Genomic DNA, 55,227 nt, shown 5'->3' with positions numbered 1-55,227 from the left:
CGCGGCCCATGCTGCTCTTCGAAACACTGCTGCCGGTGCGGTTCTACCTGCCACGCGAAGATGTCGCCGTGCGCCTCGAACCCAGCGACACAGCGACCTACTGCGCATACAAGGGCCGGGCCTCCTACTTCTCGGTACCCGACGGTCCGCGGGACGTCGCATGGACCTACCACGAGCCGCTGCACGACGCCGAGCCCGTCCGCGACCGGATCTGCTTCTTCGACGAACGCCTCGACATGATCGTGGACGGCAAGCGCCGCGACCGGCCTGTCACGCCGTGGAGCGACGGATGACGTTCAAAGACTTGCACTTTGGCGAGCTGCCGCTTCTTTTGCCCAATGCGTGGGATGTGCCTTCGGCACTCGCTTTGCTCGAATGCGGCTTCGCCGCCATCGGCACGACGAGCTTCGGGGTGGCCTCCAGCCTCGGCCGGCCCGACGGCGACCGCGCCACCAGAGATGCCAACGAGTAGCCCGAGGTCTGGCGCCGCTCGGCGATTGAGTGGCACCGGTACGGGTACTCGATCGGTCATGGATCAATCCGAAGCGCCGCTCCTCGACGCATTGGTCGACTATCGGAAACACAACCGGTACGGGTATACGGCGCCGGGTCATCGGCAGGGTCGCGGCGCCGACGATCGCGTGCTCGCCGTGCTCGGTCACGAGCCGTTTCGGGATGACCTGCTGGCCAGTGGCGGGCTGGACGACCGTCGTACCAGCAACAAGTACCTCAAGCACGCCGAAGACCTGATGGCAGAGGCCGTCGGGGCCGAGATCGCATTCTTCTCGACGTGCGGAAGCTCGCTGTCGGTCAAGGCAGCCATGATGGCGGTTGCAGGCGGAGATGGCAGCCTGCTGGTCCCTCGGGACAGCCACAAGTCTGTCGTTGCCGGCCCGATCTTCTCGGGAGTCCAGCCACGGTGGATCACCCCACGCTGGGATGCCGATCGGCATTTCTCGCATCCGCCGTCGCCTCAGGACTACAGCGACACCTGGGACCGGTTCCCCGACGCCGCTGGCGCCCTTGTGGTCAGCCCCAGCCCGTACGGCACCTGCACCGACCTCGAAGGCATCGCGAAGGTGTGTCACGACCGGGGCAAGCCGCTGATCGTCGACGAGGCGTGGGGCGCGCACCTGCCCTTCCACGAAGACCTTCCGACATGGGCGATGGATGCGGGCGCCGACATCTGTGTGGTGAGCGTGCACAAGATGGGCGCCGGCTTCGAGCAAGGCTCCGTGTTCCATCTACAGGGCGACCTGGTCGACCAAGCGCGGTTGTCGGCATGCGCCGACCTGCTGATGACCACTAGCCCGAACGTGATGGTGTACGCGGCGCTCGACGGCTGGCGGCGCCAGATGGTCGAGCACGGCCGCGAATTGCTGGGCAAGGCATTGGAATTGGTGGACGGGCTGCGTCACGACATCGAGCTGATACCGGACGTCGAGGTACTCGACGACGAACTGCTCGGCGTCGAAGCCTCACACGACCTGGACCGGTTGCAGATATTGATGGACGTGTCGGCGACGGGAACGTCGGGCTATCAGGCTGCCGACTGGCTTCGCGAGCACAAACAGGTCGACCTGGGCATGACCGACCATCGCCGGCTGCTCGCCACGATGTCTTTCGCGGACGACAAGGCAACCGGCGAACGGCTGCTGGACGCGCTCTGGGCGTGGCGCAAGGCGGCCAATGACTTCGATCCGCCGCCACAAGTCCGGCTGCCGTCGCCCTCGGAAATCGAACTCGAGACGGTTCAACTTCCCCGCGACGCCTTTTTCGGCCGCGTCGAGGCGGTATCGGCGGAGCAGGCAAGCGGGCGGATCTGCGCCGAACAGATCACGCCCTACCCGCCGGGCATACCCGCCGTGGTTCCCGGCGAGCGGCTCAACGACGCGGTGATCGAGTACCTGCGCACGGGCCTCGACGCCGGCATGAACGTGCCCGACGCGGCCGATACGTCACTGAAGACGTTCCGCGTCGTGGCCTGACGCAGATACCCGGTACCCCTGGTTTCGGATGGGTCGATTCCGGCAACATTACCCAGGAGTCAGTTCAGTATGACGACACTGAAGCGGGTGGGCAGAGAATGGGGTTTCCACACAGGTCAGAAGCTGTTTCGGTACTTGCCCAGGGCGGTGAGGGGGGCGGTGCGGCACTCGACCAGGTGATCGGCATGTCGGTGGCCGCGCTGGTTGTCACGGCCGGTCTGCTGTGGATCGGTTACCTGCACCGAACGCGCCGAATCACCTGGCTGAACAACCTCGCCGAATGGGCCGCGCGCAAATTCAAGCGGCCGCCGTGGGTGGCCCTGCCGATGGCCCTGTTCATCACGACGCTGATCTGTGCGCTGTTCGGATTCATCTGGGACGTCAGCCTGCACATCGGCAAGGGCCGCGACCCCGGCCCGTTGGCCAACCCCGCGCACTACTTCATCCTGTTCGGCCTCTTCCTGCTCTTCATCGCCGGCTGCATGGCGTGTGTGCTGCCCTACGACAAGCCCGGTCAGTCGGCGGTGCGCATGACCCGCAACTGGTATGCCCCCGTAGGCGGCATCTTGATGGCGGGCTGCGGACTCTATGCGCTCCTCGGCTTCCCGCTCGACGACATCTGGCACCGGATCTTCGGCCAGGACGTCACCCTATGGGGCCCGACGCACCTGATGATGATCGGCGGCGCGGGATTCTCCACGCTGTCCGCGCTGATGCTCAACCACGAAGGACTCAAGGCGATGGGCGAAGACGCCCCGACCGGCGGCATCTTCGTCAAGTTCATCCAGTACCTCGGCTTCGGCGGGATCATCGTCGGCCTGTCGGTGTACCAGATCGAATTCGACTTCGGCGTACCGCAATTCCGTCAGGTGTTCCAGCCGATGCTGATCGCGGCGGCAGCGGCGTTCGGTCTTGTCGCGGCCCGCATCATGCTGGGCCGGGGCGCGGCGATCATCGCCGCCGTGCTGGCGATCATGCTGCGAGGCGGCGTCGCCCTGGTGGTTGGCCCGATCCTCGGTGCACCGATCAACTGGTTTGCCCTCTATCTCGGACCCGCGATCGTCGTCGAGCTCATCGCACTCACCCCGCTGCTGAAGCGTCCCGTCCTCTTCGGCGCTGTCAGCGGCTTAGGGGTGTCGACCATCGGACTGTGGCTGGAGTCGCTGTGGATCGGCGCGGTCTACCACTATCCGTGGCCGACCAGCATCTGGCCGGTAGCACTGGCGATGGCCGTTCCGGTCGCCATTCTCACCGGTGCCTGCGGCGCTCTGTTCGGCATGGTCCTCACGTCGCAGCGACTGCCGTCGCGTGCCATCGGCATCGGTCTGGTGGTGCTCACCGTCCTGGCGATCGGCGGTGCCACTGCGAATGGGCTGCGCTACAACGTGCCGCAGAACGTCACGGCGACGATCACCCTCACCGAGGCCGCGGCCAACCCGGGCCAGCGGATGGTGAACGCCGACGTGCGCATCAACCCGCCAAACTTCATCAGCGAGGACCCGAACTGGGTCTCGATCCTCGCATGGCAGGGCCATCTGCAGAACCAGCGCGGCCAGGTCGTCGACAATCTCGAGAAACTCGGCCCCGGCCACTACCGCACCACCGGACCCGTCCCGGTCTGGGGCACCTGGAAAACCCTCCTGCGCGTTCACGACGGGCAAACGCTGACGGCAGCGCCCATCTATCTCGCCGGCGATCCGGGCATCGGCGCAGCGGAGGTTCCCGCGCAGGCGTCGATGACGCGGCCGTTCGTCGCCGAGGTCACCATCCTTCAACGCGAGCGCAACCCCGATACGCCGATTGTGCTGTGGACGATCGGCTGCCTCATAGTGCTGTTCTGCACGCTGGTCCTCATCGGCGGCCTCAGCTGGGGTGCCGGCCGGATCGCCCGCAGTGAGCCGTCGGGCAGCAGGACCGAACTCCAGCCCTCAGTGCAGGCATGACGGCACAGCCGCACGTCGAGATCCTGGCCCACCACGGCCTGCTGCTTGCGATACCGGCATTCGCCCCGGCAATCGCCGTAGCAGCCGTGGTCGTCTACATCGCGATACGCGACCGCCGGTCAAAAGGTCCGGCTCAAAGTGAGAAGTCAGACGCGCCGGGCCAAGATGGTTCACCGTGACGAAAACTAAAACCTTCGCGATTCTGGCGGTGACGGCAGTCCTCACGGCTGCATGCGGCGGAACCAACAACAGCCAAAGTGCTTCCAGCGCAGCGCCGTCGACGGTCAATCCGTCGGATATGTCGAACAACCAAGCCCCGCCGAGCCGCCTCCTCATCGACGTCAACATCAAGGGTGGCGAGGTCACGCCGACCAATGCCCAACTGCAGGCGACGGTGAAAGAACAGATCGTCATCCGGGTGAACAGCGATGCCGAAGACGAGGTGCACGTGCGCTCCAATCCCGAGCACACGTTCAAGGTCGAGGCCAAGCCGATGCAGTCGTTCCAGTTCACCGTGGACGTGCCGGGCAAGGTCGACATCGAATTGCACCACCTGAACAAGACCATCGCCACCATCACTGTGCAGTGAACCCGGATCGGTCCGTCGCCGTATTGGCCCATGAACGAGTCGACGCGGCCGGCCCGCGCTCCTAACGTTGAGGCATGCGGGCGCTCATCATCGACGACGTTCAAAACGACTTCTGCGAAGGCGGTTCGCTGGAGGTGAAGGGCGGTTCCGCGGTAGCGCGCGGCATCTCCGAACTTCTCGCCGGCGAGCACGGCTACGCCCACGTCGTTGCCACCAAGGATTTCCACATCGATCCCGGCGAACACTTCTCCGCCAATCCCGACTACTCAGTGTCGTGGCCGCGGCACTGCGTGGCGGGCTCACCCGGCGCGGAGTTCCACTCGGACTTCGACGCCAGTGCGGTCGAAGCGGTGTTCAAGAAGGGCCACCACTCGGCCGCCTACAGCGGGTTCGAGGGGACCGACGACTCCGGCACGACGCTGATGGACTGGCTGCGCGAGCGCGGCGTCGACGAGGTCGACGTCGTCGGGATCGCCACCGACTACTGTGTGCGCGCCACCGCTGTCGATGCGGCCGCGGCCGGATTTACCACCCGGGTGCTGCTGGACCTGACCGCCGGTGTCGCACCCGAGTCGACCGCGAGGGCGCTGGAGGATCTACGGGCCGTCGGGGTGGAGATTTCTTAGCGCGAGCAGACGTAAAAGTTCCCAATTCATCGGCGTGTCGGGACACTTTGCGTCTGCTCGCGAGTCAAAGCGTCGGCCAACTCCTCGCGCATGCCGTCGCCAACGGCGTTGCGCCTGCTCGGCCGGTTGAGCGTGATCGTGGCCACGCCGCGGTCCACCGCCACCAGCAACGTGCGGTAGCCGGGCAGGTTGGCACGGCTGGGCACTGGGTACCTCCGGTGCGTGAGGAGCAGGCGGCAGTTGACCCGTATCGTCGCCTTGGTCAGTGCCCAGTCTGTCTGGGTTCGTCTGGTTCTCGTCAGGAGCGTGCAGTTTGACCCGAGCCGCCGAGCGGCAGCAGCCACCGTCCCCAGCACCATTGGAGGTGTGGCCGGGCAAGGCGTACCCGATGGGCGCCACGTACGACGGCTCCGGTACGAACTTCGCGTTGTTCAGCGAGGCCGCCGAACGAGTCGAGCTGTGCCTGTTCGACAACGGCACTGAAACCAGGGTGGCGCTGCCCGAGGTGGACGGCTTCGTCTGGCACGGCTTCATTCCCAACATCGAACCGGGCCAACGCTACGGCTACCGCGTGTATGGCCCCTACGATCCTCACGCCGGACGACGGTGCAACCCGAACAAACTGCTGCTGGACCCGTACGCGAAGGCGATCGACGGCACCTTCGACTGGAACCAGTCGCTGTTCGGCTACAACTTCGGAGATCCCGACAGCCGCAACGACGACGACTCCGCGGCCAGCACGCCCAAGTCGGTGGTGATCAGCCCGTTCTTCGACTGGGGCGTCGACCGCCCGCCCGGCCACGAGTATGCCGACACGGTCATCTACGAGGCGCACGTCAAAGGTCTCACCCAGACGCACCCGGACGTCCCCGAACAGATCCGCGGCACCTACTCCGCCGTCGCGCATCCGGTGATCATCGAGCACCTGCAGTCGTTGGGCGTCAACGCCATCGAGCTGATGCCGGTGCATCACTTCGCGAACGACTCGACGCTGCTCGACAAGGGACTGACCAACTACTGGGGATACAACACGATCGCCTTCTTGGCGCCTGACTCGAAATACAGCAGCAGCACCACGCCCGGCGGACAGGTCCAGGAATTCAAGGCGATGGTCCGCGCTCTACACGAGGCCGACATCGAAGTGATCCTCGACGTGGTCTACAACCACACGGCCGAGGGCAATCACCTCGGGCCGACGCTGTCCATGCGCGGCATCGACAACGCCGCCTACTACCGGCTGGTCGACGACGACAAGCGCTATTACATGGACTACACCGGAACCGGCAACAGCCTCAACGTCGGCCACCCGCACACGCTGCAGCTGATCATGGACTCGCTGCGGTACTGGGTCACCGAAATGCACGTCGACGGTTTCCGGTTCGACTTGGCCGCGACGCTGGCCCGTGAGTTTTACGACGTCGACCGCTTGGCCGCGTTTTTCGAACTGGTGCAACAGGATCCGACGGTCAGTCAGGTCAAGCTGATCGCCGAGCCATGGGACGTCGGCCCGGGCGGCTACCAGGTCGGCAACTTCCCGCCGCAGTGGACCGAATGGAACGGAAAGTACCGCGACACGGTGCGCGACTACTGGCGCGGCGAGCCCGCCACCCTCGACGAGTTCGCGTACCGGCTGACCGGCTCGGCGGATCTCTACGAGCACACCGGCCGCCGTCCGGTGGCCTCGATCAACTTCGTCACCGCCCACGACGGGTTCACGCTACGAGACCTGGTGTCCTACAACGAGAAACACAACGACGCCAACGGCGAGGACAACCGCGACGGGGAAAGTAACAACAAGTCCTGGAACTGCGGCGCCGAAGGCCCCGCAGAAGATCCGGCGATCAACGCACTGCGGGCCCTGCAGCAACGCAATTTCCTTGCCACACTGCTGCTTTCGCAGGGCGTGCCGATGATCTCACATGGCGACGAGCTCGGCCGCACTCAACGCGGTAACAACAACGTCTACTGCCAGGACAACGAAACGTCCTGGATCAACTGGGCACAGGCCGACACTGAGCTGATGGAGTTCACCCGCGAGGTGTCCGCGCTGCGTGCTGCGCACCCGGTATTTCGCCGGCGCCGGTTCTTCTCCGGCCGCCCGGTGCGCCAGCGCGGCGGCGCCGGACTGCCCGACATCGCGTGGTTCGCACCCGACGGCTCGGAGATGAGCGACGAGGACTGGGAAACGGCCTTCGCGAAGTCGGTGGCCGTATACCTCAACGGCCAGGGCATCCCGTATCTGGACGAGCGAGGGCAGCGCGTCACCGACGACTCGTTCGTGCTGTGCTTCAACGCCCACTACGAACCGATCCAATTCACGCTGCCGCCAAAGGAATTCGGTGCGTCATGGAAGCGCGTGATCTACACCGGTTCGGATGGGGCCGAAGGCCCGGTAGAGGCAGGCGCAACGGTGCCGGTCGACGCCCGCGCGGTGCTGGTGCTAGAGGCGGCGGGTTAGCTCACTCGACGACGGGGAAGATGGAGTCGCCGTCCTCAGGGGTGCCGCTGACCTGACCCTCTCCGCGACCGTGGTCTTCGGGGTCGATCTGGTCCATCGCGATACCCTCGTCCGTCGGCACGATCGACGGTTCGGGCTCGTCGGGCCTCCATCGGGCGCAGGGTGTCGTCGACTCCGCCGCTGTCGTTCGGCGAGTCGGCGAATTCGGGGTCAACGCTTTCCACGAAAGATCGGTTGCCCACTCGTCCGGTTGCTAAACGCGCTCGACCGCACCGGCCGGGGCCGAACGGGAGATGCGTTGTGCGCCAGCGTGCTTGCTGGCCGGAGTTGGCCTTTCCGTACCAGGCCGTATGGTACCGTTAGCTGCTGCAGCAACCGTGGCCGCCGGGATGGCACCCGAGGCTTTCTTGTGAGTGCCGCCGGCCGGGCGGGCCGGGAGTAGGAGCCGAAGAGCGGCGGCGCCCTACCTGGGCGGCCACGGTTGCCAGCCCATTCATCAATTTTAGGCAATCCTGTGGTTGTTTGCCAGAAATTTATTTTCGTGAGTGTCAGTAACGTGGACGCGCCATCGCCGTATGCTCGCCAGATGGCGCCGCGGCGCGATCCTGGCCGCCGGCTGTCGGACGAAGACTGGATCCAGGCCGGATTTGCACTCCTCGCCGATAGCGGCCCGAACGCGTTGCGCGTCGACCGGCTGTGCAAGCGGATGAATGTGACAAAGGGCAGCTTTTACTGGCATTTCGCCGATACACAGGCCTACCGCACGGCCCTGATCGAAGCGTGGGGCGACCTCAACGACGATCACCGCCGGCCCTTCGACGACATGCGCGACGTCGACCCCCGCGAGCGCTTGGCGTTGATGATGCGGACCTGGGTCACGCCGCAGCAGTGGGACCTCGAACGGGCGATGCGAGCGTGGGCGTTGACCGACGAAACGGTGCTGGCAAGTGTTCAGCGAAGCGATCGGCGAATCTTGCGGGCGGTCACGCAGGCCTTTGGAGACTACGGATTCGGGCCCGAGGACGCCGCGTTGCGGGCGACGGTGATGGTCGCGGCGGGAATCGGCTTCCTACACGGATCGGACTCGGTCGGCTACGCCTCGGAGGAGTTACGGGAACGCTTCCTGGACTTCATGCTCCGACCGTAGGTTCCAGCCCGGTTTTCTTGTCCAGGTACTGCAGCAGGTCGTGGGCCGCCAACTCGATGTCCTTGTGCCGCCACTCGGACGCCCGGTAGATGCAGGCGATCAACCCGGTGCGGTGAAGGCGGCGAAAGTCCCCGTACCCGAACGCGTACCTGGCCTTCGTACCGTCCTTGGCGCCATCGGTCAGGCCCAGGTGCCATTCGGCGTACTGGTCCCACGAGTGCGAGTCGAGGTAGGAGTTCTGATCGTCGGCGCGGGGTTGCACCTCTCCCCAGTCGCTGTCGAGGACGTACTGACGGGCGTCGATGAGCTCACGTGCCTTGGCCACCGCGGCGTCGTAGAGCAGGTAGGAGGCCATGGCATCATTGTCCGCTCTGCGGGGTGAGGCCGGATGCCCGACACTGATGCGCATGTTCTCACTGGCAGGCAAATCTGTGCTGGTCACCGGTGGCACAAAGGGAATCGGGCGGGGCATCGCGTCGGTGTTCGCGACGGCGGGTGCACACGTGGCGGTCGCCGCCCGGTCCAGGGTCGATATCGACGCCGCGGTTGCCGCGCTCGACGGCCTGGGCACTGGCGAGGTCATCGGTGTCGCGGCCGACGTCTCGAACCGCGACTCCTGCACGGCGATGGCCGAAGCCGTTGTCGACGCGTTCGGCGGCCTCGACGTGTTGTGCGCCAATGCCGGCATCTTCCCCGAAGCCCCGCTGCGGACGATGACTGCCGTCCAGCTCGCCGAGGTGCTGGACGTCAACGTCAAAGGAAACATCTACAGCGTGCAAGCCTGCCTGGATGCACTGATCGCGTCCGGGCGCGGGCGGATCGTTCTGACGTCGTCGATCACCGGTCCGATCACCGGCTTTCCCGGATGGTCGCACTACGGCGCATCCAAGGCGGCCCAGCTGGGCTTCATGCGGACGGCGGCGATCGAACTCGCCCCGCACCGGATCACTGTCAACGCGGTGCTGCCGGGCAATATCCTGACCGAGGGACTGGCCGATCTCGGGGACGATTACCTCGCCGGGATGGCGCGGGCAATACCGGCGGGCAGCCTCGGCACACCTGCGGACATCGGTTACGCCGCGGCGTTCCTCGCCAGCGACGAGGCGAGCTACATCACCGGTCAGGCCATCGCCGTCGATGGCGGGCAGGTGCTGCCGGAGTCGCCGGACGCGGTGACCGGCTAATCGGGTCTGACGCGCTCGTGTGCGTTCGACAGGATCGCGGCGACGCGGTCCGCGTCGTCCTCGCTCAGCACTGATGCCCCAACGGCGTCCTCGACAAACGCAGCCGCGATGTCGCGCAGTTTGACGTTGGTTTCCTGCGAGCGCCGGGCCAACATGACGAACGCGTCGTCCTGCGACACGCCGAAGGTCAGCATGAGCATCCCCATGGCTTGATTAATGGCAGCGCGGCGCCTGGCGATGGTTCCGACGACCTCGTCGAGCGAGCGCCGTACGTCGGCGTCGAACTCGTCGGTGACGTCGATGTAGAACCCCGTCGTGCCGACGACGTTGCCATCGTCGTCGAACCAACGATCCCCGACCACGACGACGACGCGCACATTGCCCGCGGTGTCGATGATGCGGTGCCTGCTGGAGAAGGGCACACCGTTGCGCCGAACCTGCTCGATCAGCTCCGCGACGGTCGGCTTGTCATCGGGATGTTTGTGAGAGAGCACGAGTTCGGTTGTGGGCGTGACAGTTCCGGGCTCGTAGCCGTGCATGGCAGCCACTTCGTCGGACCATTCCCAGCGATCCTCGTCGATTCGATACTTGAAGCTGCCCGCAAGCGGCCAGCCCGATGCCGGTCGCTTCACGTCGAACATCCCTCCCTTACTCACCGCCCCACCCTGGAGTATCTCGCGGCGTGCGATCTCACGGAGGCGAAACTTCACGGTCGGAGCGCACCGGGAAATTAGCTCTGTAACAGAGGTAATATTACCTCGTGGACACCCGCCGCGACCTGACCGCCGAGCTGTTCAACGTGGTCGGGCGGTTTCGGCGCCAGCTGCGCCGCTCGGCCGGGCGCGGATTCGACGCGATCGGCATGACCCAGTCACAAGCCGAAATGCTGCGCTTGGTCGGACGCCAACCGGGTATCTCAGTGCGGGAGGCGGCTGTCGAACTGGCGCTGGTCCCCAACACCGCGTCCACATTGGTGTCCAAGCTGGCCGCCGATGGTCTGCTGATCCGGACCGTCGACGCCCAGGATCGCAGGGTCGGCCGGTTGCGGCTGACCGAGCCGGCCCAGCGCATCGCCGACGATTCCCGTGCCGCGCGGCGGGCGGCGTTGTCAGCGGTGCTCGACGAACTCGACACCGGCCAGATCGAGCGGCTGGCGAATGGATTGGAGGTGCTGGCCGAGATGACCCGCATGCTGCACGAAAGGCAAACATGACCGAGTCAGGCCCGCCCGCGATCGACTGTCGCCAGCTCACTCACCGCTACGGTGACTTCACCGCGGTAGACGACTTCAGCCTCGAGGTCAGCCAGGGCGAAACGGTCGGACTACTCGGACCCAATGGCGCCGGAAAGACGACCGTGGTGCGGGTGCTGACCACGTTGACGCCGGTTCAGCGCGGCGAGGTGCACATCTTCGGGCTGGATTCGCGGCGCCACACGATGGATATTCGTCACAACATCGGCTATGTGCCGCAACAGCTTTCGATCGAATCGGCACTGACCGGTCGTCAGAACGTCGAGCTCTTCGCCCGGCTCTACGATGTGCCCCGCGCCGAACGAGCGGACCGCGTGGACGAAGCGCTGGAGGCAATGCAGTTGTTCGATGTCGCCGAGGGGCTGGCCGGCACGTACTCCGGAGGCATGGTCCGGCGCCTGGAGTTGGCGCAGGCGCTGGTGAACCGGCCGTCACTGCTGATCCTCGACGAACCGACCGTCGGGCTGGATCCCATTGCGCGAGATGGTGTCTGGGCCCAAGTCCGACGGATGCAAGACGAGTTCGGCATGACCGTGCTCCTCACCACGCACTACATGGAGGAGGCCGATGCGCTCTGTGACCGTGTGGCGCTGATGCATCACGGCCGACTGCAGGCAGTCGGCTCCCCCACGGAGTTGAAGAAGACGGTCGCTGATCAAGCCACGCTCGAGGACGTCTTCCGCCACTACGCGGGCTCGGATCTCGACGAGGACACCTCGCAGGACGGCTTGCGGGCGGTCCGCTCCAGCAGAAGGACGGCGCGCCGTGTCAGTTGAACCGAAAGCCGGTGTCGAGCTGGTTCGCGCGCCTCATGGATGGCGCCGTGTCCGCGGGATGGTGTTGACGGTAGGCGCTTTCGCGTTGGTCGAGCTGCAGAAGCTGCGGCACGACCGGACGGAACTGTTCACCCGGATGGTGCAGCCGGCGCTGTGGCTGCTGATCTTCGGTCAGACGTTCTCCCGGTTGCGCGTCATCGACACCGGCCATGTTCCGTATCTGGCCTTCCTCGCTCCGGGCATCATCGCGCAGTCGGCGTTGTTCATCTCGATCTTCTATGGCATCCAGATCATCTGGGACCGCGACGCGGGCATTCTCGCGAAGTTGATGGTGACGCCGGCGCCGGCGTCGGCACTGGTGACCGGGAAAGCGTTCGCGGCCGGAGTGCGGTCGGTGGTGCAGGTGATCGGCGTGGTGGCGCTGGCCTATCTGCTCGGCGTCCACATGACGGTCAACCCGCTGAAAATCCTTGCGGCGATGGGTGTCGTGGCGCTGGGGTCGGCGTTCTTCGCGTGCCTGTCGATGACGCTGGCCGGCCTTGTCCGCAACCGCGATCGGCTGATGGGCATCGGACAGGCCATCACCATGCCGTTGTTCTTCGCCTCCAATGCGCTCTACCCGGTCGACGTGATGCCGCAGTGGCTGCGGTGGCTGTCGACCGTCAACCCACTCAGTTATGAGGTCAACGCGCTGCGCGGACTGTTGATCGGCACGCCGACGAATCCGCTCCTCGACATCACCGTGCTGGTGGTCTCGGCGGTGGCGGGTATCGCCGCGGCGTCAGCCTTACTGCGGCGCCTTGTTCGCTGATTTGGGCGCCGACAGGTCATACACCGTCGCGTCGCCGACCGTTCTGGACGGAAAGGTGGCGGCCACCCACTTCGGGATGTCTGCGTGGCCGCGATTTCCCCAGCCTGGTCCGCGGCCACGGTTGTTGACGGTGACGTAGTACGCGACCTTGTGTTGCGCCACATCGTCTTGAAACTCGCTCAGCGTCGGCACCGGGTCGCTGCCCGAGAACCCGCCGATCGCCATCACCGCTGTGTCCGTGGATAATTCGAGACTCGCAGCGCTCGACGAGCGGTTGATCGCGGCGGACCATTCGGTGCTCGTGCCCTTGAGCATCGCGTCGAGATCCGGATTGTCCACGCTCTGATCGAACCTCCGCATACCGCTGTGCCGCGACGCGTCAGCGGGGCCGACGGTCGGTCCACCACCCTGATGCGGCTGACCGATCGTCGCTAGTGCGTACGCCGCCGGTCCGGCAAGCGCCGCGACGAGCCCCGCAGTGAGCGCCGCCGTCGGGAATCGACGAATCACGAGCACGCCGATTGCCGCCACCGTGAGCACGAGGATGGTCCATCGCAGTTGCGGCAGCCAGTCACCCTGTCTGCCAAGGATCCACCAGCTCCACACTCCGCTTGCGAGCACCAACGCCGCCAAACCGCCTCGATACAGCCACTTTTCGCGTAGCTGCCACATCTGTTGAACACCGATCGCGAACATCGCAGCCACCGCCGGCGCGATGGACAGGCAATAGTAGGGGTGGATCATGCCGTGCATGTAGCTCAACACCAGGCCGTCGACCAGCAGCCAGCCGCCGAACAGTATCGCGGCGGCGCGCACCAGATCCGTCCGCGCGGCGCGCCGACGGGACACGACAACGAGTGCCGTCGCCAGCAGAGCCGCAGGCACCAGCCAGCCGATCTCGAAGCCGAATTCGCCGGAGAACAGCCGCGACCACCCCTGTGCCTGGCCACCGAACCCTCCGAACCCGCCGTGCGCTCCGGGGGTGAGCTGCGCGCCGGCGGCGGTACCAACCACCTCTTGCGGCGGCTGGAACCCGGCATTGTTGCGGCCCAGGATGCGCGCAAAACCGTTGTAGCCCAACACCAGATTCATGAAGTTGTTGTCAGTCGAGCCGGCAATGTACGGGCGTGACGACGCCGGCCACAGCAACGTCAGCACCACGAACCAGCCTGCCGACACCACGAATGCCGCCGCGGCCACCAACACGTGCCGAATCCGGCTGAGCCACGGTGCCGGCGCCGCGGCGAGGTAGGCAGCCGCCAGCGCAGGCGCCACCATCAACCCCTCCAGCATCTTCGCCAGAAATGCGAATCCGAGTGCGGCACCGGCCCACGCCAGCCATTTCGCGCTGGCGGCGCCCAATGCCCGCACCGTGCAATACGCCGCGGCCGTCATCAGCAGCACCATGACCGCATCGGGGTTGTTGAAGCGAAACATCAACGCGGCCACGGGCGTCAGTGCGAGCGCCACCCCGGCCAGCAAGCCGGCGCGCGGACCGCTGATGCGTGCCACCGCGCCGTAGATCAACGCCACGGCTGCAACCGCCATCAATGCCTGCGGGATCAACATGGCGGCGCTGCTGAAGCCGAATATCTGCCCGGACAGGCCCATCACCCACTGTGAGACGGGCGGCTTGTCGACGGTGATGAAGTTGTGCGGGTCCAGCGATCCGAACAGCAGGGCTTCCCAATTCGTCGAACCCGCCTGTGCCGCAGCGGCGTAGAACTGGTTGCCCATCCCGTTGACGGTGATGTTCCACAGGTACATCACCGCGGTCGCAACCAACAGCGCAACGAAGCCCACCCGGTCCCACATGTTCGTGGTCGGCCGGGCGGGCTCGTTGCAGTCGATCGCGGATGTCGGCGCGTTTAACGTCGTTGTCACACCCGCCAGTGAGTCATTGCTAGGTTGCGTGAACCTGTGAGGAACCGGCGAGAGTGCTGCGGGTTGTCCGCAGCGCATCGGTCAGCGTCCACACCGAGATGCCCATCAGCGCCACATCCTTGAACAGGAATCCGCCGCTCAGCGACAGGAGCGGGAAGCCTCCCGCGGACGCGTCGAAAACGCCTGGCGTGGTGAACAGAAAGCTGATCGTGGCGGCGAACAGCAGGATGGCCAGCCCACTGCCGAATACAGACACTTTCGGCCACCAAGGCTTAACGGCGATCAGCGCCGCCGCGGCGACTTCGAATACCCCGAGCAGAACCGAAAACGTGTACACCGAGAAAATGTCGTACAACCAGCTCATGAATGGGCTGTCGGCTACCAGCGGCTGGATGCCCTGTGCCTCGTAATTGGTGAATTTCAGCGCGCCGAACCACGCGATCACGATGACCAGGCCGTAGCGCGCGAACAGGCCGCCAAGCGTATCGATGGCGTTTTGCTTACCGGACTGAATCTGTTGTGTGGCCATACCGTGTGGTGCCACCAAAAGCCGCTACCGTTACGCCGCCACTACGCTGGGCTGGGTTTTGTTACTTTCAACCAAGCAAATCCGATACATCCCTTGTTCGGATAGCCCGAGAAATGGGGAACGCATGCGCACTCTTGTGAAATCCGTCGTTGCGCTGGTGGCGGTCGCCGTGCTGTCGGCAACGGCGGTCAATGTGCTCACTTCCCCATCGCCTAAGACTGGAAGCTACCCGGTCGTGGAGTCGGCCGCCGTCGGATCGATCGGCTTCGCCGACTCGGATATGTGGGGCTACGGGCCCGACGACGTCAACCACGCGATGGACTTGATGCTCGCCGCCGGCGTGCACAGCGTGCGCGTCCTGATGCCGTGGGCGGGGATTCAGCCCGATCCGAACACTTGGGACTGGGGCCAGGCCGATCTGATAGTCGGCGCCGCCAACGCCAGGGGAATGGGCGTCATCGGAGTCCTGAACTCCTCCCCGGGCTGGGCGGCCGTGCCGGGCACGCTCGCTTTTGCGGGCCCGCCTGCGGACATGGCCACCTACGGAGACTTCGCCGCCGCGGTCGCGAGCCACTTCCGCGGCCGGGTGGCGGGCTACGAAGTGTGGAACGAACCCAACTCGATCATGTTCTGGGCCACCGGCGCGCAAGGTCCTGACCCGGCGCTTTACGCCCAGTTGCTGAAGACCGCCTATCCGCGGATCAAGGGCGCCGACCCCGGCGCCACGGTGATCGGCGGTGTGCTGGGCTGGGTGGTTTCGTTCGGTTCGCTGACCATGGACCCGGTGGTGTTCCTGCGCGGAATGTATGCCGCCGGCGCCGCGGGAAGCATGGATGCGTTGTCGTTTCACCCGTACCACTACGGCATCAAGTTCTCGGCCGGCCGCGGCGTCCCCGATTCGCCGATGACTCAGCTGGAGGGATTGCGCGGCCTGATGGCGGCCAACGGCGACGGCGGCAAGAAGATCTGGGCCACCGAGTACGGCGAGCCCACCTCGTCGGTCGACGAGGCGACGCAGGCCGACTACATCCGCGACTTCCTGACCACCTGGCGCTCGCTGCCCTACACCGGACCGGCGTTCATCTACACGCTGCGCGATCGCAATACCGGCAGCGGCAGTGACCACGACACGCTTGGCGTCTATCGGTCGGACTGGACACCGAAGCCGGCGGTCGGGGTGATCCAGTCGCTGGCCTGAGCCTCAGCCGACGATCCGGGCGATCGACTTGAGCGGGATCGGCAGCCAGCTCGGCCGGTGCCGCGCCTCGTAGGCCGCTTCGTACACCGCCTTGTCGAGCTCGTAGGCCGCAAGCACATGCCCGGAATCGCGCGGGTCCGCACCGGATATCGCCGCATACCCGTCGCAGAAGGAGGCCGCGTTGCGGTCCACCCATTCGCGGGCGCGCGCGGCGAGCTGACGGTCCCGGTCGTCGGCTCCAGTGTTCGAGGACTGGTCCATCAACCGCTGGTAGGCCGCGTATTCGAATGACCGCAGCACACCGGCGACATCGCGCAACGGCGAGTCTGGCTGCCTGCGTTCATCGAGCGGCTGGCCGGGTTCACCTTCGAAGTCGATCACCAACCAGGTTTCCGGCGTGCGCAACACCTGACCGAGGTGCAGGTCGCCGTGGATCCGCTGGACTGTGAAGGTCTCTTCGGTCAGCTTGCGGTAGCTCTCCTCGATCTGTGGAAGATAGGGCTGCAGTTCGGCCACCGAACCCGCCGCAGACCACAGCCGCTCCAGCATGGCCTCGGTCGGGAACTGGATGGTGGAGGTGCCGAGCTGTTCGGCCAGCGTCGCGTGCACCGACGCGACCGCCTCACCGAGCCGATAGGACTCGCCGGCGAAGTCACCACCCACCTCGTCGGCGTACAGATCGCCCTCCGCGAAGAGGTCGCGGGTACTGGCGGTGGCCATGTCCCACCCTTCGGCGGAGTTGGCGGCGAACTCGGTAACCATGCCCAGCGCGAATGGTTCATCGCCCAACGTGATTTCGTACGAGCCGAGCAACCGCGCCACATGCGGATTGTCGGCCCGCGCCAACACCCTGTTGAGTTCGATGTCCGGATTGACGCCCGGCGTGATGCGGCGGAACACCTTGAACACGGCCTCTTCTTCGAAGATCACGCTGGTGTTGCTCTGTTCGGCGCTGGACACTCGCGGCGCGGCGTCCAGCGGCAGCGTGACGCCGGGCTCCTTGCCGAAGCGCGCGTCACCCACGGTCGCCGACGAATCGATGAGCCTCAGCAGGTATTGCGCGGCGGCAGGATCGTAGAGCGCGTCGAGGGCGACGCGGTCGCCGTCGGCACCAATGGTCGCGACATTGAGAAATTCGACAATCGAGCCTCCGCCGGATGTCGCCGCGTCCGCGGCTCCGAAGTCCCAGAGCACGATCACCTGGTAGCGCTCCGACGAGCCATCGGTGTAGCAGACGTCGAGCAGCACGAGGTCGAGGTCATCGCGCAGTGACACGACCGTGGCCGGTGTGGCAGAGGACAGCTCACGGTTTCGGCCCGCATACCAGCGTTGCTGGACGAGCCATTCGTCGAACGGCAGATTCATGACTGCTCTCCCGACTCTGGAGCCCGCAGCTGGAACCAGTAGAAGCCGTGACCGGGCAAGGTCAGCAGGTACGGCAGCTGGCCGATGCGGGGGAACTCAACGTACCCGGTCATCTCGGTTGGGGTGTACCCGTTGTACGCCTGCAGATTCATCTCGATCGGCTGCGGGAACCGCGACAGGTTGTTGACGCACAGCACGATGTCTCCGTCTGATTCCCGGACATACGTCAGCACCGACGGGTTCGACCCGCCCAGTTCGTGGAACGTGCCGATCGCAAACGCGTCATGACGTCGCCGCACCGCGAGCATGGTGCGCGTCCAGTTCAGCAGCGAATTCGAGATATCGCGCTGCGCCTCGACATTGACTGCTTGATAGCCGTAGATCGCGTCCTGATTGGGCGGCAGGTACAGCCGGCCGGGCGTGGCCGTGGAGAAGCCGGCGTTGCGATCGGGTGTCCACTGCATCGGCGTGCGCACGCCGTCGCGGTCGCCGAGCCAGATGATGTCGCCCATGCCGATCTCGTCGCCGTAGTACAGCACCGGCGAGCCCGGCAGCGACAGCAATAGCGCCGTGAACAACTCGATCTGGTTGCGGTCGTTCTCCAGCAGCGGCGCCAACCGCCTGCGGATGCCGACATTAGCCTTCATCCGCGGGTCCTTGGCGTACTCGGCGTACATGTAGTCACGCTCTTCGTCGGTGACCATCTCCAACGTCAACTCGTCGTGGTTGCGCAGGAAGATGCCCCACTGCGCCATATCCGGGATCGGCGGTGTCCCCGCAAGGATTTCCGAGATCGGGAACCGCGATTCGCGGCGCACCGCCATGAAGATGCGTGGCATCAGCGGGAAATGGAACGCCATGTGGCATTCGTCGCCGCCGGTGTCGGGATCGCCGAAATACTCGACGACGTCGGCGGGCCACTGATTCGCCTCCGCAAGCAGCACGCGGCCGGGAAACTCGTCGTCGATCACCTTGCGGCAGTGTTTGAGGAACGCATGCGTCTCGGGCAGGTTCTCGCAGTTCGTGCCTTCCCGCTCGAACAGGTACGGCACGGCGTCGAGCCGGAACCCGTCGATGCCGAGGTCGAGCCAGAACCGCAGCACGTCCAGCATTGCGTTCTGCACGGCCGGGTTGTCGTAGTTGAGATCCGGCTGGTGCGAAAAGAATCGGTGCCAATAGAACTGGCGACGCACGGGATCGAACGTCCAGTTCGACTCCTCGGTGTCCACGAAGATGATTCGCGCGTCGCCGTACTTCTCGCTGGTGTCACTCCACACGTAGTAGTCGCCGTACGGCCCGTCGGGATTGCGCCGCGACTCCTGGAACCACTCATGCGAATCCGACGTGTGGTTCATGACGAGATCGGTGATGACGCGGATGCCGCGGCGATGCGCGGCGTCCAACAAGTCGACGAAATCGTCGACGGTGCCGAACTCTGGCAGCACCTTGTAGAAGTCGCGAATGTCGTAGCCGCCGTCACGCAGCGGGGAGTCGTAGAACGGCGGCAGCCAAAGACAGTCGACGCCAAGCCACTTCAGGTAATCGAGCTGCTCGGTCAGGCCGCGCAGATCACCAGAGCCGTCAGAGTCGGAGTCGAAGAAGGCGCGCACCAGCACTTCGTAGAACACCGCACGCTTGAACCACGTACGGTCCTCCGGCAGCACACGCGCATGTCCGAAGTCTTCAGCGGTGGGATGTTCGACCACGCCGTCTTCGACGTGGCTTCCCTCCGCCGGGTCGTGCTCTGGAACTTCGGGGACACCGCTGATTTGATCCATACAGACTTCAAACCTACCCACGATGTCCAGAATTGAATCGGGGCAATTCGCGCCCAAACTAGCGGTTGAATCCGTGGACGCGACGGGTTACCGTGTGCGCGTCCTAGTGACATCGACACCAAGAAGAATCGAGTGGCTGTGGCTGATTCCGCGCCGAATGATGGTGAAGCTCCAGTAATCGTTGGTCTGTCCGACGCGGCGATGCACATGTATGCGGCTGCGATCGATGCGCTGCCGGACCCGGGCGACCACGAGTATCCGCACCGTGTCGGTGTCATCCTCGCCGGTATGCGCAAACTCCTGGGCTCGCTCTCCGACGCGTCAGGCCGAAGCAGGGTCACGCCGTCGGTGATCGTGGCGCTGTCCGGCGTGCGTCATCGCTACGACGAGCTGATGGAGTCGGCCGCCAACGGGCCGGGCGCAACGCTGGGGCAGCGGCTCCACGTCGCCCGTCAACGCGCCAAGCTATCCACCAAGGAAGCGGCTAACGGCGTCGGTCTGCGCCAGGATCTCATCGAAGCCGTCGAGGCGGAGGAACCGGCCACCGAGGATGAGACGTCCAGGATCAAGGACCTCATCGCCGCTCTCGGCGGCTGAGCCCGCTAACGCAGGAAGCGTTCGGCGCCCTGCGTGCGGAGGAACCGCAAGCTGTTGGCCTGCCGGTAGCCGACGAACCCGCCGCCGAAGGTCATGAACAGCAGCCCGCCCACACCCGGCAGCGCGATCGCGGCCAGATCGGCGATCGTGGGGTTACGGAAGTCGCGCGGATAGCCCACCCGGGTCGCCTGACCGCGCAGGGGCGTGAGCCTCAACTCCGAACTCGCAGGTTCGGTCGACTGCGACACCGTGGCCCGGGCCAGGGGAGGTTTGGCAACCGCGGCCTCGGCGGCGACGGGCTGTACAACCGGCCCACCCGCTGACGCGCCGATGGGCGCCGCGGGCAGCGACGGCGCGATCGGAACAGGCGGTGGCGCGACGCCCAGCGGTGGCGCCACGACCAGCGGGGCCTCCAGCACCGGCGGCTCGCCTGTGGCCGCTGAAAGCGCATGGCCGCCACCTCTACCGCCACCGCCACTGACACCGCCGCCGGCGTCGACAACGGGTGTCTCTTCTTGGGTTCTGAAGGACGGAGTTGGAGTGGGCTGTGGTTCGGGCTGCAGCCCCGAGCATGCCTCGCCGTCCGGTATCGGAATGTCAACCGTCCCGACGAAGGCCGCTAGGCCCGTTTTCTGCACTTCCTCGGGTGTGGGCCAGCGCAGTATCGGGATCGTCAGCGACGAGTTGGACTTCGTGGACGAGCCTGGCTTGATTTCCGGTGTGGTCTCCTCGCGGCCCGAACCGACGGTGCTGGTCGGTTTCGTGTCGGGCTGGCTTTCGCCGCCCGTCGTGCCGGAACTGCCGTCGACGTTGCTGCTCGTCGTCGACGTCCCGTCCGACCCGGAACCCGTCGAGTCACCGCCGTCGGCGACCGCGATGCCGCCGGTGATGCCGCTCGTCAACACACCTGCAGCGAGCACTCCGGCACATGCGGTCAAACGCGCTGCCGAAGGCGCCACCATCCTCATCCCCCAAGCGAGCGGTTGCTCGTTACGATATTGAATGCGCAAGTTATTGCTTATGCGCTTTTCCGAGTCTTGCAAATTAGTTGCTGGCATTCAATAGATTCGACGTTTCGGTAATTTCGGATGTCCGCTGGGCAACCTCGAATAGTCCGGTATCGTTCCGGCGTGGCGTCCCGTGATCACGGCGACCCGGGCGATGCCCCGTCGGTCCCTCCCCCGCTGTCAGTTGTCGCAAATACTGTTCGCCCGTCGGCCGGTGAGGAAGCTCGAACGATCGCCGCTTCGACCAACACCGGCACATTGGCGACCCTGACCGCCGACGGCGACCCGTGGGCGTCGTTTGTCACCTACGGCCTCCTCGGCGGCGCACCGGTGCTGTGCGTGTCGAACCTTGCCGAGCACGGCCGCAATCTCGCGGGCGACCCGCGGGCAAGTATCGCGATCGTCGCGCCCACGAGCGATGCCGACCCGCTCGCCAGCGGCCGGGTCACGCTGGCCGGTGTGGTCGAGCGTCCGGCGGGCGACGAAATGGCCGCCGCGCGCGAGGCCCATCTGTCCGCCGTCGCGGCCGCGAAGTACTACATCGACTACAGCGACTTCACGCTGTGGGTGCTGCGCGTGCAGCGCGTGCGATGGGTCGGCGGATACGGCCGGATGGAGTCGGCGACCGGCGAGGCTTACTCCGCGGCCGAGCCCGATCCGGTCACACCACACGCGGCCGGGGCGATCGCGCATCTGAACGCCGATCACGCCGAGACGCTGGTCGCGATGGCGAAGACGCTTGGTGGCTACCCGGACACCACGGCGGCGACCTGCACCGGCACGGATCGCTACGGCCTGGACCTGCGGATCGTCACGGAGCGTGGCGTGGCCTATCCGCGCATCGGGTACGCCGAGCCGATCGACTCGATCGACGAATTGCGTTCGGCCACCGTGCAGCTGGCACGCCTGGCGCGGCAGGACTGAAATACGATCGCGGTTATGTCTGCTGCGACCGAACGACCGGCGACCTGGCAAGCGGCCTTCGACCTCATCCGCACCCGGGGCTATGAACATCGCGAGGAACCGTTCAGGCTGGCCAGCGGACAGCTGAGCCACGACTACATCGACGGCAAGTACGCGATCGACACCGGGGAGCGGCTGGCGATCGTCAGCCGCGCGGTGGCCGAGCTCGCGGCGACCAACGGAATCGAGTTCGACGCGATCGGCGGCCTGACGATGGGTGCCGACCCGCTGGCGCACGGCGTCGCGATGGTGACCGGCAAAGCCTGGTTCTCGGTCCGCAAGGAGCAGAAGCAGCGGGGCCGCGAACAGTGGATCGAAGGCACCCGGCTAGAGCCAGGTACACGCGTGTTGTTGGTCGACGACGTGATCAGCACCGGCGGCTCCACCGAGAAGGCGTTCGAGCGCGTGACCGCGGTGGGCGCGGTCGTCACCGGTGTGATCCCGATGGTGGATCGCGGAGATGTCGCGACGAAGCGCTTCGCCGCGCGCAATGTGCCGTTCGTCGCGCTGGTCACCTATCGCGACCTCGGCATCGAACCCGTCAAGGACGTCTAGGCCGCCACGACAAGCACGGCGCCGGGTTCGACGCCCACGCTCACCGGGTCGCCGGGCGAAAAGACCCGCGCCGCCGAGCTGGCCATCTGCGCGCTGATCACCTCACCGTCCGGTAGGGCGCAGTACACCCGCGAAATCGGACCGAGGAACGCAACCGAGCTGACAGTCGACCTACCGGCCGCGTCAGGAGCCACGGTGACCGACTCCGGCCGCACCATCGCCAGGCCTGAGCCTGACGGGATCGAGCCGCGCAGCGTCGGCACCGAGGTACCGAGCAGCTGCGCCTTGCCGCCCGAAACCAGCGCTGGCACTTTGTTGTTCAGGCCGACGAACTCCGCGACGAACGGGGTGGCGGGGTTGGCGTAGAGGTCTGCCGGCGCGGCGACCTGTTCGAGCTTGCCCTGGCTCATCACCCCGACCCGGTCGGCGACGGCCAGCGCTTCCTCTTGGTCGTGGGTGACGAACAGTGTCGTCGTGCCGACTTCGAGCTGCACGCGGCGGATCTCGTCACGCAGCTGCGCACGCACTTTGGCATCAAGCGCCGAGAGCGGTTCGTCGAGCAGCAGCACCCGCGGCTGGATCGCCAGGGCCCGTGCCAGCGCGACGCGCTGCTGCTGACCTCCGGACAGCTCGCTGGCGTACTTGTGTTTGTGCGCCGACAGCCCCACCAAATCCAGCATGTCGGCGGCCCGAGAAGTCCGGTCGCCCTTGGATTTTCCACGCATCTTGAGCCCGAACGCGACGTTGTCGAGCACGGTCAGATGCGGGAACAGGCTGTAGGCCTGAAAAACCATGCCCATGTCGCGTTTGTTGGCCGGCACCTTGCTGACGTCCCGGCCGCCGACCGAAACCGTTCCCGACGTGGCTTCGTCGAGACCCGCGAGTATGCGCAGCGCGGTGGTCTTGCCGCAGCCGGACGGGCCGAGCAGGGCGACGAACTCGCCGGGCTCGATGTGCAAGGTCAGCCCGTCGAGCGCCTTCACGGGGCCATAAACCCTGGTGAGGTCGTTGAGTTCGACGGCGACTCCTGTTGTCATGCGGCGACTCCAGGTTGGACGGTGGCCACGACCGATGCGCGACGACGACCGCGGGTCACGACCGAAAGTGAAAGCAGCAGAACGAAACCGAACAACAAGACCGCCAGCGATGCGGCCACCGATGTCGGACCGTCGCTCTTTCCGATCGCGACGATCTGCACTTGAAGTGTCTGATACCCGCTCAGCGACGCGATGGTGTACTCGCCGAGTACCACGGCGATCGAGATGAACGCCGCCGACAAGATGCCGGACCAGATGTTGGGCACCACGACCCGCAAGATGGTCGTCGTCCAGCCGGCACCGAGTGAGCGCGCAGCCTCGGCCAGCGTCTGCAGATCGATAGACGACAGCGCGGCATCGAGTGCCCGGTACGCGAACGGGAGCACCAGCACTACGTAGACGAATGTCAGCGTCAACGCGGACTCGCCGAGAAAGTACGTCACCCACAGGTACACGTTGCGCAGTCCGACGACGATCACCAGCGCTGGAATGGTGAGCGGAAGCAGGCACAGAAACTCGAACACGCCCTTGGCCCATGGCGTCCGAAGCCGAACCCAGATCATCGTGGGCACCAGGATCACCAGCATCGCCACGACCGTGAAAACCGCTAGCAGCAACGAAATCACGATCGCCTGGTACAACGCATCGTCGACGACGAGGTTCTGCCAGGCACGCAGTGTTCGCCCACCCGAGATCAGGTTACGGGTGGAGAAGTCGGCCATTGCGTAAAGCGGGAACAAGAAGAACAGGCCGAACAGCAGCCACAGCGCGCCGCGAAAAACCCTGCTACCCAGGCTCACTGCAACCACCTCGCGGTTCGGCGCACCAGCAGGTTGTAGGCCACCATCACCACTGCGACGACGACGATCATCTCCAATGCCAGCGCGTAGGCGAACCCTGACTGGCCCAGCACCACCTCGCTGGTCAGCGCCGAGCGGATCAGCAGTGGAACGATCGGGCTGCCCTGGCTGACGAGTGCCGCCGCGGTCGCATAGGCCGCAAAAGCGTTGGCGAACAACAACAGTGCCGAGCCGAGAAACGCGGGCGTCAGCAGCGGGACGGCGACCTCCCGCCAGTACCGCCACGTCGAAGCGCCGAGGCTGACCGCCGCCTCACGCCACTGGCTGCGCAGCCCTTCCAGCGCGGGCACGAACACGATCATCATCAGCGGGATCTGGAAATACGTGTAGACGAGGATCAACCCGGTCAGGCTGTAGAGCCAGCCGGAGCCGGCGAGGTTCCATCCGAACACCTGCTGAACCCACAGCGTCAGCACGCCATTGAGCCCGACGGTCGCCAGGAATGCGAATGCCAATGCCACACCGCCGAATTGGGCCAGCACACTGCACAACGAGATCACTGCGCGGCGCACCATCGAGGTGGGCGGGCTACTGACGATCAGCCAGGCCAGCACCGCGCCGAGCACCGCGCCGATCAGCGCCGTGCTGCCCGACAGCAGCACGCTCTTGGCTAGCGCCGTCAGCGCGGTGCCGGTGAACAGCGCCTGGATACGGGCCAGCGAGAACACCCCGTCGGCGAAGACGGAGCTGACGATCACCGTCACCGTCGGGATGATCAGGAAGATCACCACGACGGCCAGGAACGGCAGCAGCGGCAGTCCGTCGCGTAGGCGTCGAACCAACGTCAGCCGATCGCTTTGGCCCAGTTGTCCGACAGGTACTTGGTGGCCTTCTCGGTTTGGTCCGGCGACGGGACGGTGACCGGACCATCGATGATCGGTAACTGAGCCGAGACCGTCTTGTCGAGAGTGCCTGCGGCCATCATGTTGTCCGCCCGTACCGGCCGGACACCGCCCGCGGCGAACAGATTCTGGCCTTCGTCGCTGTAGAGGAACTCTTGCCACAGCCGCGCCGCCGCGGGATGCGGGGCGTCCTTGTTGATCGCCTGGTAGTAGTAGCCGGCCACAGCAGACCCCGGTGGTACCGCCACCTGCCAGCTCGGCAGCTTCTTGGTCTCTGCAGCGTTGAGGTAGTTCCAGTCGATCACCACCGGCGTCTGGCCGGATTCGATCGTCGCCGGCGTCGGGTCGACCGGCAGGAAGTTCCCGGTCGCGTTCAGCTTGCGGAAGAACTCGACTCCCGGCGCGATGTCGTCGGCGGAGCCGCCCTGCGACAACGCCACCATCAACACCCCGGAGAATGCGGCGCCGGCCTGGGTCGGATCGCCGTTCAGCGCGACCTTGCCCTTGTACTCGGGCTTGAGCAGGTCGTTGACATTCGTCACCGGCGGCACCTTGGACGAGTCGAACCCGATCGACATGTAGCCGCCGTAGTCGTTGACCCATTTACCGTCGGCGTCCTTGTACGCCAGCGGGATGTCGTCCCACCTCGCCACCTTGTAGGGCGCGAAGATCGACGTGTTGGCCAGCGCCACAGACTGCCCGAGGTCGAACACGTCGGGCGCGCTGCTCTTGCCCTTCTGCTGGTTGGCGGCGTTGACCTCGTCCTGGCTGGCGGCGTCTGGCTGCGCAGAGTTGACCTTGATGCCGTATTTGTCGGAGAACGCCTTGATGATCGCGCCGTAGTTGGCCCAATCCGGCGGCAGCGCAATCACATTGAGCTCGCCCTCCTTCTTGGCCGCGTCGACGAGGCCGTCCATGCCGCCGAAGTCCGCGGCCGACGTCGCCTCGCTGACCTTGACGCCGGACTTCGTATCGCCACCGGTGTTGTCCTTCTGCGGCGGGGCGCAGGCGACCAGCCCCGCCAGCACCAGAGTGACTGCGGCAAACAATGACGGAAGCCGTGACATTTTTCTTGCACTCATTGGCGAACCTTCCGATGGGCAGGAGGCGGCGCAGTGGCGCAGCGGTAGCGGCGCCGTGTCACCGCGGTGAATGGATCCAACGGGGCGACCGAACCCTATCGTGGCGGCGGTGATGCCGGTGCGAGATCTTGAAGACTCCACCCCTGTTGCCGCTAGCCGCGCATTTGCCCTGGTACGGGCGATAGCATCTGTATGTGGCTGAACGCGAAGCCTCGGGGGACTTCGACTACCAACTCGACGATCCTGGGGGTGTCGACGGCCTGACCAGCCTCGATGGTGTGCCCGAGGCGGAGGAGTCAGGGGACTTCGACTACCTGTTCCACGATCCCGACGACGATCCGTGGGAGGACCCGCTCGGGGAGGATACCGACGGCCAGGACGGTGACGGCTACTTCGACGCGTTCAACGCAGGCACCTGGAGCTTCCAGCCGCCACCGACGCCCTGGTATCGAACCAAGCAGCCTGTCACCGTGATGACGGCCGCGGCGGCCGCCACGGCCGCGATCGTGGTGTCGGGTGTTCTGCTGGTGGTCCACGCGCCGAGCAACGCCGTCGACGAAACCACGTCGGTCACCCCGACCGTGCCGACGAGCGCCGCACCTGCTGAGTTGGCTACCAGCGCACCGGAATTGCCCCCACCGCCGCCACCACCGCCATCAGAGACCGCTTCACCGGTGAACCCTGCGCCGATCTACAACAGTCCGCGCGAGGAACCGCGGCAGACCAAGGCACCGGAGATCAACGTGACCAGGTCTCCGATGAGTGTCGCGCCGCAGCCGCGCACTCCCCCGGGCCAGCGGCACTGATTCGGGCACACTGTGGGCCGGCGGGAATAGTGTGGATTCATGGCCGAGTTCGATCCCGCGGCCATGTTCGCGGAATCCCCCGTGGCAATGCTGGCCACCGCCGGGCCCGACGGCGCACCGCATGTGGTTCCGGTGGTGTTCGCCGTTCACCACGACATGGTCTACACCGCCGTGGACGCCAAACGTAAGTCCACCCGACGACTGCGACGGTTGACCAACATAGAGGGCAACCCGCAGGTGAGTCTGCTCGTCGATCACTACGAGGACGACTGGACCCAGCTGTGGTGGGTGCGGGCCGACGGCGAAGCGGCGATCCACTACAGCGGCGACGAGATGGCCACCGGCTACGGTCTGCTACGCCACAAATACGTTCAGTACCAACGGATTGCACTCGACGGACCGGTCGTCACCGTCAACGTCAAGAAGTGGTCGTCGTGGCAGGCCTGACATCACTCCGTCGGGCCCAATAACGCGTTCATTCGGCCGATTTCGATCTGCTGCCAATCGACGATCGTCTTGGCCATCTTTACCGCCGTCGGATTCTCGCCGTTCGCGATCTCGGGTGCCGCCATCGTGATCGCGCCCTGATGGTGGCGGATCATCGAGTTCAGCCACAGCTCGTCGAACGCGTCGCCCTCCAGCGACTGCAGCTTGTTCATCGTGGCGGCGTCGACCATGCCGTCCATGCCCATACCGTCGTGGCCGACAGGCTCGCCCCACTGCTCGAGCAACTCGCCCAAGGTGTGGATCTCGGCTTGCTGGTCCGCGGAGATGTGCTTGGCCATGACGATCAGCTCACGGTTTGCGGTGTGCGACGGCACCATCGCGGACATGTCCACTGCTTGCTGGTGATGCGGAATCATGTTCTGCGCAAACATGACGTCTGCCGCGTTGTGCTCGGCTGAGTGCTCATCGTGGCCGGAGGACGAACCGGCGCACGCGCTCACGACAGCGGCGGTGACCAGAGCCGCAAGCACCGCGGAGATGCGCAGCATTCAACCACCATAGGGACTACCTGGCGGAGCGGAACTGACTGTCGCCCGCTGCGAAACTCATCGAATCCCTTGTGCTCGGTGTCGGTTCGGGGAATTGTGGATTAACAGCAGCAGAGTGGCTGCTGAGGCTCATTGTCGGCTCCGCCGACGGGAGGGAACGTCATGGCAGACAAGACGACAACTTCCCAGGGCGCCGGAGCCGCCCCCACCGCGGACAGTCCGGCCGCCATCCGCAACGTGGTGCTGGTGGGCCCATCGGGTGGCGGCAAGACCACACTCGTCGAGGCCCTCCTGGTCGCCTCCGGTGTCCTCACCAGACCCGGCTCCGTGGTCGACGGCACCACGGTCAGCGACTGCGATGAGGCGGAGATCGCGCAGCAGCGCTCGGTCGGCCTTGCGCTCGCACCGCTGCAGCACGACAGGATCAAGGTCAACCTGATCGACACACCCGGCTACGCCGACTTCGTCGGTGAGCTGCGGGCGGGACTGAGGGCCGCGGACTGCGCGCTGTTCGTGATCGCGGCCAACGAAGGCGTCGACGACCCGACCAAGTCACTGTGGATGGAGTGCAGCCAAGTCGGCATGCCTCGCGCGGTGGTGATCACCAAGCTCGACCACGCGCGCGCGAACTACGAGAGCGCGCTCGCCGCCGCGCAGCAGGCGTTCGGCGACAAGGTGCTGCCCCTGTATCTGGCCGCCGACTCGCCCTGCACCGGCCTGATCGGGCTGCTGTCGCAGACGCATTACGAATACGCCGACGGCAAGCACACGACGCACGCACCCGACGCGTCCTACTCCGATGCGATCGAGAGCCTGCGCGGCACCCTGATCGAGGGAATCATCGAGGAATCCGAGGACGAGACGCTGATGGAGCGCTACCTCGGCGGCGAGGAGATCGACCAGTCGGTGCTGATCGAAGACCTTGAGAAGGCGGTTGCCCGGGGGTCGTTCTTCCCGGTCATCCCGGTGTGCAGCACCACCGGCGTCGGGACCCTGGAGCTGTTGGAGATCATCACCAGCGGATTCCCTTCGCCCCCCGAGCACCGGTTGCCCGAGGTCTTCACGCCACAGGGCAAGGACCGTACCGGGGTGGCGTGCGATCCGAACGGGCCGCTGCTGGCCGAGGTCGTCAAGACGACATCGGATCCCTATGTCGGCAGGGTGAGCCTGGTCCGGGTGTTCTCCGGGACCATCAGGCCCGACGCGACGGTGCACGTGTCGGGCCATTTCTCTTCTTTTTTCGGTTCTTCCGGTCGTAACGGTTCCTCTACCAGCCACGCAGACCACGACGAGGACGAACGCATCGGCACGTTGTCCTTCCCGCTCGGCAAGCAGCAGCGTCCCGCGCCGTCGGTGGTGGCCGGCGACATCTGCGCGATCGGGCGGCTGTCGAAGGCCGAGACCGGAGACACGCTGTCGGACAAGTCCGAGCCGCTGGTACTCAAGCCGTGGACGATGCCCGAACCGCTTCTGCCTATCGCCGTGCAGCCGCGCGCCAAGACCGACGAGGACAAACTCTCGGTGGGCCTGCAGCGGCTCGCCGCCGAGGACCCAACGCTGCGCATCGAGCAGAACCCCGAAACACACCAGATCGTGTTGTGGTGCATGGGCGAGGCCCACTCACATGTCATCCTCGACGCGCTTGCCCGCCGGTTCGGCGTGGCGGTCGACACCGTCGAGCTGCGTGTGCCACTGCGAGAGACGTTCGGCGGCAAGGTAAAAGGCCACGGCCGCCACGTCAAACAGTCCGGCGGACACGGTCAGTACGCGGTGTGCGACATCGAGGTCGAGCCGCTGCCGGAAGGTTCCGGCTTTGAGTTCGTCGACAAGGTCGTCGGCGGCTCGGTGCCGCGACAGTTCATCCCGAGCGTGGAAAAGGGCGTCAGGGCGCAGATGGAGAAGGGGGTCGGCGCCGGATATCCGATGGTCGACATACGGGTCACCCTGTTCGACGGCAAGGCCCACAGCGTGGACTCGTCGGACTTCGCGTTCCAGATGGCGGGCGGGCTCGCGCTACGCGAGGCGGCGGCGGCCACCCGCGTCAACCTGCTGGAGCCGATCGACGAAGTCACGGTGGTAGTGCCCGACGACCTTGTCGGCGCGGTGATGAGTGATCTCGCCGGGCGCCGCGGCCGCGTGCTCGGCACCGACAAGGTCGGCGAGGACCGCTCGATGGTCAAGGCCGAGATTCCCCAAGTCGAGTTGACCCGCTACGCAATCGATTTGCGCTCGCTGTCACACGGCGCCGGATCGTTCACCCGCTCGTTCGCGCGGTATGAACCAATGCCGGAATCGGCCGCCTCGAAGGTGAAGGCTTCGGCCTGACCTCCCCCTCTGGGGGTTAACCGGTAATCACCGGTTCGGGTTTGCACGCCCCGCAATGGGGGTCAACCGTGCAGACACCGCGCCGCTCGGGCGGAAGGGTCTTCGGTGTGACGAACACCGAAGCAGAGCTGGTGGCCCGGTTCGAGCGCGAAGCGATCCCGATGCTTCACGGGTTCTACCGCCACGCAATCAAATTGACCCACGACCACGCCGAAGCCGAGGATCTGCTGCAGGAAACCGCGGCCAAGGCGTTCGCCAGTTTCGACGGCTTCCGCGACGGCACCAATCTCGGCGGGTGGCTGTACCGCATCATGCTCAACAGCCATATCAGCGCCTATCGGAAACAGCAGCGGCGTCCCGCGCAATGGCTCACCGACAGCATCACCGACGGGCAGCTGATGTCCGAGGCCCTTCATTCCTCGGCCGGCCTCCGCTCGGCCGAAGACCTTGCCTTAGACCATCTGGAAGACAGCGACATCAAGGCAGCGATGCAAGCACTGCCCGAAAGAATGCGCACCACCGTGTATCTCGCCGACGTTGAAGACCGTCGGCTCCAGGAGATCGCAGAGCTCACCGGCGTTCCCCTTGGCACGGTGATGTCGCGGCTGCACCGTGGACGGCGTCAGCTCCGGCGACTGCTCGCCGACGTCGCGGCCGAACGCGGATACCGGCTAGCCGACGTCGCGTAGAGGAATCGTTCGTCGAGAGACCGAGCTCAGCGCGGCGGGTCGCCACGCCAGCTGAAACTGTTGACGTATTTGCCCATGTCCAAAGCGATTTGGAGGTTGGCACCCGACGGCTTACCGCTGCCGAAATCCGGCCCGAACTGACGATACGGCCCTACGGCCGCGGCGACCAGTGCCAGGTCGTTCTTGACCGCCACCATCACGATCACACGCATCCGCATGTAGCTGCTGTTCGCACCTTGCGGCCAGCAGTCCGCGGCCTCGCCATAGCCGGGCTGATACCCGACCATGGTGTTGGGGATCTTGTAGGCCGTGCGTGCATCTGGAAACGTCTTGCTGACAAGGCTTTTGGCGATCTGCTCGGGCGACCGGTTGGCCGCGGGCTCGCTGAACAACTGCAGCGTGCCGCCATCGCCGGCCTGCAGATCCGCCGTGACCCCGTTCGGCTTGGTGGTGATCTTGTACGCCGACCCTTCCGCGGGATAGGACACCGAGAACGCACCGTCCGGCGCGGTGAATCGCGGATTCGTCTCGACCGGTTTCCCCATCGGCGGCCGTCCGCAGTCCGGCGGGCACGCATAGCGAATCGGCGGCTTGCTCATCAGCATCGTCACACCGACCAGCGCCGCAGCCACCACGGCGATGGCGCTGATCCATGTCACCACCAAGCGGGTGCGCGAGGTGCGCCGCATCGGCGGCGCGGCATACGTTCCGCCGGGCACCGCATACCCGGGAAAGTACGTGGATGTCGGCGTGCTCATGTCTGGCCGGCCTCCGGGTCGCCGCGCACGGGGCGCATCTCCCGTCTGGCCGTGCGCGACGAGCGTGACGACGCTCGCGTCGCCGCACCGCACGCCGGGCAGAACGCCATATCCGGAACGACGTGTCCGCAGTGCGGACACAGCAGCGGCTCGTCGGACTGTATCTCGTCATGCGCTTCGTGCAGCAGCGCCAAGTGAAGCCCGACGCGCAACAGAAGCAAAGCCACCGCCGCGACGGCCAAGTACAGCACCAGCATCAGGATCTGCGGGAAGTGGGAGACGTCGATCAGGCCGAGTGCCAGATACACCACCAGCACTGCCACCGCGAATCCCACAAGCGCCAGCCGCACCAGGCCCGCGCGCTGGTGTTCCTTGCTCGGTGGCCGGGTGAACCACAGTGCGGCACCGATCAATCCGCCCGCCGCAGCCGCCGTCAACGGCACTGCGACTCCACGGATGCCGGCCTCGACGATGAGGCTCGCCATCGGCCGCTTACTCACCAGCCCCGAACCGAACTGCGGGGCCAGCCGGGTCAGCGTCGCGGCCGCGGTGAACGTGAGCGCACCCAACGCGCCAATCATGAAGCCGTCCAACGCCTCCCGGGTAGGAGGTCGCAACAGCCTTACGACAACGGCGGGCATCAGCATCAGAATCACCCCACCCAACGGGATGCCGATGCCGTCGCGCAGCATGCGGGTCCCGACGATGCCTGCGCCCAGTGCGATGCCGTAGGACCGGGCGACCGCCGCGCCCGTCAGCAGCACCCACCCCACACCGAGGCCGATACCGAGCGCCGCGGTGATCGCCAAGGTGCGGACCGGAAGGTCGCTGAACGCATCGGATTCGCGAAGGTACAGCAGGAACAGCAGCGGAAAACCCAGTGCCGCAACGGAGACCAACGCCGCCGGCAGTCTCAGAAGGGCGAATGCGACCAACGCGACCAGCACCACCGCCAGCCCGATCCGGAACGCGCCCCGTGACCGTTGCGGCAGATGGGGAAACAGCGAACTGGCCAGCGACGGCAGCAGCAGGTGCTCACCGTGTGCGGCCCCGTAGTCGCGGATGCGCAGCCAGTCGGGCCCCTCCCCGCGTCGCGGCGTCAGATGGCAACCGCACAGCCCGCAGAACTCACCGGCGGGCACGTCGGTCTGACATATCCGGCACACCTCGGTGGGCACCTGGTCTTCATTCGGCTCAGTCATCAGCCCGCCTTCTGCACGACGAGCACATTGCGCACCAGGTTGTCGATATCGGGTGTGCCGAGCCCGGTGACCAAGTCGTAGCCCGGTCCGGCGGTGTTGACGGCGTTGCCGCCGAGGACCACATCGCGAAACCCGGGCAGCGGTGCCCCGGCGGCGATGCGGTAGAGCAACGGATTGAGATCGCCGAGTTCCTGCCCGCCGTTGGCCAGCAGATACTGATTCATCACCGCGGCCAGCCCCGCCCACAGCGGCGCGGACTGGGACGTGCCGCCCCCGACCACCTGCTGGCCGCTGAGCACGATCCGCACGCCGGTGAACGGATCAGCGACCGCGGCGACATCGGGCGTCAACCGGCGCGAGGTGTCCTGATCGGTGCGCACGCCGCGCTGCCACTCCGGCCGGTCGAACAGCGACGACACCCCGCCGCCCGTGCCCTGCGACAACGGCACGTCGAACCACGCCTGCTCGGCCAGCCATACACCGGCCCCATCGGTGGACAGCGTGGTGCCACCGACGTCAACTATTTCGGGCACCGACGCCACCGAGTCCAGCCCCACATCCGAAGCGCCCGGTGGGGACGACCAGTCCTCGCCGCCCTTGCACTCCAGACCGGCGAGGTCACCACTGGCGTTGAACGCCGTCGTGCCACGCGAATGCGCCGTCGCCAGTGCCGACCGCACCGGCGCCAGATCGGCCGCGGTGATCAGCTTGTCGCAGCCCCAGCCGATCGAGAAACTCCAGACCGCGCCGGGGAATTGGCGATCCGCGTCCTCCAGCATCTGGCCGATCTTCACGTAGCCGCCGCCGCCTTCCACGGTCGGACGGGCGTTGACGACGACCTTCTGCGCGTCGGGCGCGATGGCGTGGGCGACCTCGAGATCCATCGTGGTCTCGCCGCGCGGCTCACTTGGTTGTCCACCCACCAGAGTGGGCGTGAACTTCGGCAATCCGTATGTGGCAGAGAAGGTATCGAGGTCGCTCTGGTCGTAGCCGTCGAAAGCGAAGAACACGATCGTCGTGCCCTTGCCGGTGTAGCCGTCGGCGGCCAAGCGGTTCACGTTGTAGGTGTTGAGCAACGCGCTGGGCGTCAGTCCCTTATCGGGTACGTCCAGGGGCAGGATCGAGGGCCGCGACATGTGGTGTGGGGTATAGCCGAGGATCCGGCCCAGCTCGACGACCTCGCCGAGGAGCGACTCGGGGATCGACGGCTGCTGCGGCGACGCGTAGAACACCTGCCCGCGCTGACCCTTGTAGTCGTGCACCTCGACACCGAACGCATCCGCCATATTTTCCGCGGAGCCTTCGATGACCGCCCAGTCATGGCCCGGACGCCATCGCACCGACAGGCCGTGGCCGTCGGCCCACCCGACCAGAGCCGTCGGCTGAACAGCGTTTCGCAGCGCAACGGTCACCTGGGCGTTGTCGCTGTGCGACGGCCCCAGATCATCAGAGCTCGCAAGCAGGTACGCATACGGGCCCGCGATGGCACGGCCGCCGTCGTCGGACGGGCGCAGGTCGGAGACAAGCACCAACACCGCAGCCCCTACCAGCGCCACCACGCTGAGATACCGCGCAGTCACAGCCGCCAGGGTACGTCTAACCAGGGGCGACGCGGATTTAGTGATCGCCGGGGATGGCCGTCGGCGCCGGCGGCGCCTTCACCGGAGGCGTGAACAGGTTGCCGCCCGTGGGGTTGATCGACTTCTCCGTCGGCGCGACCGTCGGGGAAGACGGAGCGGTCGTCGTCGTGGTCGTCGTTGTCGTCGTGGTCTCGGGAGCCTTCTTCTCTTCCTTAGCGCAAGAGGCGGTTACACCGACCATCGCCACGATCGCCGCACCACCGACAACAGCGGCGATACGACGCGCCATAAGACCTGACTTCATGATGCAGTCCTCACAATCGGAGACCAATGCCAGCTGCATTTGAAGACATGTCTGGCGAACAAAACTCTAATCGAATGTCCTAACAAGCGCACAGCGTTTCCCCAGGGGCGAAACGGCCAGGGTTTAACTGCGCCTTCTCGGGCAACACCGGTCATATCGTCGTATCGCCGTACCCCCGTGGCGTTCCTCGCATTGCTGTGCGTGCTGTCCGCGCTGCAGTCATCCAACGTGCACTCGTGGATGGTGTCCTGACCGCCATCTGACTGATCCGACTGGCGGCCAACATGTTTCGCTATTGACGGCTTGCCCTCACGGCGCTCAACGCTTCCGCCCGTGTGGGGTACAGCTCGAAGATCTCGTCCAGACCGGTCAATTGGATCGGCCTGCTGGTAGCGGCCCCCTCGGCGACCACCGCGAATTGACCTGACGAGCTGAGTCGTTCCTGCGTCGTGACCAGCGTCTGGAGTCCGGCGGAGGCCAGGAATTCCACGGCGGACAGATCGATGATCAGCGCGGTTGGCTGCGTGGCAAGCGCTTCATCGATGCCCGCCGCGAGCGCGGGGACCGTGGCCAGATCGACCTCACCACTGACGCTCAGCACGGCGATACCGTCCTCATAGGCGACCGCCGTGGCGATCGCATCCATATCCGACAATCGCCATCCTTCATCCGGTGCCCCAACCCGTTTACGGTGGACCTGCGTCGAGCCTAACGTTCAATGGCGGCTGCAGATTGATAACTTCGGCGGTTGCCACGACGACGCTCAAGCTAATGTCTGCACGGAATGTGCGCGCTGTCATGGCGCGCGATTGGAGCCGGGAGGTCAAGTGTCCGAGTCGCCGACGGATTTCGGAAGTACCAGCACCGCCACACAGCCACCCGAACTCACCGGCGACAGCCTGCTGCCCCAGCTCGTGCAACACCTCCGGCAAAATCGCACCGTCCTGCGCGAGGAGTGGGCCCGACGGATCAACGAAGCCGAACTGCTGACGGCGATGTCGCCGCAGGAGCTGTTCTCCGAAGCAACCGCCGTGTACGACAACTACGTCGAGGTGCTGGAGACAGGTAGCGTCGAGGCGCTGCAGGCCTACGCGCGCGACCTGTCGGAACGCATCATTCCGCGGGGGGTGGAGACCGACGAGGTCATCGGGATCGTGTTGCTTCTGCGCGACGTGCTGGCGCGATCGTTGTTCGAGAAGTACCAGTCGGAGTTCGGTCTGCTCAATAGGGTGCTCGACGCCTACGAGCCTGCGGCCAACCGCATCGCCAACACCGTGGCCGTGTCCTTCGTACAGGAACGCGAGCGCGTCATTCGCCAGCAGCAAGAAGCCATCCGCGAACTGTCTACGCCAGTGCTGCAGGTGCGCGAACAGCTGCTGATTCTGCCGATCATCGGCGTGCTGGACAGCCAGCGCGCCCGGCAGGTCACCGAACAGCTGCTGCGGGCCATCCGCGCGAACCGCGCCAAAGTGGTGGTTATCGACATCACCGGTGTGCCGACCATCGACTCCACGGTGGCCAACCACCTCGTGCAGACGGTCGACGCATCGGGCCTGATGGGTGCAAGCGTCATCATCACCGGCCTCTCGTCGGACATCGCGTTGACCCTGGTGACGATCGGCCTTGACCTGTCGAAGATGAATGCCGTCGGCGACCTGCAGGGCGGTATCGAAGAGGCCGAACGTCTCCTTGGTTACGAAGTGACCCGCACCGGCGAACTAAACGGCTGACCACCGCTAACGCGGCCCACTCATGCCAGTACCCATCCTGAAACAGGGCACGATCCTCATCGCCTCGGTGCAGGCCGCGCTCACCGACTCCGACGCCGAACGGCTGCGCCACGATCTGATGGAGCGCGTCAGCCGCTACCGCGCCCACGGGATCATCGTGGACGTCACCGCGATCGACGTGATGGATTCGTTCGCCGCCCGCTCGATCCGCACGATCGCCCACATGACCCGGCTGCGTGGCGCGGACACTGTGATCGTTGGGCTGCAGCCGGAGGTGGCCTTCGCAATGGTCCAACTCGGGCTGATGTTCGACGACATGCACACGGCGCTGGATCTGGAAGAAGGCCTGGCACTGCTGAATCGGCAGCTCGAATCGAAGAAGCCTGCGAACGGACGCGATGGTGGCGGCTGACTTCGTGGTCGACGTCAACAATTCCGACGACATCGTCACCGCCCGCCAGGCTGGACACGAACTGGCCCGTCAGCTCGGCTTCTCACTGACCGACGTCACGATGATCGCCACCGCGATCTCCGAAATCGCCCGCAACATCACCAGTTACGCGGGCCAGGGCGAGGTTCGGGTAGGGGTCCAGTACCGCGACGGCCGACAGGCACTCGTTGTCCGTGCGGAGGATGACGGACCGGGGATCGCCGACGTCGAGCGCGCGCTCGAGGACGGCTATTCGACGGGACGCGGGCTTGGTCTCGGCCTGCCGGGTGCACGCCGCCTGATGGACCGGTTGATCGTGGAGTCGTCGCCCGGCAAGGGCACAGTCGTCGAGATGTGGAAGTGGATCCCGGCCGATGCGTAGAAAAGGCTGGATCGGATCGATCGAGTGGGCCGCGGCGCGCCGCCCGCTACCGGGCGAAGAGGTGTGCGGCGACTTTCCGATCGCCGTCGAAGTCAGCCGCACCGCCGCGCTGTTCGGTGTGGCGGACGGGCTGGGGCACGGCGCGGCCGCCGAGACCGCGGCGCTGCGGGCCGACGAGGTGATCAACCGCTCCCGCACCGAGCCCCTCGACGTGATGCTGCAGCGGTGCCATCGCGGCCTGGCCGACACGCGGGGAGCCGCAATCACGTTGGCCCGCATTGATTTGGAAACCGACACGCTCAGCTGGATCGGCATCGGCAATGTCACCGCCGACCTTGTCGCCAAGGGCCCGGGCGGTGTCCAAATCCGCGCGTCGGCACTTTTGTCCGGCGGCATCGTGGGCTATCGCATCCCCCACGCGCTGGCCACCCATCAAGTACCGATCGGCCCGGGCGACCTCCTCGTCATCGCCACCGACGGCATCCTCGAAGACCACGTCCAGGGCATCGACTTCGCCGCACCGGCGATGGCGATCGCCGAACACATCCTGGGCGCGTACAGCAGGGAATCCGATGACGCGCTGGTGCTCGCCGCGCGTCATCGCGGCGTCTCGTCATGACGGATGCCGCAGACTTCCATGTTCAGTACGCAGCCGCGCTGCGGGCTTACCTGACGACGCAGGGCGAGGACACGCTGTCCGTCGGCCATGAGCTAGGACGCCGGGCGCTGCAGGAGCGGATCAGCATGCTGGAGATCATCGAGAACCATTCCCGGATGGTCGACGACCCGAACGGCCGGCTCGATTCCGTGGCCGCCCTGCGGTTCCTGCTGCAAACGCTGGCCGCACTCGACGTTGCAACGCGTGGATTCCTCGACGGCACACGGCGATACGAACAACAGCGGGCCCGCGCCGATGTGCTCGCCGATCGCAACGAGTTCCGTACCGCGCTGGTCAATTCCCTACAGGAGGGCTTCTTCGTCGCCGACGGCAGCGGAGCGGTGGTTGAGATCAACGACGCGTTCGCCGACATCACCGGCTACGGTGCCGACGGCTTGCCCTATGCGTGGCCCCATCCGTGGATGGGTAACGACAACGACGCAAACGAGCGGCTGTCCCGGCTGCTGGCCCAGGGCAACCTCGACGCGGAGGCGCCGATCAGGCACCGCGACGGACACACCGTATGGGTGGCGATGAGTGTCAACGGCGTCAAGTCCCTTGGCGACGAGGACGCTTACGTGGGCACGGTTCGCGATATCACCGCCGCACGCGCCACGGCCGAACGAGAACGCGCGGTGGCCCACCTTGCGACCACGGTGAGCGTCGCCAGAAGTGTGGGAGAAGTGTTGTCCACCACGCTCGAGGAGTGCCGTGCCAGGCTGGGCGTGCAGCGGGTGCTGGCGGTCATGTGGCGGGCGGGCGACCACGACCCGGCCGTGCATATGGCAGGCAAAGCTATCCCATCCACGTGGCGTGACCTCGACCCGGTGATGCGCCGCACGCTCGAATATGCCCGCGACTGGCTTCCGCTGACCGTCGAACCGGTTGGATGGACCTCCGGCGCCGAGGCGGCAAACGGCTTGGTGGCCGTGCTGTCACGGGATGTCACGGTGTGGCTGGAATTCGGTGATCCGCGCCGGGTCAGCGTCGAGGACAAGCAACTCGTCGCTGCCCTTGCCGGGCATCTGAGCCTTGCAATCCAGCACGTGCGCCAGTTCGAGATCGCCCGCGATACCTCTCTGACGTTGCAGCGATCCATGCTGGGACCGATGGAACTGCCGGCGGGTTTCGCCGTGCGCTATGAACCCGCCGTACCGCCGTTGGAGATCGGCGGCGACTGGTATGACGCCGTGCCCGTCGGCGATCACCGCATCGGCGTCATCGTCGGCGATTGCGTCGGCCGCGGGCTGTCGGCCGCGGCGGTGATGGGTCAGCTGCGCAGCTCGGCGCGCGCGCTGTTGCTCACCGGCGCATCACCAGCCCGGTTGCTCGAACAACTCGACTCCGTTGCGGCATTCATTCCAGATGCGTTCTGCACCACTGTTTTCGCCGCCGTCCTCGACACCCAATCCGGAATCTTGGTCTACAGCAGCGCCGGTCACGTACCCGCCGTGGTGGTCGCGCCGGCCAACGCCCCTGTCTTGTTGACCGACGCCCGCTCCGTGCCGCTGGCCGTGCACAGGACCGAATCGCGTCCGCAGGTGACCCAGGAGTTGGTGCCGGGCGCGACGCTGCTGGCGTACACCGACGGACTGGTCGAGCGGCGCGGCCAAGCGATCGACGAGCAGATCGACCGCTTGACGAAGGTCCTCGTCGACACCCTCGATCTAGGAGTCGGCGACGTGGCAGACGTCGTCCTCGACAGGCTGGCCCCTGCCGACGGTTACGAAGACGACGTAGCGATCGTGCTCTACCGCCGACCGCAGAACACGCTGCTGATCGAAAACAACGCTACCGCCGATCAATTGGGCGAGGTCCGCCATCGGCTTGCGGCATGGCTGCACGCCGCGCAGGTGCCAGAGCCGCTGGCCGCCGACATCGTCCTGGCCGTCAACGAGGCGTGCACCAACAGCGCGGAGCACGCCTATCGAGGAGGCAGCCACAGGAAGATGCGGGTCGACGCCGAAGTCGACGGCAGCTATATACATGTGCGGGTCGCCGATACCGGTTCATGGAAGACGCCTGCCGCCAACCCCCTCACGCGGGGCCGCGGACTGCCGCTGATCCGCGCGTTGAGCGAGCGGGTCGAGGTCGATGGCACCCCAGCCGGCACGACAATCGACATGAGCTTTCGACTGCCGCACACCGCTTCGCCGAAGGACCGGTGAGGGCGCGCCGATGCGGATTGCCCGGGTGTGGCACGCGGCGGACGTTCACGTGGTAAGACAACAAACGGCAATTTGCGACTGTCGAGCAGAGGCAGGCGATGCGGGGCATTTCGCGTACGTCCAGGCGGTAGCGCCGCTAGACAATCGGAGGTGCTGGTGACAAGTGTTCCCGGCGCCGACCGGAGCCCTCCCGCCCCGCTGCTGATCCGGATACCAGCCAAACCGGCCAGTCTGGCCGTCATTCGCGCCCGTCTGCGCAGTTGGCTGCAGACTGTGGCGGTCAGTCCGGCCGCGGCCGCCGAACTGCTGCTCGCGGTCGGTGAGGCGGCGTCCAATGCCGTCGAGCATGCCACCCGCGATGCCCGCCATGACGTCGAGCTCGAGGTGAGCGCGCGGGCAACCAGCACCGGACTCGCGGTGACAGTGAAGGACAACGGCCGCTGGCGCGCCCCGCCGAAGCGGCCGGGCACGCGTGGGCACGGCAGTAAGTTGATGACTGCGCTCGTCGACACGGTCACAATCACGCCAACCCCCAACGGGACGACGGTGGAAATGCGCAAGGAGCTGCATCCATGACAAACAGCCAGTTCCGATTGACCCCTGCGATGGCCGAACAGTCGCCGGTCGTCACCGCGACTGGTGACATCGATCTCGCCAATGTCGGTGAATTCCAGGACATGCTGACCAAAGCCGCGGTCGACAGCGATTCCATCACCGTCGACCTGTCGGAGGTGTCTTATTGCGACAGCGCCGCCGTCCGGGCGTTGTTCGCCGTCGCAGCGACGACCAAACTGGCCTTGATCGTGCCCACTGAAGGACCGATCACGACACTGCTCGGCATCTCCGGGCTCGACCGTGTCGCGACAGTAGCCACGCGCAACTGACCGCGATGTCGTCGCCGCATTTTCAGCCCCGTCAGCACCCGCAGTTGCTGGCGCTGCTTCAGCGCATCCTCGAGCGCATACAGTCCGACCTCCACGACGCGGTCGGCCTTGCCATCACGATTCACGACAAGCGCCACGACGAACACGCTTCGGTGATCGCCGGGCTGGGCGTGGACTCTGAGCTCGTCGGCGCGCAGCTGTCGGGGCTCGGCGGGCCCGTCGCCGATGCGCTCGCCTACCAGGTGCCGGTGCTCAGTCTTGATCTGTGGTCCGACGACCGGTGGCCGCAGTTGACCCTCGATGCGGTGAGTGAACGCGCACCTCACCACACCGAGAGCTTCGAGCAGGTGCACGGCGAGGCAGTCGTCCCGGGTGTCTGGGCTGACGACGCGATGGTGGCGGTGTCGTGCACGCTGAGTCAACCGGCGAGCGCGGCGACTGTCGCCAGCCTGATCACCTACGAACAGCTGGTTTCCGCTGCGTTGATCACCACCGCGGCCGAAAACGCCACCGCCATCGAGGACATCATCACGGTGCTGCAGTCTCGTGGTGCCATCGAGCAGGCCAAGGGCGCGTTGATGGGTCTGGTCCGCTGTGACGCCGAGTACGCGTGGAGGATGCTGCGCCGGGCCAGCCAGGAGTTCAACGTCAAACTGCGCGAGCTGTCGGTGGCACTCGTCGAGCACATCAGCGGCGCACCGGCCGAGCAACCCGATACGGGAGCACCGATAACGCCCGACGACCGGACCCGCGAGGCGGCCCGCCTGATGTGGGCGGCGCTGTCCGAAACCCCGTCACCCGAGGGCACCATCTCACGCCGCTAGTGCAACTGCTCTGCTCCCTGCCCGGCCCTCGTGCGCATGATGGTCGGCCGGGGATAACCGGCGTCCGCAACCGCTCGCCGCACCGCCTCACCGACCGCGTCGGCTTTCTCGTCGGGCACCAGCGCGATCACACACCCGCCGAAACCACCGCCGGTCATCCGCGCGCCCAGGGCACCGGCCCGTACCGCGGTGTCGGCAATCAGATCGATATGGGCGGTGGTGATCTCGAAGTCGTCGCGCATCGACGCCTGCGACGCGGTCAGGATCTCCCCGATCGCGGCGTAGTCCGAATCATTCAGGGCAGCAACAACATCGAGTACCCGCTGGTTGTCGGTAAGGACATGGCGGACGCGACGCGCGTCGACCGGATCGGTTATCCCGTCGAGCACCGACACCCCGCGGTCCTGCACCTCTCGTAGTGACGACACGCCCAGATCAGCCGCAGCGCGTTCACACGACGCCCGTCGCGCCGCGTACTCCCCACCCGCATGCTGGTGGGGTGCGCGCGAATTGATCAGCAGCAAGGCGACATTGGAGGCATCTGGGTCGAACACCACGGGCCGCACGGTCGGCCCGCGAAAGTCGATCATCAACGCCTTGCGTGGTTCTCCGCACAGCGAGGCCAGTTGGTCCATCATCCCGGTCGGCGCGCCGACATAGTCGTTCTCGGCCCGCTGTGCGATACGCGCCAACTCGATCCGATCGATGCGCAGGCCGGCCGCCGTCGTGAGCGCCCCGATGACCGCGCACTCCAATGCCGCCGAAGACGAAACGCCGGAGCCCATCTCGACGTCGCTCGTGATCGACATCGTGCCGCCCGTGATTCGGTGGCCCGCTGCGCGCAGCGCCCACATCACGCCCGCCACATACGCAGCCCAGCCGGTTATGCCGCCCGGGGCGGCGTCGAGCGGGATCCGAACGCCGTCGTCCTCCCGGTCACTATGCACGGCGATTTCGGTGCGGTCGTCCGGTAGATAGGTCGCCACCGTGCGCTCCGGCAGCGCGATCGGAAGGGCGCAACCCAAGTTGTAATCGGTGTGTTCGCCGATCAGATTGATCCGCCCCGGCGCCGCGTATCGAATGCTCACTACAGCTCCCGCAACCGGTGGGCAACGCTTTCCGGTGTCACATCGCTGATGAACGCGTCCATCGCCGACTCCGAACCGGCCAGGAACTTGAGCTTGGTGGCGCTGCGCCGCACCGACATCAGCTCGACGTGGAAGTACCCTTCGCGCTGCTCGTCGGTGTCGGCGTACTGGTGCAGCGCCGAAATGTAGGGCAGCGGAGTCGGGTACATGCGGTCGAACCGGCCCAGCACGTCGAGGTAGATCTGCGCGAACCCGGTGAGTTCGGCGTCGGTGAGCTCGATCAGGTTGTGTACGAACCGGTTCGGGTAGATGTGGACCTCAACGGGCCAGCGGGCAGCGAACGGCACGAACGCGGTGAACAGCTCGGTTCTGGCGATGACGCGACTACCGTCGGCAACTTCGTTGGCGAGGATATCGCCGAACAGATTGCTGTCGTTGCGCTTCCGGTGCGAGCGCGCTTCGCGCAGCATCTCGCCGGCACGCGGCGCCAGATACGGATAGCCGTAGATCTGGCCGTGCGGATGGGTCAGCGTCACGCCGATCTCCTCGCCGCGGTTCTCGAAGCAGAACACCTGAGCGATGCCCGGCCGGCTCATCATGTCGGCGGTGCGGTGCCGCCACGCGTCGACGACGAGGCGGGCGTGTGCGAGTTCGAGTTGTGCGAACGAGCCGGTGTGATCGCTGGAGAAGCAGATGACTTCGCATCGGCCGTGGCCCGGCGCTGGGACGAACTGGTCGCCGTCCGTGTTTGGCAGATCGAACGGTGCGCTGCCCGCACCGGACAAGCTCGGGAAGCGGTTCTCGAATACGACGACGTCGTAGTCGGCGGCGGGTATCTCGCTGGTCTCCCCCGACGGGCCGGGGCACAGCGGGCACGCCTCGGGCGGTGGCTTGTAGGTGCGGTCCTGGCGAAGCGCCGCGATGATCACCCATTGCCCGGTCTGCCGGTCGAATCGCAACTGGGACTGCTGGTTTCCGCGGGCCGGCAGCGGACGCCGGTCTGGCACCGGGGCTGGGGTCTGCCCGGGAAGCGAGAAGAGCAGCAAATCCCGGCCGTCGGCAAGGGTCCAACGCATAGGCGTCATGACCGGCCCGCCACCGTGCCCGATTGGTGGCCCGCCACCGTCGCGACCTCCAGCTTGCCGACTTGGGCGGCCACCACGGCGCGGTCCTCAGCCGGCAGGCCGTCGTCGACGATCAAAGTGTCTACTTGCCGCAGGCGGGCGAACACGTTCATGCCGACTTCGCAGTACTTGGTGTGGTCGGCAACCACCGCGAGCTGTGCGCCGATATCGATCAATGTCCGGTCGATCGTGTTCATCGGATGGGCGTTGTTGCGGCCGGTGAAGATCCCCAAAACACCGCCGCCGCCCGGGCCGGCGCAAGCTTCCGGGCCCACAACGGATTCCACGGCAACATAGGCTGGCATGGGCTACGACGAGCGGCGGGCCATCTCGGCCTCGAGCTGTTCCTCGTAGGCTCCCTCGTCGCGGCCGAGTGCGATGGTGGCCGCCGCCATCGCGACAGTGCTGACGGTGATGAGCACCGCGTCGACGCGGCTGACCTCGAGGTGCTCGCCAAGGACAACCGCACCCAACACGACGGCGATGACGGGTTCGAGCACCAGCATCGTCGGCACCGAAGTCTGCAGCGATCCCGCATGAAACGCGGACTGCTGCAGGAACACCGCGACCACACCCAGCACGACAAGCAAATACAACACCGGTGTGGACAGAACCTTGGCCACACCATCGTGGGTGAGCAGATGCATGACCAGCTTGGTGAGCACCGCGACGACGCCGAACAAGACGCCCACGGCGACAGCCAGAAACACGGCGCGGCGCCAGCCCGGGGTGCGGATCGCGACGATTACACAAACCATCACCGCAGCCGTGCAGATCACCGCGACCAATGCCGACAGCGCCACCGACGCCTCATAGTCGCCGGGGCGGGTCTGCGCCAAGACCACGAACACCGCCAGGGAAACCGTGAGCAGCACCGCCCACGCCCATTCGGCGCGGGTGACGCGCCGGTGCGCGAGCCGGGCGCTCAATGGCAAGGCGAACAGCAGTGCGGACACCAGGATGGGCTGCACCAACAGCAGTGAGCCGTTGGCCAACGCCAGCGCCTGAAAGACGTAGCCGGCGATGGCCGCCGCGGTGCCGCCCCACCACAAGGGCCGGCGAAGCAACGTCAAGAACATCACGGAGCTGACGCCGTGCTCCTGCGGGACATCCATGGTGGCCCGCTGACGCACCACGATGCCGATCGCGAGGAACACCGCGGCAAGCATGGCGAGCAGCACCACCAGACCATGGCCTACCAAAGCTTCCAGCTCCTTTCGGGCCACGGCCAATACACCGCACAAGAACAACACACTTACCCGCGCAACGCCCAGCCCGGCCCTGTCTCAAGGCAGGGTCGATATGGTTTCGAACCCGGGCAACCGGGGCATTACCTGGCCATGAATTTGCGTCGGTTGGTTTTGCTGGTAGGTGCGGTCGCATTGATCGCGGGCGTCATCGCTCTGCTTGTTCCTGTGTCGGTGCCGGGACCGGACAACGGCAGCATCGGATGTGGCAACGGTGTCGCCGCGAACGACTCGTCGGCGCGCGACGTGGACAACAACAACCCCGCGAACCTGCCGATACTCAGCGAGGTCATCCCGCACACCGACTACGTGACCCAGTGCCATTCGGCAGTGTCCGGGCGAAGGGCTTGGGCGATTCCGGTCGCGGCAATCGGGCTGGTGGTTCTGGCCGGAGGGTTCTTCGTCGGGGGGCGGACAGGCAGCGTCCGAGCGCCTTAGCGGTCAGCTTGCTTCGCGCCCGCCGACTAGGCGAAGCTGGGGGACGGGTCCGCCCGTGGTGGGGTCGATCTTGTCGTTGACCGTCGCGACGACGGAGTCGACTCGATCCACTGCCCGGTCACAAAGACCGCGAACCCTGTCGCTTGCGGCGTCGACGTCGTCGGCCGCGCTCATCAGATAGGCCCTGACGTTGACGCGCAACCGCTCACCGGCCCGGCGGACTCTGCGGCGCAGACGGTCGTCGATCTCGACGGTGACGTAGGGCAAGACCCGAAGCTTCATGATCCCCGCCTCCCCTTGGTGGATGCTTGGGCTCAGACTAGCCGGGGCCACGCCAACCGGGCAGGTTCGGGGACTCAGCCGCCGGAGCCGGATTGATCCTGCTGGGCTGCCGCGATGGCCGATTTGCCTTCGGGGCTGGCAGCCGAGTTGCCCGGATCCTTCGCAGTCGCGACCGTGGCATTGCAGTTGAGGTTGAGCAGAACCGTATCGGTGACCGGCGCGAAGTTGTTGCCCTTGATCCAGGGTGCCGACTGCGAAGAGGTCACGACGCATTTGTCTTGCGACAGCGTGTCTCCCGCCCGGCTCGCGACGACGGCCTTCTTGCCGGCATTGCCGATCGCCTGCGATGCATCGGCATAGGTCTTCCCGGTGTAATCGTCGGCCGACGCAATACCGGTTCCCAGAAACGCGATTGACACAGCCGTCGCACCCATGACGGTGGCGGCGTAGACGCCCAGCTTTTTCACGGCGACCTCCTTCTTGAGGACAGGACGTTAGGCCGCTCAGCTGGAAAGTCGCTGGGAACAACAGTGGGGCTTCCTGCGAATAGCCCCCGCGCCAGAGTGTTGTTGGACTCAGTCGTCTGCCTCGCACACGGTTTTTGCCGCATTAGCACGCACTTCGCGTTGACGAGGTTGTTTTTTGGACGATATAGTTCAGTTCTAAATACAGATAGGACGCATCATGAGCTCAGGCCGATTGGCTCGGCGGATCGCTGCGACCGCGGGCGGCCTCGCCATCATCTCCATGGGCGTGTTGACAGCCTGTGGTCAGGGCGAGAAGGCACCCGAGACCAGCACCACGACCACCACAACGACCACCACGACACCCGCGCCCTCGGCTCCGCCCGTGGCACCGACGGAGAAGTCGATCAACCCCACCGGTGGCAACCTGTTCACGCCGCCGGTGAAGGCGCCGCCGGCGCCAACCGCCATCCCGGGCGACAACTAGCAGGCTTCGACGGCGGCGGACTGGTCGATCAGGTCCAGAACGCCGCCGTCACTGCACTGCAGCCTCGACCGTCGCAAACGATGAGATGTGTCCGATGGCCATGTTGAGCGCGGCCTGCATCAGGCGCGGATCGCGACCTGTCTGCGACAGCAGATAGCCGCCTTCGACTGCCGCAAGTAGCCCTGTCGCAAGGATTTTCACGTCTGCTTCCGCGCGAAGCGCGCCGGCTTCGCGCATCCGCTCCAGCGCCGCGGCCAGCAGCCCGCGCCATTCGACGAAGTGCTCGGACAGCGAGGCGCGCGCCTTGTCGTCCGTGTCGGACAATTCGGCGGCTAGAGAACCGAGCTCGCATCCCCAAAGCCCGCGCCGCAGGGCGCACCGCTGCACCATCGCATCGCGCCATTGGTAAAGCCCGCGAAACGAGTCCACCTTCTCCAGCCGTAGCCGCTGCCACGACAAGACCTCGTCGGCGCGCATGGTGATGACCTCGTACACCAACTCAGATTTGTCGTCAAAGTGTTGGTAGAACTGGGATTTGCTTGTGGCGCTGGCAGCCAGTACGTCGTCGATCGTCGTCGCCGCCACCCCTTGCACATGCATCAGCTCGGCGGCCGCCAGGACGATCCGATTACGGGTCGCCGCACCTCGCGATGTCAGTTTGGGCCGCGTCGCTTGGTGAGATTGCGACGACACGGATCAACTGTAACTCCGCCGCTATCGTGTGGCGGCAGCCCCGCGAACATCCGGCCCGGATTGGAACATTTCGTCCGACCCGGCGACGCGCAGCGGACGTCGCGCGGTCTCCGGGATGGTGGGCGGTCAGCCCGCTCACGACGTACGGGGTTGTGCCACCGAACGTGGCGACGCAGATGTTGTAGCCGATGGAAGGCGAGCTGACACTTCATCGACGCGTCGACCGGTCTGCCCAGTACGGGCGAGTGACCAAAACGAAGATCACCAGCACGGCGACCGGCGCCACCAACGGCACCCACGGCAGCTGCACCGGAATGGACGCTGCGGCCAACCCCGCGGTCGCAAATCCCACCGCACCGAGCACCGTCGGCGCCGTGGCGGTGGCGGTGTGCCGTAGCACCAGGTACGCCGCTGCGCACAACCCAGAGAGGGCGGCCAGCATCGGCGGCGCGTCGGCCAGCACGATCACGGCCACGCCGATCAGCACGGCGAGCGTCGCCGCGGCCCGAAACACATTGCCTGCCAACACCGCAACCGCGGCAACGGCCGCACCGACCAGGGCCGGCCCATCGGCCCCGACGGCGGCTGCCGCCACCATCACCAACCCAAAGGAGGTCGAAATCGCGCGAGCCGCGGCGAGCTGGGTAGACATCACGTCATCGCCGTCCTGCGGACTCTGCGGCGTCGATCGGGTATCAGCTGCATCGCTTGGTCGAGGGTGTTCTCGCCGCGCCACGACACCAGGTCGACACCGATCGTGCCCATGTCCCGGTACATGAAAGATCGCTGCAGCGCCCACATCCTGGTGATCAGCCGGTCGGGTTCGTGCTCGAACGGCGCGCCTTCCAGCACATCGACGGCGATGACGGTGTGGCCCCGCTTGCGCAGATCGATCAGCGCCAGCGCGAATTCGGTGTCGAGCATCGTGGAGAACGCGATCACGATCGCACCGGGCGGGACTGCCGCGCGCGGCGCCAACGTCCCCGGCGTGTGCTCGAAGCTATCGCCGGCAGCGAGCACGGCGTCGAGGATTTGGTAGAACTGGCGGCGGCCGATATCGGCGCCGAGCCACCGCGGCTGACGGTCGCCGAGCGCGACGATGCCCGCCCGATCGCCACCGCGAAGGGCACTCTGCACGACTTGCACCGCACCGCGCACAGTGCGGTCCGTCGCCTCGGTCGCCGGACCGGGCGGCTGCGGATAGCCGTCGAGAAGCACCACGACATCGGCGGCGCGGTCGGTCAATCGCTGGGTCACATGCAGGCTGCCGCGTCGCGCGCTGACCGGCCAGTTGACGGTGCGAAGCTGGTCGCCGGGAACATAGCGCCGAACGTCGGCGTATTCGACGCCGGGGCCGATATGGCGTGTCAGATGGGTACCGAGGCGGTCAAGCAGCTCGGTGCGCGGAAGGGCGGTCGAATGCGGCGGTGCCGTCGGAAACACATAGACGTCGGCGGCGTCGACGACACCCACTCCCTCAACGAGTCCGCCGCGCGCGATGACTTTGACGTGAGCCCGGATCGGATACCGTCCCCACCGGTCGGCCGTCACCGCGACGGTCTGGCGTTGGCCCGGGGCCGACTCGACGATGTCGAGCTGCATTCCCTCGACGACCGTGACTGCGAGATCCACGGCGGCGTCGTCGGATTCAAGGTGCGCCGAAATCGTCAGCCGGGTCTGTTCGGATTCAAAGCACCGCTGTGACGCCGGCCCTGCGTGCACCGCGACCTGCGGGACAGCCCGCTGCCAGTCGATCGAAACGAGCACGCCGACCAGGGGTGCCGCGAACGCGATCAGCTGCCAGTAAGAACCCACGAGCGCGACGGCGAGCGCGACGGCGGCACATGTGGCGGCTGCTCGCGTCAAAGATGATGGGCGCCAGCGCAACTCGGCTTCAGTGTGGCGTTCGTCGATCACGCTTTGCTCACGCTTTGGTCCGCGGCACAGGCAGGCGCCGCAACAGTTCCTCGACCACATCGGAGCCGTGCACACGCCGCACCCACATCTCGGGCCGCAGGCTGATCCGGTGCGCCATGGTCGGCACGGCCAGCGACTTGACGTCTTCGGGCACAACGTAATCCCTGCCGAGGAGCAGCGCCCGAGCGCGCGCGAGTTGCACCAGGTCGAGTTCTGCTCGCGGGCTGGCGCCGACCGCGACTTGCGGATGCTGGCGGCTCGCGGTCGCAAGCGACACCACGTAGCGCAGCACATCTTCGTGGACGGTCACCTGCTCCACCGATTCGCGCATCGCGATGAGTTCGTGCGCGTCGACCACCTGGTGCACCGTGGGTTCCGCCGAGCCCCGTTCGAGGCGTCGGCGCAGCATGAAGGCCTCCTCGTGTTCGGCGAGGTAGCGCAGTTCGAGCCTGATCGAGAATCGGTCCAGCTGCGCCTCGGGCAGCGGATAGGTGCCCTCGTATTCGATCGGGTTGTCGGTGGCCAGCACGATGAACGGGACGGGCAGCTTGTGGGTGACGCCGTCAACGCTGACCTGGCCTTCGGCCATCGCCTCCAGCAGCGCCGCCTGCGTCTTGGGCGGAGTGCGGTTGATCTCGTCGGCAAGCAACAGGTTCGTGAAGATCGGTCCGGCCCGGAATTCGAAGCGGCCCGACTGCATGTCGTAGACGGTCGAGCCGAGAAGGTCGGCGGGCAGCAGGTCGGGGGTGAACTGAACTCGCTTGAACTCGAGGCCCAGCGCTGCGGCAAACGAGCGCGCGATCAGGGTCTTTCCGAGCCCGGGCAGGTCCTCGATGAGGATGTGTCCGCCCGCGAGCACGGTCGTGAGGATGAGCGTGAGCGCCTCGCGCTTGCCGACCACGACGCGGCCTATCTCGTCGAGCACCGCCTCGCAGTGCGCGGTGGTCGTCGCGGCCGGCAGCCCCATGTTCGCCGTCATAACTGCTCCAACCTCCGCAGAATCTCGTCGAGCGCCTCACGGCCGGGACCGGGCTCGCTGCCCGGTGTTCGCGACACGTTCTGCGGGTCCACCCATGTCCACAGTTCCGCGCCGAACAGCATCTGCCCGGTGGCCAGAAACGCTGCAGGATCTTTCGCATGGCGTTGTCCCGTCGCCATTGCGAACTGCCTGGCCAGCATCGGCCTCAGGTGGCGGTCCCAGTCGCGCCGGCCCGACTCGGCGCGACTGATCAAGGTTTCGGTCCGAGACAGCCAGCGGCGCAACGATTCTGCCGCGTCGTTCACCGGTGGCTCATCCGCCTCGAGTTCGGCTTCTCTGACCCAGAACCAGCGCAAGCTCAGCAGCACCAGGCCGACCATCACTCCCGTTGCCGCCACGACCAGTTGGCGATCCAGCAGAACGACCGCGGCCAGCTCGACGAGGACCACCACGAAAATGCCCGCAGCCACAAGCTTTTTCATGCAATGCTCCTCAGTTCGCTGAGCACGCGCCGAAGCACGCGGACCGCGGTGTCGCGATGTCCCTCATTCATCACGTGCGGGCTGAACCGCGCCTCCTCGAACAACTCCACGAGTTGCGTGGCGCTGTCGGCGTGCAATGCGTGAAGGTGGACCGCGCGTGCCAGCACCTCCATCGGGGTGTCGAAATCCTGAGGAGCGGCACCGGGTACGCGGGTGAGCTCCCGTTCCATCGCCGCATAACAGGCGATGATCGCCTCGCGCGGTTCGCGGCTGAGGTCCTCGATCTCGGCCAGGCCGTGTTCTGCCGCGCGGGCAAGCGAATCCGTCGCTGCCGCAGCGACAGACGAATCGGAACCCTCACCGATGGCCGCCGGTGCAGCCATCGCCCGCTGCCGGCGCGAGGCAACGGCGGTGCCCGCGACTACCAGCGCCATCAGGACAATCATCGGGCCGATGAGGTAGTCGACGACATTCGTCCCCGACTCCGGCGGCGTGTCCGGCGGAGGCCTGTCCACGTCGGTTGGTGGTGGAGTGACGGGTTGCGACGTCGACGCGGTCGGGGACGACGGCTGGTCGAGCGGATCGGGCAGGCCTAACTGCGACAGCGACAGCACGAGCAACAGCCAACCCACGATCAGGCCGAGGGCAATCAATGAGAATCGCCACGTCAGCCGGCCCATCGCACCCGAACCGCGGGGCAACTGCCCCGTCCCTGCTCGTCGCGGAGAGCCGTCCCGCAGTCTGACGATGATGGCGTACCCGATGATCGCCACCGCTGCGGTGAGCAATGCGACGTCGACGATCAGCGCTAGGGGGCTGCTCTGCGGCCGCTCGTGCTCGGCGGACCGCTGGACGCCGGGCAGGTATCCGCGCAAGGCCGATGCGGCGATAATCAACAGCACGATCACCGCGATCACGCGCTGCGTCGATCTGTCCACACCGGCCATCGGCACACCATTGGGCTGGCAGTTCCCGTCACCGCGGCAACGGGCTTACCTCATCCTGGCACAGCGTGGGCAGCGCGCGAACGTTCCTTACCGCTCGAAATCGTGGCGATTTTTCGAGCGGTAAGGAACGTTCGGCAGAGACGTAGCCGTTGCATCGCGATAGTCGGCGATATATCGTCAACCTATCGACTAACGTAAGGACCAACAGGTGACCACCACGCTTCAAGATTCCCGGGTCGCGACAGCCCTCGACCGGATGTATACCGCGTCGGCGGAACAGTTCTCGCAGCTTCGCGGCAACCGCGAGATGATCGATCGCCTCGCGAACGCGAGTGCGCAGGAGCGGGCCGATGCGCTCAGCGAGTTCTACATTCCGGTGACGCCGGAAGCAGGCCGGTTGCTGTACTCGCTGGTGCGGGCGACGCAGCCGAACACGGTCGTCGAATTCGGCATGTCGCTGGGCATTTCCGCGATCCATCTCGCCTCGGCGGTGCGCGACAACGGCATTGGCCGGGTCGTGACCACCGAACTGAGCGCCGCGAAGGTGGCCGCGGCGAAGAAGACGTTCGCCGAGACCGGGCTCGACGACCTCATCACCGTGCTCGAAGGCGATGCGCTCACCACGTTGGCCGACCTCGATAGTCCGGTCGAGGTCGTTCTCCTCGACGGCTGGAAGGAGCTTTACCTTCCGGTGGTCAAGCTGCTCGAACCGCTCCTCACGCCGGGTGCGCTGATCGTCGCGGACAACACCTCGATGGACGACACCAAGCCGTACCTCGATTACGTGCGTGACCCCGGCAATGGCTATGTCAGCGTCAACTTCGCGGCCCGCGAAAGCGACAGCATGGAGATCACCTGCCGCGCAGTCACGTAAGCGCATCCAGGAACGCCGCGATGCGTGCGCGGGTTTCGTCGGACTTCCAGCCGGCAAGCACCTGCGCATCCATCTGCACGCCCGCATCGATCGCGTCACGGGCCGGCCGGTGCAGCTGCTGTTTTGTCAACGCATAGGAAGTCGGCGAATGCTGCCCAAGGGCGGCGGCAACCGCGATCGCGCGGGGCAAAAGGTCGTCTGCAGTGACGAGTTCATCGATCCAGCCGCGAGCCAATGCGGATTCCGCGTCGATGTTGTCGGCTTGCAGGGCGGCGCGGGCCGCTGACGGGCCCATCGCAAACCGGCAGATCTCGAGTGCCGCGACGGGAAAGGGCACACCGACCGCCAGCTCGCGGAGGCCGATCTTGCCGCGTGACATCAGTCGCACGTCGGCGGCCATCGCCAACACACAACCGCCGGCGATGGCATGCCCGTTGATCGCGGCCACGACAGGTGCGGGGTGATCGAAGACCGCCAGGAACCCCGCCGAGACCGCGGCAAGGAAGCGGTCGGCATACGCGGCTTGCCCATCGAGGATTGCACTCAGGTCGACGCCCGCGGAAAAGCAACTCCCCGCGCCGGTGAGGACGACAGGGCCCTCGACGCCGCGCATCGTGTCGACGGCGTCTTCGACGAGCGCGAGATCGAAGGCGTTGACGGGCGGGTGGTCTAACCGCAGGATCGACACACCGTCGGCCACTTCTACGTCCATCGCTTCGCTTCCTTTACGACGGCCGCGGCGTCGCGGCTGGCCTGCTTCGCCTTCGCGTAGGCATCTTCGGCGGCGGCCAACACGCGTTCGGCGTCCTGCAGCCGCCTTCGAGCGTCCTGATGACGCAGCCGTGCGGTCGCGAGGTCGGACTGCAATTCGGCCAGTGCTTCGTCGGCCTCGGCCTTGGCGCGCTCGGCGGCGGCCAATGCGGTGCGGGCCCGTTCTCGTTGCCGGCGCACCGCCTCGTCCTTGTCCTCGCGTGGCTTGTCTTTGGCGGACTCCTTCTTAGCTTCTGGCTTGGGCCTTTCGCGGCGGGTGGACGTGAATACCATTGCGGTGTCGCCGAACTCGCCGAAACCGGACCACTTCTCGGCCTTGGTCAGCCGGCCGAGCCGCTTTGTCACGTCGGGATCGGCAATCGCGGCCTGCAGCGTGGCGGTGACGTCGTCGCGCAGGGCGGCGGTCGGGTTGGTCAGATCGGCTTCTTCGAAGGCGTCCTTGGCCAGGTCCTCGACGAGTCTGCGTTGTTCGGCGGACAGCTCGCGGATGCGCTCACCGTCCATCGCGGCGTGGGCCTCCCGCAGTCCCTGTCCGAGGTCGGTGAGACGCCGGCTGACGTCGTCGTTGCGTAGCGCAAGTCGGTTGACGACCCACGCAGCAGTCGTGGGTCTGCGGGCGGCGGAGATGCGCTTTGCCGCGTCGGCGTCGCCGCGCTGCTTGGCCGCGGTGGCCAGCTTGGTGCGCAGCGCGGTGAACTCCTCGGGCTTGACCTCGTACAGTTCGCCGAGTTCGTCGGCCATGACGCCATCATCCCCGGTCAAGGCGCCTGGCCGTGCGCTTCCAGCCACCGCGCCGTCAACTGCCGGTAAGCCTGCTGACCGATGCTTCCGCGGCGAGCGTCGAAGACGTGATCGGCGTACGGCACCGCTACGAGTTCGACGTCGACGCCGGCGCTGCGCACTCGCTCGGTGAAACGGTACGTGCCTTCGACCGGCACAAGATGGTCAGCCTCGCCGACGATGACCAAAGTCGGTGGCGCGGCGGGGCTGATGTAAGTCCCGGACGAGATGGCCGCGTATCGATCCGGAAACTGCTGTGGCGAGCCGCCGGTGTAAGCCTCCGCCATTTCGCGCGACGTCCCGGCGAGCGCGGGTGCGTCGTTGTCGAAGAAGCCGGCCGGGTCCACTACCGGATACAACGCCGACACCGCACTGATGGCGGGAAGACGCCCACCGCATGACGACTTCATCTTGCCGGTGGCCGCCATGTAGGCGGCGTTGATGGCCA

The 55,227-nt window shown here is 66.0% G+C and carries 64 protein-coding genes and 1 pseudogene (1 of these 65 only partly in view); 32 read left to right on the top strand and 33 right to left on the bottom strand.

Going from position 1 to position 55,227, the window contains the following annotated elements; translation table 11 throughout:
* The 7 genes and pseudogenes from VJV41_RS02995 to VJV41_RS02965 form a co-directional block, all read left to right on the top strand.
* On the top strand, positions 1-293 hold the end of the coding sequence (locus VJV41_RS02995) for a DUF427 domain-containing protein (protein WP_325330934.1). It extends 538 nt beyond the left edge of the window; 293 of the gene's 831 nt are visible here — the last part of the coding sequence; the start codon falls outside the window, past its left edge; it ends in the stop codon at positions 291-293.
* Positions 290-466, top strand: a pseudogene (locus tag VJV41_RS02990) (isocitrate lyase/phosphoenolpyruvate mutase family protein); the annotation flags it as partial. The gene VJV41_RS02995 and the pseudogene VJV41_RS02990, both read left to right, overlap by 4 nt.
* Positions 467-530: 64 nt before the next feature.
* Positions 531-1,988 carry an ornithine decarboxylase gene (locus VJV41_RS02985; protein ID WP_325330932.1) on the top strand — a complete coding sequence of 486 codons (1,458 nt, stop codon included), beginning with the start codon at positions 531-533 and terminating at the stop codon, positions 1,986-1,988.
* A 98-nt stretch (positions 1,989-2,086) separates the two neighbouring features.
* Positions 2,087-3,931 carry a hypothetical protein gene (locus VJV41_RS02980; RefSeq protein WP_325330930.1) on the top strand — a complete coding sequence of 615 codons (1,845 nt, stop codon included), beginning with the start codon at positions 2,087-2,089 and terminating at the stop codon, positions 3,929-3,931.
* Positions 3,928-4,110 (top strand): hypothetical protein, encoded by a 183-nt coding sequence (locus VJV41_RS02975; protein ID WP_325330928.1) that lies wholly within the window; start codon positions 3,928-3,930, stop codon positions 4,108-4,110. The genes VJV41_RS02980 and VJV41_RS02975 overlap by 4 nt, the downstream gene beginning before the upstream one ends.
* Positions 4,107-4,520 (top strand): hypothetical protein, encoded by a 414-nt coding sequence (locus VJV41_RS02970; protein WP_325330926.1) that lies wholly within the window; start codon positions 4,107-4,109, stop codon positions 4,518-4,520. Before VJV41_RS02975 ends, VJV41_RS02970 begins: the two co-directional genes overlap by 4 nt.
* Before the next feature lie 74 nt (positions 4,521-4,594).
* Positions 4,595-5,146, top strand: a complete 552-nt coding sequence (locus tag VJV41_RS02965) for an isochorismatase family protein (protein ID WP_325330924.1) — start codon at positions 4,595-4,597, stop codon at positions 5,144-5,146.
* Between the two features lie 26 nt (positions 5,147-5,172).
* Here VJV41_RS02965 and VJV41_RS02960 read toward each other — a convergent pair whose 3' ends face one another.
* Entirely contained in the window at positions 5,173-5,352 is a 180-nt protein-coding gene (locus tag VJV41_RS02960) for a hypothetical protein (RefSeq protein WP_325330922.1), read from the bottom strand.
* Between the two features lie 107 nt (positions 5,353-5,459).
* On the opposite strand from VJV41_RS02960, the gene glgX reads away from it, so the two are divergent.
* Both glgX and VJV41_RS02950 read left to right on the top strand, forming a co-directional pair.
* Positions 5,460-7,604: a glycogen debranching protein GlgX gene (gene glgX / locus VJV41_RS02955; protein WP_325330920.1), complete on the top strand. Its 2,145-nt coding sequence runs from the start codon at positions 5,460-5,462 to the stop codon at positions 7,602-7,604.
* A 586-nt stretch (positions 7,605-8,190) separates the two neighbouring features.
* Positions 8,191-8,751, top strand: coding sequence for a TetR/AcrR family transcriptional regulator (locus VJV41_RS02950; RefSeq protein WP_325330918.1), 561 nt, complete (start codon positions 8,191-8,193; stop codon positions 8,749-8,751).
* On the opposite strand, the gene VJV41_RS02945 is transcribed toward VJV41_RS02950, so the two are convergent.
* Positions 8,735-9,106: a hypothetical protein gene (locus VJV41_RS02945; RefSeq protein WP_325330916.1), complete on the bottom strand. Its 372-nt coding sequence runs from the start codon at positions 9,104-9,106 to the stop codon at positions 8,735-8,737. The genes VJV41_RS02950 and VJV41_RS02945 overlap by 17 nt on opposite strands.
* Positions 9,107-9,158: 52 nt before the next feature.
* On the opposite strand from VJV41_RS02945, the gene fabG reads away from it, so the two are divergent.
* Positions 9,159-9,935 (top strand): 3-oxoacyl-ACP reductase FabG, encoded by a 777-nt coding sequence (gene fabG, locus VJV41_RS02940; RefSeq protein ID WP_325331011.1) that lies wholly within the window; start codon positions 9,159-9,161, stop codon positions 9,933-9,935.
* Here the strand turns inward: fabG and VJV41_RS02935 are convergent.
* On the bottom strand, positions 9,932-10,591 hold the full coding sequence (locus tag VJV41_RS02935) for a PAS and ANTAR domain-containing protein (protein ID WP_325330914.1): 660 nt from the start codon (positions 10,589-10,591) through the stop codon (positions 9,932-9,934). The two genes, fabG and VJV41_RS02935, sit on opposite strands and share 4 nt — an antisense overlap.
* Positions 10,592-10,695: 104 nt before the next feature.
* On the opposite strand from VJV41_RS02935, the gene VJV41_RS02930 reads away from it, so the two are divergent.
* From VJV41_RS02930 to VJV41_RS02920, 3 genes are read left to right on the top strand one after another with little or no spacing between them, the layout of a single operon-like run.
* The gene (locus VJV41_RS02930) at positions 10,696-11,148 is read left to right on the top strand and encodes a MarR family winged helix-turn-helix transcriptional regulator (RefSeq protein WP_325330912.1); all 453 of its coding nucleotides are present in this window, start codon (positions 10,696-10,698) and stop codon (positions 11,146-11,148) included.
* On the top strand, positions 11,145-11,963 hold the full coding sequence (locus tag VJV41_RS02925) for an ATP-binding cassette domain-containing protein (RefSeq protein WP_325330910.1): 819 nt from the start codon (positions 11,145-11,147) through the stop codon (positions 11,961-11,963). Before VJV41_RS02930 ends, VJV41_RS02925 begins: the two co-directional genes overlap by 4 nt.
* A 58-nt stretch (positions 11,964-12,021) precedes the next feature.
* On the top strand, positions 12,022-12,774 hold the full coding sequence (locus tag VJV41_RS02920) for an ABC transporter permease (RefSeq protein WP_414684867.1): 753 nt from the start codon (positions 12,022-12,024) through the stop codon (positions 12,772-12,774).
* Here the strand turns inward: VJV41_RS02920 and VJV41_RS02915 are convergent.
* Together VJV41_RS02915 and VJV41_RS02910 are read right to left on the bottom strand one after the other, a co-directional pair.
* Complete coding sequence (locus tag VJV41_RS02915) at positions 12,751-14,658, bottom strand: ArnT family glycosyltransferase (RefSeq protein ID WP_414684866.1); 1,908 nt, start codon at positions 14,656-14,658, stop codon at positions 12,751-12,753. The genes VJV41_RS02920 and VJV41_RS02915 overlap by 24 nt on opposite strands.
* Before the next feature lie 19 nt (positions 14,659-14,677).
* Positions 14,678-15,187: a YkgB family protein gene (locus VJV41_RS02910; protein WP_325330906.1), complete on the bottom strand. Its 510-nt coding sequence runs from the start codon at positions 15,185-15,187 to the stop codon at positions 14,678-14,680.
* 124 nt (positions 15,188-15,311) lie between these two features.
* On the opposite strand from VJV41_RS02910, the gene VJV41_RS02905 reads away from it, so the two are divergent.
* The gene (locus VJV41_RS02905; RefSeq protein ID WP_325330904.1) at positions 15,312-16,385 is read left to right on the top strand and encodes a cellulase family glycosylhydrolase; all 1,074 of its coding nucleotides are present in this window, start codon (positions 15,312-15,314) and stop codon (positions 16,383-16,385) included.
* A 3-nt stretch (positions 16,386-16,388) separates the two neighbouring features.
* Here the strand turns inward: VJV41_RS02905 and VJV41_RS02900 are convergent, their stop codons facing one another.
* Entirely contained in the window at positions 16,389-17,750 is a 1,362-nt protein-coding gene (locus tag VJV41_RS02900) for a maltokinase N-terminal cap-like domain-containing protein (RefSeq protein WP_325330902.1), read from the bottom strand.
* Positions 17,747-19,528, bottom strand: coding sequence for a maltose alpha-D-glucosyltransferase (gene treS, locus VJV41_RS02895; RefSeq protein ID WP_325330900.1), 1,782 nt, complete (start codon positions 19,526-19,528; stop codon positions 17,747-17,749). The genes VJV41_RS02900 and treS overlap by 4 nt, the downstream gene beginning before the upstream one ends.
* Before the next feature lie 207 nt (positions 19,529-19,735).
* On the opposite strand from treS, the gene VJV41_RS02890 reads away from it, so the two are divergent.
* Entirely contained in the window at positions 19,736-20,125 is a 390-nt protein-coding gene (locus VJV41_RS02890) for a hypothetical protein (RefSeq protein WP_325331007.1), read from the top strand.
* A 5-nt stretch (positions 20,126-20,130) separates the two neighbouring features.
* Here VJV41_RS02890 and VJV41_RS02885 read toward each other — a convergent pair whose 3' ends face one another.
* Positions 20,131-21,063: a hypothetical protein gene (locus VJV41_RS02885; protein WP_325330898.1), complete on the bottom strand. Its 933-nt coding sequence runs from the start codon at positions 21,061-21,063 to the stop codon at positions 20,131-20,133.
* A 192-nt stretch (positions 21,064-21,255) separates the two neighbouring features.
* On the opposite strand from VJV41_RS02885, the gene VJV41_RS02880 reads away from it, so the two are divergent.
* On the top strand, positions 21,256-22,056 hold the full coding sequence (locus VJV41_RS02880; RefSeq protein WP_325330896.1) for a HugZ family protein: 801 nt from the start codon (positions 21,256-21,258) through the stop codon (positions 22,054-22,056).
* A 15-nt stretch (positions 22,057-22,071) separates the two neighbouring features.
* On the top strand, positions 22,072-22,650 hold the full coding sequence (gene pyrE / locus VJV41_RS02875) for an orotate phosphoribosyltransferase (protein WP_325330894.1): 579 nt from the start codon (positions 22,072-22,074) through the stop codon (positions 22,648-22,650).
* Here pyrE and VJV41_RS02870 read toward each other — a convergent pair.
* Genes VJV41_RS02870 through VJV41_RS02855 form a run of 4 tightly spaced genes read right to left on the bottom strand, consistent with a single transcriptional unit; the run spans position 22,647 to position 26,471 of the window.
* Positions 22,647-23,687 carry an ABC transporter ATP-binding protein gene (locus VJV41_RS02870; RefSeq protein ID WP_325330892.1) on the bottom strand — a complete coding sequence of 347 codons (1,041 nt, stop codon included), beginning with the start codon at positions 23,685-23,687 and terminating at the stop codon, positions 22,647-22,649. The two genes, pyrE and VJV41_RS02870, sit on opposite strands and share 4 nt — an antisense overlap.
* Positions 23,684-24,487 (bottom strand): ABC transporter permease, encoded by an 804-nt coding sequence (locus tag VJV41_RS02865; RefSeq protein ID WP_414684865.1) that lies wholly within the window; start codon positions 24,485-24,487, stop codon positions 23,684-23,686. Before VJV41_RS02865 ends, VJV41_RS02870 begins: the two co-directional genes overlap by 4 nt.
* Entirely contained in the window at positions 24,484-25,335 is an 852-nt protein-coding gene (locus VJV41_RS02860) for an ABC transporter permease (protein WP_325331003.1), read from the bottom strand. The genes VJV41_RS02865 and VJV41_RS02860 overlap by 4 nt, the downstream gene beginning before the upstream one ends.
* Entirely contained in the window at positions 25,332-26,471 is a 1,140-nt protein-coding gene (locus VJV41_RS02855; RefSeq protein WP_325330890.1) for an ABC transporter substrate-binding protein, read from the bottom strand. Before VJV41_RS02855 ends, VJV41_RS02860 begins: the two co-directional genes overlap by 4 nt.
* Positions 26,472-26,665: 194 nt before the next feature.
* Between VJV41_RS02855 and VJV41_RS02850 the strand changes: the two genes are divergently transcribed.
* Together VJV41_RS02850 and VJV41_RS02845 are read left to right on the top strand one after the other, a co-directional pair.
* Positions 26,666-27,277, top strand: coding sequence for a hypothetical protein (locus tag VJV41_RS02850; protein WP_325330888.1), 612 nt, complete (start codon positions 26,666-26,668; stop codon positions 27,275-27,277).
* A 39-nt stretch (positions 27,278-27,316) separates the two neighbouring features.
* Complete coding sequence (locus VJV41_RS02845) at positions 27,317-27,724, top strand: TIGR03668 family PPOX class F420-dependent oxidoreductase (protein ID WP_325330886.1); 408 nt, start codon at positions 27,317-27,319, stop codon at positions 27,722-27,724.
* Positions 27,725-27,726: 2 nt separating this feature from the next.
* Here the strand turns inward: VJV41_RS02845 and VJV41_RS02840 are convergent, their stop codons facing one another.
* Positions 27,727-28,272, bottom strand: coding sequence for a DUF305 domain-containing protein (locus VJV41_RS02840; protein ID WP_325330884.1), 546 nt, complete (start codon positions 28,270-28,272; stop codon positions 27,727-27,729).
* 162 nt (positions 28,273-28,434) lie between these two features.
* Here VJV41_RS02840 and VJV41_RS02835 point away from each other — a divergent pair, with 162 nt between their 5' ends.
* Positions 28,435-30,597: an elongation factor G-like protein EF-G2 gene (locus VJV41_RS02835; RefSeq protein ID WP_325330882.1), complete on the top strand. Its 2,163-nt coding sequence runs from the start codon at positions 28,435-28,437 to the stop codon at positions 30,595-30,597.
* 68 nt (positions 30,598-30,665) lie between these two features.
* Entirely contained in the window at positions 30,666-31,286 is a 621-nt protein-coding gene (locus VJV41_RS02830) for a sigma-70 family RNA polymerase sigma factor (RefSeq protein ID WP_325330880.1), read from the top strand.
* A gap of 26 nt (positions 31,287-31,312) precedes the next feature.
* On the opposite strand, the gene VJV41_RS02825 is transcribed toward VJV41_RS02830, so the two are convergent.
* The 5 genes from VJV41_RS02825 to VJV41_RS02805 form a co-directional block, all read right to left on the bottom strand.
* Complete coding sequence (locus VJV41_RS02825; protein WP_325330878.1) at positions 31,313-32,044, bottom strand: hypothetical protein; 732 nt, start codon at positions 32,042-32,044, stop codon at positions 31,313-31,315.
* Positions 32,041-33,246 (bottom strand): zinc ribbon domain-containing protein, encoded by a 1,206-nt coding sequence (locus VJV41_RS02820; protein WP_325330876.1) that lies wholly within the window; start codon positions 33,244-33,246, stop codon positions 32,041-32,043. Before VJV41_RS02820 ends, VJV41_RS02825 begins: the two co-directional genes overlap by 4 nt.
* Positions 33,246-34,835 carry a S53 family peptidase gene (locus tag VJV41_RS02815; protein WP_325331001.1) on the bottom strand — a complete coding sequence of 530 codons (1,590 nt, stop codon included), beginning with the start codon at positions 34,833-34,835 and terminating at the stop codon, positions 33,246-33,248. Before VJV41_RS02815 ends, VJV41_RS02820 begins: the two co-directional genes overlap by 1 nt.
* Positions 34,836-34,863: 28 nt before the next feature.
* On the bottom strand, positions 34,864-35,130 hold the full coding sequence (locus VJV41_RS02810; protein WP_325330874.1) for a hypothetical protein: 267 nt from the start codon (positions 35,128-35,130) through the stop codon (positions 34,864-34,866).
* Positions 35,131-35,422: 292 nt separating this feature from the next.
* Positions 35,423-35,785 (bottom strand): STAS domain-containing protein, encoded by a 363-nt coding sequence (locus VJV41_RS02805; RefSeq protein WP_325330872.1) that lies wholly within the window; start codon positions 35,783-35,785, stop codon positions 35,423-35,425.
* 172 nt (positions 35,786-35,957) lie between these two features.
* On the opposite strand from VJV41_RS02805, the gene VJV41_RS02800 reads away from it, so the two are divergent.
* From VJV41_RS02800 to VJV41_RS02765, 8 genes are all read left to right on the top strand, one after another.
* A complete protein-coding gene (locus VJV41_RS02800; RefSeq protein ID WP_325330870.1) occupies positions 35,958-36,860 on the top strand; it encodes an STAS domain-containing protein in 903 nt (300 codons plus the stop codon).
* Positions 36,861-36,882: 22 nt separating this feature from the next.
* Positions 36,883-37,272 carry an STAS domain-containing protein gene (locus VJV41_RS02795; protein WP_325330868.1) on the top strand — a complete coding sequence of 130 codons (390 nt, stop codon included), beginning with the start codon at positions 36,883-36,885 and terminating at the stop codon, positions 37,270-37,272.
* The gene (locus VJV41_RS02790) at positions 37,262-37,672 is read left to right on the top strand and encodes an anti-sigma regulatory factor (RefSeq protein WP_325330865.1); all 411 of its coding nucleotides are present in this window, start codon (positions 37,262-37,264) and stop codon (positions 37,670-37,672) included. The genes VJV41_RS02795 and VJV41_RS02790 overlap by 11 nt, the downstream gene beginning before the upstream one ends.
* Complete coding sequence (locus VJV41_RS02785) at positions 37,665-38,291, top strand: SpoIIE family protein phosphatase (protein ID WP_325330863.1); 627 nt, start codon at positions 37,665-37,667, stop codon at positions 38,289-38,291. Before VJV41_RS02790 ends, VJV41_RS02785 begins: the two co-directional genes overlap by 8 nt.
* Positions 38,288-40,498 (top strand): SpoIIE family protein phosphatase, encoded by a 2,211-nt coding sequence (locus tag VJV41_RS02780; protein ID WP_325330861.1) that lies wholly within the window; start codon positions 38,288-38,290, stop codon positions 40,496-40,498. Before VJV41_RS02785 ends, VJV41_RS02780 begins: the two co-directional genes overlap by 4 nt.
* A gap of 156 nt (positions 40,499-40,654) precedes the next feature.
* Complete coding sequence (locus tag VJV41_RS02775) at positions 40,655-41,074, top strand: ATP-binding protein (RefSeq protein WP_325330859.1); 420 nt, start codon at positions 40,655-40,657, stop codon at positions 41,072-41,074.
* On the top strand, positions 41,071-41,382 hold the full coding sequence (locus tag VJV41_RS02770) for an STAS domain-containing protein (RefSeq protein ID WP_325330857.1): 312 nt from the start codon (positions 41,071-41,073) through the stop codon (positions 41,380-41,382). Before VJV41_RS02775 ends, VJV41_RS02770 begins: the two co-directional genes overlap by 4 nt.
* 5 nt (positions 41,383-41,387) lie before the next feature.
* The gene (locus VJV41_RS02765; protein ID WP_325330855.1) at positions 41,388-42,206 is read left to right on the top strand and encodes an ANTAR domain-containing protein; all 819 of its coding nucleotides are present in this window, start codon (positions 41,388-41,390) and stop codon (positions 42,204-42,206) included.
* Here the strand turns inward: VJV41_RS02765 and VJV41_RS02760 are convergent.
* From VJV41_RS02760 to VJV41_RS02745, 4 genes are read right to left on the bottom strand one after another with little or no spacing between them, the layout of a single operon-like run.
* Complete coding sequence (locus tag VJV41_RS02760; protein WP_325330853.1) at positions 42,203-43,294, bottom strand: galactokinase; 1,092 nt, start codon at positions 43,292-43,294, stop codon at positions 42,203-42,205. The genes VJV41_RS02765 and VJV41_RS02760 overlap by 4 nt on opposite strands.
* Positions 43,294-44,379: a galactose-1-phosphate uridylyltransferase gene (gene galT, locus VJV41_RS02755; RefSeq protein ID WP_325330851.1), complete on the bottom strand. Its 1,086-nt coding sequence runs from the start codon at positions 44,377-44,379 to the stop codon at positions 43,294-43,296. Before galT ends, VJV41_RS02760 begins: the two co-directional genes overlap by 1 nt.
* On the bottom strand, positions 44,376-44,705 hold the full coding sequence (locus VJV41_RS02750; protein WP_325330849.1) for a hypothetical protein: 330 nt from the start codon (positions 44,703-44,705) through the stop codon (positions 44,376-44,378). The genes galT and VJV41_RS02750 overlap by 4 nt, the downstream gene beginning before the upstream one ends.
* Positions 44,706-44,726: 21 nt before the next feature.
* A complete protein-coding gene (locus VJV41_RS02745; RefSeq protein ID WP_325330999.1) occupies positions 44,727-45,620 on the bottom strand; it encodes a DMT family transporter in 894 nt (297 codons plus the stop codon).
* A gap of 138 nt (positions 45,621-45,758) precedes the next feature.
* On the opposite strand from VJV41_RS02745, the gene VJV41_RS02740 reads away from it, so the two are divergent.
* Entirely contained in the window at positions 45,759-46,103 is a 345-nt protein-coding gene (locus VJV41_RS02740) for an aminopeptidase (protein WP_325330847.1), read from the top strand.
* A 3-nt stretch (positions 46,104-46,106) separates the two neighbouring features.
* Here the strand turns inward: VJV41_RS02740 and VJV41_RS02735 are convergent, their stop codons facing one another.
* Positions 46,107-46,385: a hypothetical protein gene (locus VJV41_RS02735; protein ID WP_325330845.1), complete on the bottom strand. Its 279-nt coding sequence runs from the start codon at positions 46,383-46,385 to the stop codon at positions 46,107-46,109.
* Between the two features lie 74 nt (positions 46,386-46,459).
* Positions 46,460-46,852: a hypothetical protein gene (locus tag VJV41_RS02730; RefSeq protein WP_325330843.1), complete on the bottom strand. Its 393-nt coding sequence runs from the start codon at positions 46,850-46,852 to the stop codon at positions 46,460-46,462.
* A 217-nt stretch (positions 46,853-47,069) separates the two neighbouring features.
* Here VJV41_RS02730 and VJV41_RS02725 point away from each other — a divergent pair, with 217 nt between their 5' ends.
* The gene (locus VJV41_RS02725) at positions 47,070-47,336 is read left to right on the top strand and encodes a hypothetical protein (RefSeq protein ID WP_325330841.1); all 267 of its coding nucleotides are present in this window, start codon (positions 47,070-47,072) and stop codon (positions 47,334-47,336) included.
* A 48-nt stretch (positions 47,337-47,384) separates the two neighbouring features.
* Here the strand turns inward: VJV41_RS02725 and VJV41_RS02720 are convergent, their stop codons facing one another.
* From VJV41_RS02720 to VJV41_RS02695, 6 genes are all read right to left on the bottom strand, one after another.
* Positions 47,385-48,029 (bottom strand): TetR/AcrR family transcriptional regulator, encoded by a 645-nt coding sequence (locus VJV41_RS02720; RefSeq protein WP_325330840.1) that lies wholly within the window; start codon positions 48,027-48,029, stop codon positions 47,385-47,387.
* Between the two features lie 208 nt (positions 48,030-48,237).
* On the bottom strand, positions 48,238-48,681 hold the full coding sequence (locus VJV41_RS02715) for a hypothetical protein (protein WP_325330838.1): 444 nt from the start codon (positions 48,679-48,681) through the stop codon (positions 48,238-48,240).
* Positions 48,681-49,946 carry a DUF58 domain-containing protein gene (locus VJV41_RS02710; RefSeq protein ID WP_325330836.1) on the bottom strand — a complete coding sequence of 422 codons (1,266 nt, stop codon included), beginning with the start codon at positions 49,944-49,946 and terminating at the stop codon, positions 48,681-48,683. Before VJV41_RS02710 ends, VJV41_RS02715 begins: the two co-directional genes overlap by 1 nt.
* Before the next feature lie 7 nt (positions 49,947-49,953).
* Complete coding sequence (locus VJV41_RS02705) at positions 49,954-50,913, bottom strand: MoxR family ATPase (RefSeq protein WP_325330997.1); 960 nt, start codon at positions 50,911-50,913, stop codon at positions 49,954-49,956.
* A gap of 8 nt (positions 50,914-50,921) precedes the next feature.
* Positions 50,922-51,407: a hypothetical protein gene (locus VJV41_RS02700; protein WP_325330834.1), complete on the bottom strand. Its 486-nt coding sequence runs from the start codon at positions 51,405-51,407 to the stop codon at positions 50,922-50,924.
* Positions 51,404-52,354: a DUF4129 domain-containing protein gene (locus VJV41_RS02695; protein WP_325330832.1), complete on the bottom strand. Its 951-nt coding sequence runs from the start codon at positions 52,352-52,354 to the stop codon at positions 51,404-51,406. The genes VJV41_RS02700 and VJV41_RS02695 overlap by 4 nt, the downstream gene beginning before the upstream one ends.
* A 208-nt stretch (positions 52,355-52,562) precedes the next feature.
* Here VJV41_RS02695 and VJV41_RS02690 point away from each other — a divergent pair, with 208 nt between their 5' ends.
* Positions 52,563-53,228, top strand: a complete 666-nt coding sequence (locus tag VJV41_RS02690) for an O-methyltransferase (RefSeq protein WP_325330830.1) — start codon at positions 52,563-52,565, stop codon at positions 53,226-53,228.
* Here VJV41_RS02690 and VJV41_RS02685 read toward each other — a convergent pair.
* The 3 genes from VJV41_RS02685 to VJV41_RS02675 form a co-directional block, all read right to left on the bottom strand.
* A complete protein-coding gene (locus VJV41_RS02685) occupies positions 53,221-53,940 on the bottom strand; it encodes an enoyl-CoA hydratase/isomerase family protein (RefSeq protein ID WP_325330828.1) in 720 nt (239 codons plus the stop codon). The genes VJV41_RS02690 and VJV41_RS02685 overlap by 8 nt on opposite strands.
* Complete coding sequence (locus tag VJV41_RS02680) at positions 53,931-54,740, bottom strand: hypothetical protein (RefSeq protein ID WP_325330826.1); 810 nt, start codon at positions 54,738-54,740, stop codon at positions 53,931-53,933. Before VJV41_RS02680 ends, VJV41_RS02685 begins: the two co-directional genes overlap by 10 nt.
* 17 nt (positions 54,741-54,757) lie before the next feature.
* Positions 54,758-55,227: alpha/beta hydrolase (locus VJV41_RS02675; RefSeq protein WP_325330824.1), on the bottom strand; the 470-nt coding region annotated here is incomplete at its 5' end.

Source organism: Mycobacterium sp. (genome assembly GCF_035274705.1).
Taxonomy (GTDB): Bacteria; Actinomycetota; Actinomycetes; order Mycobacteriales; family Mycobacteriaceae; genus Mycobacterium.
Note: the sequence above shows the minus strand (reverse complement) of the source record. Positions and strands in the feature narration are given on the sequence as shown.

What these genes read in the sequence shown, in the direction of transcription:
- VJV41_RS02965 (WP_325330924.1), top strand. Translation starts at nt 4,595, where the DNA reads ATGCGGGCGCTCATCATCGACGACGTTCAAAACGACTTCTGCGAAGGC.
- VJV41_RS02975 (WP_325330928.1), top strand. Translation starts at nt 3,928, where the DNA reads ATGACGGCACAGCCGCACGTCGAGATCCTGGCCCACCACGGCCTGCTG.
- VJV41_RS02820 (WP_325330876.1), bottom strand. Translation starts at nt 33,246, where the DNA reads ATGACTGAGCCGAATGAAGACCAGGTGCCCACCGAGGTGTGCCGGATA.
- treS (WP_325330900.1), bottom strand. Translation starts at nt 19,528, where the DNA reads ATGGATCAAATCAGCGGTGTCCCCGAAGTTCCAGAGCACGACCCGGCG.
- VJV41_RS02900 (WP_325330902.1), bottom strand. Translation starts at nt 17,750, where the DNA reads ATGAATCTGCCGTTCGACGAATGGCTCGTCCAGCAACGCTGGTATGCG.
- VJV41_RS02870 (WP_325330892.1), bottom strand. Translation starts at nt 23,687, where the DNA reads ATGACAACAGGAGTCGCCGTCGAACTCAACGACCTCACCAGGGTTTAT.
- fabG (WP_325331011.1), top strand. Translation starts at nt 9,159, where the DNA reads ATGTTCTCACTGGCAGGCAAATCTGTGCTGGTCACCGGTGGCACAAAG.
- pyrE (WP_325330894.1), top strand. Translation starts at nt 22,072, where the DNA reads ATGTCTGCTGCGACCGAACGACCGGCGACCTGGCAAGCGGCCTTCGAC.
- VJV41_RS02680 (WP_325330826.1), bottom strand. Translation starts at nt 54,740, where the DNA reads ATGGCCGACGAACTCGGCGAACTGTACGAGGTCAAGCCCGAGGAGTTC.
- VJV41_RS02705 (WP_325330997.1), bottom strand. Translation starts at nt 50,913, where the DNA reads ATGGGGCTGCCGGCCGCGACGACCACCGCGCACTGCGAGGCGGTGCTC.
- VJV41_RS02740 (WP_325330847.1), top strand. Translation starts at nt 45,759, where the DNA reads ATGAATTTGCGTCGGTTGGTTTTGCTGGTAGGTGCGGTCGCATTGATC.
- VJV41_RS02785 (WP_325330863.1), top strand. Translation starts at nt 37,665, where the DNA reads ATGCGTAGAAAAGGCTGGATCGGATCGATCGAGTGGGCCGCGGCGCGC.
- VJV41_RS02920 (WP_414684867.1), top strand. Translation starts at nt 12,022, where the DNA reads ATGGTGTTGACGGTAGGCGCTTTCGCGTTGGTCGAGCTGCAGAAGCTG.
- VJV41_RS02835 (WP_325330882.1), top strand. Translation starts at nt 28,435, where the DNA reads ATGGCAGACAAGACGACAACTTCCCAGGGCGCCGGAGCCGCCCCCACC.
- VJV41_RS02905 (WP_325330904.1), top strand. Translation starts at nt 15,312, where the DNA reads ATGCGCACTCTTGTGAAATCCGTCGTTGCGCTGGTGGCGGTCGCCGTG.
- VJV41_RS02840 (WP_325330884.1), bottom strand. Translation starts at nt 28,272, where the DNA reads ATGCTGCGCATCTCCGCGGTGCTTGCGGCTCTGGTCACCGCCGCTGTC.
- VJV41_RS02810 (WP_325330874.1), bottom strand. Translation starts at nt 35,130, where the DNA reads ATGAAGTCAGGTCTTATGGCGCGTCGTATCGCCGCTGTTGTCGGTGGT.
- VJV41_RS02780 (WP_325330861.1), top strand. Translation starts at nt 38,288, where the DNA reads ATGACGGATGCCGCAGACTTCCATGTTCAGTACGCAGCCGCGCTGCGG.
- VJV41_RS02700 (WP_325330834.1), bottom strand. Translation starts at nt 51,407, where the DNA reads ATGAAAAAGCTTGTGGCTGCGGGCATTTTCGTGGTGGTCCTCGTCGAG.
- VJV41_RS02735 (WP_325330845.1), bottom strand. Translation starts at nt 46,385, where the DNA reads ATGAAGCTTCGGGTCTTGCCCTACGTCACCGTCGAGATCGACGACCGT.
- VJV41_RS02845 (WP_325330886.1), top strand. Translation starts at nt 27,317, where the DNA reads ATGGCCGAGTTCGATCCCGCGGCCATGTTCGCGGAATCCCCCGTGGCA.
- VJV41_RS02855 (WP_325330890.1), bottom strand. Translation starts at nt 26,471, where the DNA reads ATGAGTGCAAGAAAAATGTCACGGCTTCCGTCATTGTTTGCCGCAGTC.
- VJV41_RS02770 (WP_325330857.1), top strand. Translation starts at nt 41,071, where the DNA reads ATGACAAACAGCCAGTTCCGATTGACCCCTGCGATGGCCGAACAGTCG.
- VJV41_RS02985 (WP_325330932.1), top strand. Translation starts at nt 531, where the DNA reads ATGGATCAATCCGAAGCGCCGCTCCTCGACGCATTGGTCGACTATCGG.
- VJV41_RS02685 (WP_325330828.1), bottom strand. Translation starts at nt 53,940, where the DNA reads ATGGACGTAGAAGTGGCCGACGGTGTGTCGATCCTGCGGTTAGACCAC.
- VJV41_RS02980 (WP_325330930.1), top strand. Translation starts at nt 2,087, where the DNA reads ATGGGGTTTCCACACAGGTCAGAAGCTGTTTCGGTACTTGCCCAGGGC.
- VJV41_RS02725 (WP_325330841.1), top strand. Translation starts at nt 47,070, where the DNA reads ATGAGCTCAGGCCGATTGGCTCGGCGGATCGCTGCGACCGCGGGCGGC.
- VJV41_RS02795 (WP_325330868.1), top strand. Translation starts at nt 36,883, where the DNA reads ATGCCAGTACCCATCCTGAAACAGGGCACGATCCTCATCGCCTCGGTG.
- galT (WP_325330851.1), bottom strand. Translation starts at nt 44,379, where the DNA reads ATGACGCCTATGCGTTGGACCCTTGCCGACGGCCGGGATTTGCTGCTC.
- VJV41_RS02890 (WP_325331007.1), top strand. Translation starts at nt 19,736, where the DNA reads ATGTATGCGGCTGCGATCGATGCGCTGCCGGACCCGGGCGACCACGAG.
- VJV41_RS02715 (WP_325330838.1), bottom strand. Translation starts at nt 48,681, where the DNA reads ATGTCTACCCAGCTCGCCGCGGCTCGCGCGATTTCGACCTCCTTTGGG.
- VJV41_RS02910 (WP_325330906.1), bottom strand. Translation starts at nt 15,187, where the DNA reads ATGGCCACACAACAGATTCAGTCCGGTAAGCAAAACGCCATCGATACG.
- VJV41_RS02925 (WP_325330910.1), top strand. Translation starts at nt 11,145, where the DNA reads ATGACCGAGTCAGGCCCGCCCGCGATCGACTGTCGCCAGCTCACTCAC.
- VJV41_RS02825 (WP_325330878.1), bottom strand. Translation starts at nt 32,044, where the DNA reads ATGAGCACGCCGACATCCACGTACTTTCCCGGGTATGCGGTGCCCGGC.
- VJV41_RS02945 (WP_325330916.1), bottom strand. Translation starts at nt 9,106, where the DNA reads ATGGCCTCCTACCTGCTCTACGACGCCGCGGTGGCCAAGGCACGTGAG.
- VJV41_RS02950 (WP_325330918.1), top strand. Translation starts at nt 8,191, where the DNA reads ATGGCGCCGCGGCGCGATCCTGGCCGCCGGCTGTCGGACGAAGACTGG.
- VJV41_RS02695 (WP_325330832.1), bottom strand. Translation starts at nt 52,354, where the DNA reads ATGGCCGGTGTGGACAGATCGACGCAGCGCGTGATCGCGGTGATCGTG.
- VJV41_RS02765 (WP_325330855.1), top strand. Translation starts at nt 41,388, where the DNA reads ATGTCGTCGCCGCATTTTCAGCCCCGTCAGCACCCGCAGTTGCTGGCG.